Below are 55,298 nucleotides of genomic sequence, written 5' to 3' on the forward strand. Positions count from 1 at the left end.
ATTCACACGCAATTGCCCTCGTTCACGCCGAGCGCGACGCTCGAGACCTCTTACGCGAATCGCAACCGCTTCATCGAGAAGCTCAACGTCACCGGCCCGATCATCGACGACGAGCTCGCCTATCGCGTGACCTTCTTCCTCGACAAGAGCGGCGGTTTCATCCACGACAAGGTCTCCGGCGCCGGCCTGCTCGACAACGACCGTTGGGGCGTGCGCGGGCAACTGCTCTATGTCGGCGACAATTTCACCGACCGTCTGATCTTCGACCGCCTCCGCTCGGACGAATACAACAATTACGGGGCGATCTACGGCGACTCGATCCCCTTCTTCGCCAACGGCTCCGTCAACAGGAACACGTTCTCACAATTGATCGCCACGCGGCTCGGCAAACCGATCTTGAACCTCGGCGATCCCTACAGCCCCCATATGACGCGGCTCGGCAAGCTCGACCAGCGCACGCACGGCGCCTCCAACGAGGTGAACATCCAGGTCGGCGCCAACACGCTCACCTCTGTGTCGGCTTGGCGCCAGTTCATTCTGCATCCGCGCAATTCGCTCGGCTCATCCGTCGGCAATCTGCTCGAGTTGAATTCGGTCGCATACGACACCTATGTGAATCAGTTCTCGCAGGAGGTCCGCCTCGCTTCGCCCAAGGAGCAGGAGGTGGAATGGCAGATCGGCTTCTATGGTCTGCGCGCGAATGTCTGGTCGCTGCGTCACGACGATTACGGCGTCGACGCCGCGCAATGGTTCACCAACAACATCAACGCCGATCCAGCCCTGCTCAACGGCGTCAGCTGGCATGGCGACGGCAAGATGTCGACGACGAGTTTCGCGGGCTTCGGACAGGCGACATGGCATATCGACGAGCAATGGGCGCTCACGGGCGGCTTGCGCAACACTTATGAGATCAAGACGGGATCGGACGTCGGCTGGGTCAGCGGCTTCAATCCGGCGGTCTCCGTTCAGGACACTTTGGCGGCGTTGGCCAGAGCGCGCGGCGGCGTCACCTATTTCGACACGGGCTTCAACGAGAAGTCCAACAATTCGCTCGCCGGCCTGTTCAATCCTTCCTATAAAATCGACGAAAACATATTGGTCTACGGTTCGGCCGCGCGCGGAGAAAAGTCCGGCGGCGTCAACACCACGTCGCTGCCGCTCTCCGGCGGAGGATTCCAGCCGGTCATCATCAAGCCGGAAGTCACCTGGGACTATGAGCTCGGCGCCAAGACGACGTGGCTCGACGGGCGGCTGGTCGCCAACGTCAATCTATACTGGCAGGATACGTATAATTTCCAGACTCAGCTCGTCGACGATTCCTTGCGCGACGCGACCGGCAACCCGATCGCCAACACCTATCTCGGCAATATCGGACATGTGCGCTTCCGCGGCGTCGAGTTCGACGGACGCTGGAGCCCGTTCGATCGCTTCTGGTTCACATTTTCCGGCGCGCTGACGGAAGTCCGGTATATCGACCACCCGAAGGGACCGCGCCCCGTGGATTTCGGATACGCCGGCGCGCCGACGTCGGTCGATCTGTCCGGCACCAAGGCGCTCGGGATTTCTCCGCTTTCTTTCAATTTCGGCGCGAATTACGAACATCCGATCGGCTCGGTGTTCGCCGAAGCCGGGCTCCCCGATCCGATCGTCGCCTATGGCTACGTCAATGCGGCCTGGAAGGACACGACGCCCTTCGCCAATCCCTATTCGATCTACAAGCTCGAGCAACGGCCCTACACTCTGCTCAATGTCGGCATCGGCCTGCACACCGAGGACGACAAGTACAACCTGTTCTTCTGGGCGAAGAACCTATTGGACGAGCGCTGGATGACGTCGCAGTCGATCAGCGTGACGATGCCGAACACCTTCAATTTCGGCGATCCGCGCTGGTTCGGCGGCACGCTGCGCGTGAAGCTCTACTGACGCGTCCGCCGTCGTGATCCCTCATGTCCGCTTTTCGGAGAGTTGAAATGAGCCTGCTTCGTTCTTCTTCCTTGTCGCTGGCCGGCGTCCTGTCGGCGGGCGTCGCTCTCGCCGCCGATCTTCCGAGCCAGAAGGCCCCGCCGGTCGTCGCGCCGCCGCCGTTCAGCTGGCAGGGCGGCTATGTCGGCCTCTACGCCGGCGCGCTGCTCGGCGAGGGCCGCTTCCATTTCCTCGGCCAGGCGCCGTTGCGCGGAGCCGCTTTCGTCGGCGGCGGAACGCTCGGCTATAATTGGCAATGGACGCCGTCGCTCGTGCTCGGGCTCGAGGCGGATTTCGGCTATCGCGGCGAGATTTCGGCCGCGACCGTCTCCGGGATTTATCCCGGTCCGACCGACAGCGGCGTCCTCGGCACCTTCAGGGGCAGGGTCGGCTACGCCTTCACGCCGCGCTGGCTCGCCTATGCGACGGGCGGTCTCGCCTATGGGACCAATTTCGTTCCGAAGACCTTCTCGGCGAATTATTTCGGAATTGCAGGGCAGGACAGCACGGGCGGCACGGTTCGCGCGGGCTGGACGGCCGGCGCCGGCGTCGAGCACGAATTGTTCGATCGCATATCGGTAAAGGCCGAATATCTCTACGTCTGGCTGATCGGCAGCAGCGTGAATTACGCATCCAATATCGGCACGGTGAGCGGCGGCGTGAGCAGCGCGGGCCATGTCGTTCGCGGCGGCTTGAACTATCGATTCGGCGGCGAACGCGCGAACTAGGCCTGTCGGCGGACCACTGGGGGCGGCGGCGCATCCGTCGCCGCCCCCGAAACATCTTCCGGCCGCCGGCCCGAGCGCCTGTAAGCGGAGCCCCGGCGGCGGGATTTCATGCCCGCTGAGCGTTCTGTTATGATGCTGGCGATGATCTCCCCGCCTTTCCCTTCCCGGCGCAGCGCGGTCGCGCCTTTCATCGCCATGGACGTCCTGCGCGAGGCGCGCGCGCTCGAGCGGCAGGGACGGCGCATCGTCCACATGGAGCTCGGCGAGCCCGGCGCGCCCGCCCCCCGCGCCGTGCGCGACGCGGCCGAGCGGGCGCTGCGCGAGGGGATCATCGGCTATGCCGAGGCGCTGGGCCTGCCCGAGCTGCGGCGGCGCATCGCCCGCCATTACGCCGACGCCTATGGCGTCGAGGTCCCGCTGGAGCGCGTGATCGTCACGACCGGCTCCTCGGGCGCCTTTCTGCTCGCTTTTCTCGCGGGGCTCGACGCCGGCGCGCGCGTCGCGCTGACTGCGCCGGGCTATCCGGCCTATTCGAACATACTGGCCGCGCTCGGTCTCGAGCCGACGATCATCGAGATCGGACCTGAAACGCGCTTCGCGCCGACCGCGGCTCTCCTCGAGTCGGCGCATCGCGAGAAGCGCTTTCACGCCGTGCTGCTCGCGAGCCCCGCCAATCCGACCGGCGCCATGATCGACGGCCGAGAACTCGCGAAAATATGCGCCTTCTGCGAGGAGGCGGGCATTCTCCTCGTCTCCGACGAGATCTATCACGGCCTCTCTTACGCGCAGCCCTGCGAGACGGCGCTCGCACATTCGCGCAATGCGATCGTCGTCAATTCCTTCTCCAAATATTACGCGATGACCGGCTGGCGGCTCGGCTGGCTCGTCGCGCCGGAGCCTTTGGTGCGGCCGATCGAGCGGCTGCAGCAGTCGCTCGCCATTTCGGCGCCGACGCTCGCGCAGATCGCCGCGCTCGACGCCTTCGACGCGACGGCGGAGCTGGAAGCGGCGAAGGCCGGCTATGCCCGCAGCCGGGCGCTCTTGCTGGAGCGCCTGCCGCAGCTCGGCTTCACTGATTTTGCGCCGCCGGACGGCGCCTTCTATTTCTATGTGGATGTCTCGCGCTTCACCACCGACTCGGCGGCCTTCTGCAAGCGCATGCTGGAAGAGGCGGGCGTCGCGGCGACGCCGGGGATCGATTTCGACCGCGCCCGGGGAGCGCGCGCCGTGCGCTTCTCCTATGCCGGACCCGAGGCCGAGATCCGGCTCGGTCTCGACCGTCTCGCTGCTTGGATCGGCGGCCGCGTTCGCTGAAAGCGCTCTCGCCGAGGTCAAGACGCGTCGTCGACCGGCCATTCTCCGGTGAACACGCCGCCCTCGTTGTCATGCGCCTCGACGCGGATCGTCTTCGCGCCATTGGGTCTGTAGGAGAAGCGGAAGGCCGGGTCCTCGGAGAGCGAGATGCCTCCCTCCATGGAAAAAATCAGCGCGTCGCCCTGGCGGACCTCTACCCGATCGACGAAATGGGCGGGGATATAGGCGCGCGAGATCGGGTCCATCTGCAGGCCCGAATTATTGGGATGGCGGATCATGATCTGCGCCTCGCGGCGGGCGGGATCGGCGCTCGCGAAGCGGCGGAGCTTCATTTTGCCGAGATTGGCGGCCGCCTCGTCCTGATCCTTGATCGCCGGCGCCGAGCAGCCGCCCGACGCCTTGACGAATTTCACCACCGAATGCAGCGCGCCGTCGGCGGTCTCCGCGACGACATGCACATTGGTGTAGGAATTCACGCGCACGCGCGTCTCTATGGAGGCGACCGCCGCCCCCTCGCCGAAGGTGAAGCTCGCGGCCATGGGCATCGGATTCTCGTCGATGACGAGCGTCGCCTTGCGCACCCCCGGATCCGCCAGCGAGATGGTCATCGGCACGATAGCCGCGTCCTCGGCGCGCACGGGCGCCTGCAGCGCGACGACGCCCTCGTGCGGCGTGACGGGCCGGTCGTGGAAAATGTCGGTGACGAGGCCGGGCCACGGATCGATCTTGGGCGCTTGCGCCAGCGCCGCGCCGGCCAGCAGGCTCAGCGCCGCGGCGGCGGCGATGCGGATCGTGGACCGCGAGCCTTCAGTCTCGCGAGCCTCGACACGGGAGTGAGCCTGAAGGTTCGAGGTCCGGCCGATCATCTGTCTCCTCCGTCGTTTCAGCAAATCCTATCCCTCGACCGGGCCGCGCCTCAAGGACTGTCCCATTCGAGTTCGGCGAAGCCCGCGGTGGCGTTGCGGACATTATAGTCGTCGAACAGGCTCCAGGCCGATTTCTCGCTCTGCGCTGCCGTCCTCGAGGCGGCGGCGAGGCTCTCTCCTCGTCCTATGGAGGCGCGCAGGTCGCGGGTCAGCCGCTCGAGATAGGCGGCCTCGACGTCGAGCGCCTGCGGCCAGGGGGCGACGGCCGGCCCATGCCCCGGAACGACCTGTTTCGCCTCGATCCGCCGCAGTTCGTCGACGACGGCGAGAAAGCCGAGGAGGCTTCCGTCGACCACCGGCACATGGCGCAGGAACAGGAGGTCGCCGGCGAAGAGCGTGCCGCTCGCCGAATCGAGCACGGTGAGGTCGGCGTCGCTATGCGCCGTGCGCCAGGCGCGCAGCTCGATCCTGCGGCCGCCGAGGTCGAGCGTCGTCACGCCGTCGACGGCGACGCTCGGAGGGATGAGCGCCACATCGTCGATGAGCGGGCCGAGCGTCTCGCGGAAAGAAGAGAGATAATGCGGGCCGCGCGCGGCGAGCGCCCGCGGCAGGTTCTTGTGGCCGACGAAGACGGCGCCCGAGTCGCGAAAGGCAATATTCCCGAAAATATGATCGGGATGGACATGGGTGTTGATCACATAGCGAAGGGGTTTCGACGTGCGCTGCTGCAACGCAGCGAGAAAGTCCCGGCCCACCGCGGCGCTTCCTCCCGTGTCGATCACGGCGACCGCCTCGCCGCCGACGATGACCCCGAGATTTGCGATGTCGCCCGAATTCTCGCGCGTCATCATCTCGACTCGCCCCTGATGAACGAAGACGCCCGGCGCGATCTCGTTCAGATCGAAGGCGCACGCCGTGTTCGTGACGAGGCAGAAGAGAACGATGGCGAGCGTGGTTCCAGTGCGTTGCAACATGGTGGAGCAGGCGTCCTTTTCTAGCTGTTTCCCGCAAGAAACGAGGAAAGTCTGGCATAGCTTTTGGGGATTGCGCTTCAATCCTGTGCGACATATTATCCCGCCGTTTCCAACCCAAAAGACGCTCTCCGGCCGGGAACCGGAGGACGTCTCGACGGAGATCCGGCGGGGCTGCGGGCGCGGCGTTTCCGCCTCGTCGTCGTGGTGAAAGCCACGAGGAAACGGCTTCCCAAAGCCTGTGGGCGTCTGAAAAAGGCGCGATGTCGGCGGCGTGGCCGGGCCTTTCGCACGGTAATGTCGTCAGGAGGAAAAGCTCATGCAAAAGCTGTTGTTGTCGACTTCGGTAGGGATCCTCGCGCTGTTCGGAGCCGGCGTGGCGTACGCCGCCGACGAGCTGCTCGAGCTCCAGAAGAACCCGAAGGACTGGGTGTCCCCGACGGGCGATTACGCCAATCTCCGCTATTCCAAGCTGAAGCAGATCACCACCGAGAACGTCGGCAAGCTGACCCCGGTTTGGAGCTTCTCCACCGGAGTGCTGCGCGGCCACGAGGGCGCTCCGCTGGTGCTCGGCGACGTGATGTATCTGCATACGCCATTCCCCAATATCGTTTACGCGCTCGACCTCAACAACGACGGCAAGATCATCTGGAAGTACGAGCCGAAGCAGGATCCGAGCGTCGTTCCGGTGATGTGCTGCGACACGGTGAACCGCGGCCTCGCCTATGGCGACGGCAAGATCTTCCTCGCCCAGGCCGACACCACCCTCGTCGCGCTCGACGCCAAGACCGGCAAGCTCGTCTGGTCGGTGAAGAACGGCGACCCGTCGAAGGGTCAGACCTCGACCGCCGCTCCGCATGTCTTCAAGGACAAAGTGTTCGTGGGCATCGCCGGCGGCGAGTTCGGCGTGCGCGGCCATATCACCGCCTACAACGTCAAGGACGGCTCGCTCGCTTGGCGCGGCTACTCCATGGGTCCGGACGCCGACACGCTGATCGACGGCGAGAAGACCACCCATCTCGGCAAGCCGGTCGGCAAGGACTCGGGAATCAACACCTGGGAAGGCGACCAATGGCAGATCGGCGGCGGCACCACCTGGGGCTGGTATTCCTATGACCCGGAGCTGAACCTCGTCTATTACGGCTCGGGCAATCCGTCGACTTGGAACCCCAGCCAGCGTCCGGGCGACAATCGCTGGTCCATGACCATCTGGGCGCGCAATCTCGACACGGGCGTGGCCAAGTGGGTCTATCAGATGACTCCCCACGACGAGTGGGACTACGACGGCATCAACGAGACGATCCTCGCCGACCAGACCATCGGCGGCCAGGCGCGCAAGACGCTCGTCCACTTCGATCGCAACGGCTTCGGCTACACGCTCGACCGCGTGACCGGCGAGCTGCTCGTCGCCGAGAAATACGATCCGGCCGTCAACTGGGCCACCAAGGTCGACCAGGACAAGAGCTCTCCGACCTACGGCCGTCCGCTGGTGGTCGCGAAATATTCGACGCAGCAGAACGGCGAGGACGTGAACACCAAGGGCGTCTGCCCGGCGGCTCTCGGCTCCAAGGACATGCAGCCGGCGTCCTTCTCTCCGGACACTGGCCTGTTCTATGTGCCGACCAACCACGTCTGCATGGACTATGAGCCGTTCCGCGTCAGCTACACCGCGGGTCAGCCCTATGTCGGCGCGACGCTGGAGATGTTCCCGCCGCCCGGCGAGACCAATATGGGCAATTTCATCGCCTGGGACGCCCGGGTCGGCAAGATCGTCTGGTCCAACAAGGAGCAGTTCTCGGTCTGGTCGGGCACGGTCACGACGGCCGGCGGTCTCGCCTTCTACGGCACGCTCGAAGGCTATCTGAAGGCGGTCGACCTCAAGACCGGCAAGGAGCTCTACAAGTACAAGACTCCGTCGGGCATCATCGGCAATGTGGTGACCTATCAGCACAAGAATAAACAATATGTCGCGGTGCTCTCGGGCGTCGGCGGCTGGGCCGGCATCGGCCTCGCGGCTGGCCTGTCGAAGAGCAACGAGGGTCTCGGAGCGGTCGGCGGCTACAAGGCGCTGTCCGACTACACCGCTCTCGGCGGCGTGCTGACGGTCTTCGCTCTGCCCGATTCCGCTCTGCCGATCGTCGCTCCGGCGAACTGAGGCTGCGAAGAATAGCACTGGCGCTCGGCGAAACGCCTCTCTCGGCGCGTCGCCGGGCGCTCGTTTGTGTAGAGGAAGCATCGGGAGGACGAGGTAATGAGACTGCCGCTCGTCGGGGCCATCGCCCTGAGCGTCTGCATCAGCGTAGGAACCGCCGCGCGGGCCGAACCGCCGGGAGACCCGACCGCGGTCAAGGAAGTGGACGGCAAGTATTTCGACAAGAACGGCGACCCGACCTACAAGGTCCAGGACGACGGAACCGTCGACTGGTACACCTTCTCCGGCTATCGTCGCTATCACGCCGAGTGCCATGTGTGCCACGGCCCGAACGCCGAAGGCTCGACCTATGCGCCTGCGCTGAAGAATTCGGTCAAGAATTTCAACTACGCCGAGTTCTACGGCATCGTGGTCGGCGGCCGCGAGAACAAGGTCGCGGGCAACGACAGCGTCATGCCGGCCTTCGCCGAGAACAAGAACGCCATGTGCTACATCGACGACCTCTATATCTATCTCCGCGCCCGCTCGACCGAGGCGATCGGCCGCGGCCGTCCGGAGAAGAAGGCGGAGAAGCCAAAGGCCTTCGCCGAGGCCGAAGCGAAGTGCATGAGCGGCCAGTGAGCCGAGGGCGGATGGCCGGCACCGGCATGGACCGGAGGTTCGCCATGTTTCGCGAGATCGCTTTCTCCATGGTCGCCGTCGCGAGCCTTCTCGCGCCGGCCCCCGCCCGGGCGCAGACGCCCGAGCAATTCGCGCGCCCCGACGCCAGGGACTCGATCGAACTCATCGATCCGAAGGTGCTACGCGTCTGCGCCGACCCCAACAATCTGCCCTTCTCCAATCGCGCCGGCGAAGGCTTCGAGAACCGGCTGGCGCAATTCATTGCCGGCAAGCTCGGCAAGGATCTCGCCTATGTCTATTATCCGGGCGCGACGGGTTTCATCCGCAACACGCTGAACGCGCATCTCTGCGACGTGGTGATGGGCATGCCCCAGGGCGACGATCTCGTCCAGCCCACCAATCCCTATTACCGAACCGCCTATGCGATCGTCTATCGCGCCGGCTCCGATCTCGAGGGGCTGAAGACGCTCGGCGATCCCCGCCTTGCTGGGAAGGGCCGGCGCATCGGCCTCGTCGCCAACACGCCGCCGGGCAATGTGCTCGCGCGCTACGGCCTGCTCTCGGCGGTGAAGCCCTATCCGCTCGTCGTCGATACGCGGGTCGACGCGCCGTCTGCGGATATGATCCACGATCTCGAAACCGGCGTCATCGACGCCGCTATCCTTTGGGGGCCGATCGCCGGCTATCATGTGAAGAGATCGGCCGGGCGGCTCAGCGAGGCGCTGCTCACGCAGGAGCAAGGCGCGCGCATGACCTTTCGCATCGCCATGGGCGTGCGCCACTCCGACCAGGAATGGAAGCGCGCGCTCAATCGCATCATCGCTCAGAACCAGCGCGAGATCGACAGTTTGCTCGCCGATTTCGGCGTGCCGCTGATCGACGAGGCCGGCGCGCCGATCGCGGTCGAGCGATGAGGCTCCGAGCCGCCCTCGCGTTCGCGCTTCTCGGCGCCGCGGCGGCGGCCGCGGAGAGACCGCCCGAGCCGGAGGGCTATCGGCTCGACGATTATCGGGCGCCGGTTCCCGCGACTCTGGCGGGAGCCCGCGTGCTCTCGACCGACGAGACGCTCGCGCTGTGGCGCGACGAGGCCGCCGTCTTCGTCGACGTTCTGCCGCGCCCGCCCAAGCCCGCTGGCCTGCCGCCCGGCGCCGTCTGGCGCGACAGACCGAGATTCGACATTCCGGGCAGCATCTGGTTGCCGGACACCGGCTTCGGCGTGCTGTCGGATGCGACGCTGCGCTATTTCGCCGCGGGGCTGGAGCGAGCGACCGCGGACGACAAGAGCCGCCTCGTCGTCTTCTATTGCCTCGCCGACTGCTGGATGTCCTGGAACGCCGCCAAGCGCGCGCTCTCGCTCGGCTACGCCCATGTCGGCTGGTATCCCGAGGGCGCCGACGGCTGGGGGAAGGCCGGCCATCGGCTCGAGCCGCGCGAGCCGGAGCCGCGCGGGGACTGACCGCAATCCCTTCGACTCCTCGCATCGGGCGCGGCTCCGACGAGCCGCGGCGATCTTCTTCGCGTGACTCCCATCGTCGCTTGACCGCATCTGATTTTCATTTTACAGTATGTAACATGAATATTGACGGAAAGCGCCCCTATCGCCAGACCGCCCGCGCGGCCGCGTCCCAGGACACGGAGGAAGCGATCCTGCGCGCCTTCCACGAGCTGTTGAAGGAACGCTGGTATGACGAGATCGCCCTCGACGAGGTGGCGGCGATGGCTGGAACCACGCGGCAGACCGTCATCCGCCGCTTCGCGGGCAAGACCGGCCTTCTCGCCGCCTTCACCTCCCGTATCGCCGCCGAGATCGAGGCGCAACGCGCCGCCGCGCCGACCGACGACATCGCCGCCGCTGTGGCGGTTCTCGTCGCCGATTACGAGCGCAATGGCGAGATGGTGCTGCGCTTTCTCTCGCTCGAAGGCCGGGTCGAGGAAGTCGCGCCGATGCTCGAAACCGGACGCAGGAGCCATCGGCAATGGGTCGAGACGACCTTCGCGCTGCGCCTCTCGGCTTTCGGCGATACGGAGCGTCGCGACCGCCTCGCGGCGCTGCTCATCGCCACCGACGTCTGGAGCTGGCTGCTGCTGCGCCGCACCCAAGGCCATTGCGTCGACGAGACGCAGCGACTGCTCACCGCGATGATTTCGAAGCTTCTCGATTGAAAGGACCGACCGATGATCCCCGCCAAGAACGCCGGAGCCCACATCCTCGTCCTCGGATGGGAGGGCGGCGGCAATGTGCCACCGACCCTCGCCGCGATCCGCGCCCTCGCCGCCCGCGGCCATGACGTGCGCTTTCTCGGCGACGACTGCATTCTGGCCGAGGCCGGCGCCGCCGGCGCGCGGGCGCAGAGCTGGCGCCGCGCGCCCAACCGGCGCGACCGTTCGCCGCAGAGCTGCTTCGTCCGCGACTGGGAGCAGCCGGACGATGTCGCGGGCTTCCTCGCCTGGGCGCGGGCGATCTTCCTCGGACCGGCCGAGCGCTATGCCGCCGATGTGGTCGAGGCCGCCCGCGAGGAGCCGACCGATCTCATCATCGGATCGGACCTCTTGTTCGGCGGAATGGTCGCGGCGGAGGCGCTCGGCCTCCCCTCGGCTTTGCTCGCCCCCAATATCAGCCTGTTCCCGCTCCCGGGCCATCCGCCTTTCGGCCCGGGCTTCACGCCGGCGACCAATGAGGCGGAGCGCATCCGCGATCGCGAGCTCGGCGCGATGGTGGACCGGATGTTCGACGGCTTCCTTCCGCAGATCAACGCGGCGCGCTCGCGTTTCGGCCTTGCCCCGCTGGCGCGCACGCTCGACCAGTTCCGGGCCGACCGCTTGTTTCTCGCGACCTCGCGGGCTTTCGACTTTCCGGTCGCGCGCCTTCCCGAGCATGTCCGCTATGTCGGGCCGATCCTCGAGCAGCCCGCTTGGATCCCCCCGCGCGCGGCCTCCGTTCCCGCTCCCGATCGCCCGCTCGCGCTCGTCTCCTTCAGCACCACTTATCAGAAACAGGAATCGGCCCTCGCCGCGACCCTCGAAGCGCTGTCGACTCTGCCGATGCGCGGCGTCGTGACGCTCGGCAAGGCGCTCGCGGGCCACGCGCCGAAGGCTCCGCCCAATGTCGAGATATGGGACGGCGCCTCGCATGACGATATTCTGCCCCATGCCGCCTGCGTCGTCACCCATGGCGGACATGGCACGACGCTGCGGTCCCTCGGCGCCGGCGCGCCGGTCTTGGTTCTGCCGATGGGCCGCGACCAGAACGACAACGCCGCGCGCGTCGAATATCACCGCGCGGGGCTGCGCCTGCCGCCGACCTCCTCCCCGGCCGAGATCGCGCGGGCGATCCGCCGACTCGTCGAGGAGCCGCATTTTTCCGCCAATGCGAAGCGGCTCGCGCGCGCGATCGCGGCCGAGGCCGGCGGCGCCGAGCGTTTCGCCGACGAAGTCGAGACGCTGCTTTTCGCGACTCGAACGCCCTTTCGCAACGCGGTCGGCATGTGAGAATGCGACTTCTCTAAACAACGAGACACGGGGAAAAACGACGAGCGACGCCGCCGACCCGGCGAAAGGCGCGTCGTAATGGCGGCCCCGGCTCTCGGCGCAAGCGCTGCGTCACTGCGCCGCGCCGTCGCGCCCGAGCCGGGCTCCTCGGCCGATCTGGCCGCGCGCCTGGCTCGTTTCAGGGACGGTCCACTGGAAATGCGCAACATTTCCTTGCGCTTGGCGCCGAGACAGGCCTTGCCCCGCTGTTGCCGAAGTGACACACATGCGAAGAAAGAATGCCGAAGCACAGATTTCTTGACCTAGATCAAGTCTTCCCTCGCCGATTCGAGGCAATTTGACGTCCGACTCGGATCGCGACGCGTCGCATCCCACAACAATGGACGGGGGACCCTGATGAGAGCACTACTGCGCGGCGCGTTCGTCGCACTGATGTCGGGCGCCATGGGCGCGGCGGCTTATGCCGCCGATTTCCCGGCCGTCAAGGAGCCGCCCCCGCCGCCGCCCGTCTTCGATTCCTATCAGCCTTTCCAAATTCGCCTGCGCGCCTCGGCCGTCGTGCCGGACAGCGGCGGCGCGACCGTCTATGACAGGCTCGGGCTCGTCCTTCCGGCCGTCGGACTCAGCGCCGGACCGAGCAGCGTCGTTCCGGGCGCCAGCACCAGCATTTCCTACGCGATCATCCCCGAGCTCGACGTGAGCTACTATCTCACGAAGAACATCGCGGTCGAGGCGATCTGCTGCATCTCCCGCCATCACGTCCAGGGCGTCGACACCTTGTTCGGAGCGAGCCTGTCACGGACCTGGGTGTTCCCGCCGTCGCTCATCCTGCAGTACCACTTCACCAATTTCGGCGCTTTCCAGCCCTATGTCGGCGTCGGCGTGAACTACACCGCCTATTTCTCGGAGGCGGGCAACAATCTGTGGTGGCTGCGGACGGCCGGACCGGTCCTGCCCGCGACCTTCACCTCGCTCAGCATCACCCCCTCTTGGGGCGTGGTCGGCCAGGTCGGCTTCGACTACATGATCACCGAGAATTTCGGCGTGAACGTCGATCTGAAGCGCATTCTGATGGAGCCGAACGCGCATGGCGTGATCAATGTGCCCGGCACCGGCATCTATGTTCCGATCGACGCCCAGGTGAGGATCAACCCCTGGATCGCGAGCGTCGGTCTGACCTTCCGCTTCGGCGCCGGCCTCGTTCCGCCCGTGCTCGCCAAATACTGACGCGTCGAACACGGCGCTTCGAGAGAACCGGCCCTTCGGGGCCGGTTTTTTCTTGTCTCCGCGCCTGAAACGGCGTCGAGGCGCCTTGTTCTTTGCCGCCGGACAGCGTTATTCTTTCGAAAGTACGTGTTCGATTCGGTTCGTTCCAATAGTCGCGGGCGTGCGACCGCGGGTCTTCGAAGGATCAGAACATGGAACATTCGATCGACGGCGCTCTCGCGCCCGACGCCGAACGGGCGACGCGTCTCGAAGCCGACGCAGAGCCCGAGCGCCCGGTCTCCGACGATCAGACGACTCCGGCCGGGGAAGCCGCGCCGTCCGCGCGCGGTTTCATCACCGCCCGCGCCCTGCAGGTCACGCAAGGCAACCGACGCTTCTACACGCTCGCGCTGCCGAGCCATGTTCTCGCGGCGACCTGCGCCGTCGAAGCGCGCCTCGAAAATCCCATCGACGGCTTCCAGCGCTTGCTCGACAAGAAGCGCGCGCGGGAGATCGCCGACTACGTCGACAGCGGCTTCGGCAGCGTGCCGAGCGCGGTCATCCTCTCCGCCCAGCCGCGCGCCGAGCTCCGCTTCGACAAGCGCAGCGGCGAGCTGAGCTTTCGCAAGGATTCCCGTTCCTTCCTCATCATCGACGGGCAGCATCGCGTCTTCGGCTTCAATATGGCCCGAAGAAGCGTCGAGGTCCCGGTCGTCGTCTACAACAGGCTGACGCGCGCGCAGGAATGCCAGCTTTTTATGGACATCAACACCAAGCAGCGGCCGGTTCCGCCGGAGCTGCTGCTCGACATTCGCCGTCTGTCGGAGAGCGAGTCGGCGGCCGAGGCGCTGCTGCACAATGTGTTCGATCTTTTTGCCGGTGACGCCGACAGCGTGCTCGCCGGCTTGCTCAGCCCCTCCGAGCGCCGCAAGGGCAAGATCTCGCGCGTGACCTTCAATTCGGCGCTGAAGTCGATCGACGGCTGCTTCGTCGACGCCGAGGCGGCCGACGTCTATCGCGTGCTCAACACCTATTTGAGGGCCTGCGCGAACGGGCTGGCGATCCATGGCGTCGCCGCCAATATCGTCAATCCGGCGCTGTTCAAGGCGCTGATCCTGCTGTTCGCCAATGTCGCGGAGCGCGTCGCCGACCGCCACGGCGGCAAATACACACTCCATAATTTCGAAGAAGTGCTCGGGCCGTTCTTCCGCCGGCTGAAGAAGAGCGATCTGCCGAAGCCGTCGACCGGGCATCTCGCGCTCTATGAATTCTATCGCAAGACTCTGAGCTCGGGCTTCTCGCTCAAGCAATGGCTGTTCGCCTGACCGGCGAAAGTTCAGTGCGGCCGTTCGTCCGGCGGAGCGCCGTCTGAAAGGCGATGCGCGTCGAGCCTCTTCTGCTCGAGCTCCGCGCTGGCGGCGGCGAGCTCGCGCTCGTTCTCGGAGCGGCCGAAGGCGAGCCGATTGGCGGCGGCCTCCGCTTCACGCCGGCGGCGCGCCCGATCCTTGCGGGCGCGCCGCAGATTCACGATCTCGCCCATGCAGCCGTCTCGTCAGGTCTTCTTGCGGAAGGCGTCGATCGAGACGATCTTCGCCTCTTCATTGCCTTCGTGACCCACGCGCTCGTCCTTGGCCGATTTCGGCGCGGCCGGCGCCGGCGCCGCGACGGGGGCGCGTCCGGGAAAGGGCGCGGGCCTTTCATCGCGCGGGGCGGAAGGCGCCTCCTCGACCTCCCACTTGAGTCCGAACTCCACCGACGGGTCAGAGAAGACCGTCACCGCCTCGAAGGGCACATAGAGCTGCTCGGGAATGCTGCGGAAAGAGAGGCAGACCGAAAAGCCGCGCTCGTCGACGACCAGATTGGAATATTGGTGCTGAAGGATGATCGTCATCTCATGCGGCCATTGTTCGGCCAAACGGTTCGAGATTTTGACTCCGGGCGCCCTCGTGCGAAAGCTGATCGTGAAATGATGGTCGCCGGGCAGGCGGCCGGCAAGGGCGGCGTCGGCGAGAACCTTGCGCATCACGCCGCGCAACGCATCCTGAAGGAGGAGATCATATCTGATGAGGTCGGTGGACATGTGGACCGAGCCGAAATCCTCTATTGGGGCGCCGCCCAGCCGATGAGGAAGTGGAGGCTTCTGTTGCCAGGCGCCTCCGAGCCCCGCCTAGAGGTGCAACCCCCTAGGGCTTTGAACCCGGTACCTTCGCCGCATTACGCGGCGACGGCCACCGGAGCATAGTTGTCGTTGGCAACTATAGGATTGACCCGATAACGGCGGTATCATGCCGAGCGAAAAAACACCCTTTACGCCCTCGTCGATCCTATTTCGCCCCCGCCCCAGGCCGCACCGCTCTTCGCAGATGACGGCCTCGGGTGGAGGCGCCGGGTACCGCCCCCGGGTCCGATAGGCTTATTCCGATGCTCGTTTATCGCCATAGCCGCCGCGAACGACGGCAAGGGACAATATACGCATCGATCGGCCGCTCGGAAAGGGGCTGACGAACAAAGCGTTCCGTTCCTCCCCTATTTTCGTAGGCCTCGAACAAAGACGAAGCGCCCACCGAAAAATCGGCGGACGCCTCGCATTACGACGGAAACGCGGGCGGCGTCAGTTCCGCTCGACGACGAGGGTGTCCTTGACCGCGGCGAATTGCGCCTCCGACAGAACCTTGTGCTTCACGAGCTCGCCAGGCGCCTTATACGGGCGGCCCTTGACGATGGGCTTCCGCCAGCTTGCGGTCCAATCCCTTGGCCGCGGCGAGCTGCTCCACTGTCGCGGTGTTGATGTCGAGCGTCGACGGGACGGCGGGTTCATGCTTGGCGACGGCCGGCGCGGCCGCTGGATTGGCGGACTTGGCCGCCGGCGGGCTCGTCGTCTCGGCCAGAACCGGCGCGGCGGCGGCGAACATGGCGATGGCGAGAATGGCGTTGGGCTTCATGATGAGTCGGGCTCCTCTGACCGGGACGATCCCCCGATCGACGAGACGCATCATGCGGCGCACGGCTTGAACCGGCTTTGAACGCGGCGTTCAGGCGCAATTCAGCCCCCCGGCTCGCGCTCATTTGCTCTTCAGACAGGCGATCGCCGCCGGCAGGCAAGCCGCGCCCACCATGGAGCAGGCGGCGGCGCCGTCCTCCTGGCGCGTGCAGACGAGGCAGCCGTCGGTCCATTCGACGCAAGAGGGATGATCCTGGCCATAGGCCTGCGTCGGCTTCTCCTGCGACGGCGCCGGCGTATCCTGCGCGAGCGCGGCCGGCGCGAGCAGCAGCGTCGCCGTCAGCAGGAGAGCGGGGGCGGTCCTCATGCCTCTCCGACGCGCTTTTGCGCGCCGAACCCGGCCGCCTCCATGGCGAGATGGATCTTGTTCTGCAGGCCGGCGTCGTCGCCCTTGGCGATCAGAGCGGCATTGTCGGCGAGCGTGTCGCACAGCGCGCGCACCCATGGCTCCTCGCTTTTGGCGAAATCATCGAGCACATAGGAATGCACGAGCGCCTTGTCGCCCGGATGGCCGATGCCGAGCCGCACGCGCTTGAACTCCGCGCCGATATGGGCGCCGATCGAGCGAAGGCCGTTGTGGCCCGCGGCGCCCCCGCCCGTCTTCACGCGGCATTTGGCCGGCGGCAGATCGAGCTCGTCGTGAAACACCACCACATCGCCGACCGCGATCTTGTGATAGCGCAGCGCCTCGCCGACAGCGCGGCCGGACTCGTTCATATAGGTCTGTGGGAGCAGGGCGAGCACGCGCTCGCCGGCGATCGTCCCCTCGCGGGCGAGACCCTGAAATCGCGTTCTCGCCGGCGAGAAGCCATGAGCGTCGGCGATGGCGTCGACGGCCATGAAGCCGATATTGTGCCGGTTCTTCGCATAGGCGCGGCCGGGATTGCCGAGCCCGACGAACAGCAGCATGGCCGATGGCTCCCGACGGAGCGGCAGATCGGCGGCAGGCAATCGGGTTCGACCGACTGCCGACCTCCCGACCGCCTCTTCCTTACTTCTTCTTCTCCGCCTTGCCGGCGGCCTTGCCGCCCTTGCCGGCGGCGGGCGCCGCGGCGGCGGGCGTCTCTTCCGAGACGAGCGGCGGCGCGATCGAGACGACGGTGAAGTTCTTGTCCGGATTGGTCGGCTTGCAGTTCGGCGGCAGGGTGAAGGCCGAGATATGCAGCGCATCGTTGAACTCGAGGCCGGTGAGATCTCCGGTGATGCCGTCCGGAATATTGTCGGCCGGCACCCACATCTCCACCGAATGATAGACGATGTTGAGCGAACCGCCGCGTTTCAGGCCGGGCGAAGCGTCGTGATTGACGAAATGCACCGGCACGTCGACGCGCAGGCGCGAGCCCGCGCGCAAGCGCAGAAAGTCGACGTGCAGGGGCGTGTCCTTGACCACGTCGAGCTGATAGTCGCGCGGAATGGCGCGTTCGGTCTTGCCCTCGATGTCGAGCTCGAAGATCGTCGTGAGGAAGTGCCCGGCGTAGATGAGCTTGGTCACCTCTTTCTTGTCGAGCGACAAGGGCTGCGGCGCGTCGCCGCCGCCATAGACGACTGCTGGAATACGGCCTTCACGGCGAACGCTGCGGGCGGCCCCCTTGCCTGTCCCGCTGCGCACCGTGGCCGCGAGCTTCTTGACCTCGGCCATTTCGGTGTCCTTTCGGAAAAAGAAAAGCGCGCCCATCGCCTCCAGGGGTGTCGGAAACCGGGCGCGCGGCGCAGCTTATAGGGAAGGCGCGCGGCGGAGGCAAGGCGGGCCGAGCATCTGAGGCTCCGAAGGATCCGTCTCGAAGCACGCGGGACCTTTATGTTCCGCCTTCTGAAGCCCGCCCTCGTGCTTTAAAGACGCTCGCTTCGCGGGTTGTCCGACGCCTGCGGAATTCCGCTCGCCGGCTCGCGTCGACGCAGATGCAGGAGCTTTGTTTTTTCGAACGCCGCCGGCAAAGAGCCGACATCGTAATCCGAGGCGACGCCAACCAAAGCGACCAGCTCTCGAAAACATTCTGATTGAATTGGCAATAATAATTTTTGTCCATGCAAGGTTCTCGAATAATGGTGGGTGTCCTTCGGTCCGTCGAGAGGCACGATACAGTCTGCCGAGGTATGAATGACAGGGGCGTGTCCCCAAATAGAATAACTCGATATGCAACCTTCGACAAAAAGGTCGTTCAGAGCCTGATAGAGCTCGAGGCTCGTCATGTGATTCACATGACCCGTCCAGTCGGACCAGAAGAATTTCACTCCCATTGTCGCGAGCGGGCCGTCGCTATCGAACCAAGGCAGGCGCACGAGCACGAATTTCTCGCTGACCAGCGCGGCTGTTCTCAGAATCCGGGCCGCCAGAGACGGCGTGGGAATATGCTCGAGCACGTGGACCAAAAGAGAAAACCGAACTCGTCCGGTAAAGAGGTCCGGTCGAGTCAAATCGCCGACCTCTGCTTCAAATCCTTTCGATCGTGCTTGCCGCACCTTGGACGGGTCGATGTCGACGCCAAGTCCTCGATCGGCCCCAAAAGTTTGTTTGGCGAACTCGATCGACCCTCCGCCCGAACATCCGAGATCCGCAAAATCGTAACCGGCCAGATCGATCACCGTGTCGGCCATGTCGGCTCGTCCTCGCAACGCATCCTCTCGAACAGGTTAGACGAGCCGCCGGAGGGGTCCAAGACCGTGAAGCGATATTTTTCGTGGCGAGATGGTCCTCGTCGGGCGCGCACGGCTGCCTGGGAAAATTCCAGCGCAATACAGCGGCGGCGCTCTCGCAAGCAAGGGCGCGCCCCTCCCGGGGTCTCCGGCTTCGGTCTGCGACCTTCACGCCGGCGAGGCGGCCCGCTCGCCGGCGACTGCCCGCTCCGCCTCGGCGATCGCCGTCATCGTGCCGACATGCAGCCATCGTCCGTCGAGCGGCGCGCCGACGAGGCGGCCCCGCTCCGCGGCGCGGAAGAAATAAGGCGCGAGCGGAAACACGTCTTCCGCCACGCCGGCGAAGAGCTGCGGCTTCACGATGCCGATCCCGGCATAGACGTAATCGGCCGTCTCTCCGGCGCCGCGCTTCGTCAGCCGCCCGTCCGGGGCGCGATGGAAGTCGCCGGCCCAGTCGACGCCGACGCTTCCCTCCCGCGGCGCGAGCAGAAGGGCGACGTCCATCTTCTCGCCGTCCCAGAGATCGGCCAGGCGGCGGAGATTGTCCGTGCGCGCGCCGATCCAGAAGGCGTCGGTGTTACAGATGAAGAAGGGCTTTTCACGAAAGAGCGGCAGAACCTTCTTGATCCCGCCGCCCTGATCGAGCAGCCGCTCGCGCTCGTCGGAAATGAGGATGCCCGGCGCCGCGCGGCCGCGCAGATGATCTTCGATCCGATCGGCGAGGTGATGCACATTGACGATCGCCGTCGCGACGCCGGCGTCCGCGAAAGCGTCGAGCGCGCGGTCGAGGAGGGTGCGGCCGGCGACCGCAACGAGCGGCTTGGGGAGCCGGTCGGTCAGCGGCCGCATGCGCGAACCGCGCCCGGCGGCGAACACCATCGCCGTCTCAGGAACGGAACAGCGCGGGGAGGTGGGAGACATACCAGGCCTCGAGATCGGCGAGCGTGGGATGGCGCAGGCCCTTGCGCAGATAGGCTTCGACGCGCGGGAGATGGGCGAGATATTGCGGCTTGCCGTCGCGCTGGTCGAGCCGCGCGAAAATGCCGAGAATCTTCGTCGCCCGCTGCGCTCCGAGAATGGCGTAGGCGCGCGCGAAAGCCGCCATGTCGAAGCTCGCGTCGGCTTCGCGCCGCAGCCGCGCATAATGGCCGAGCAGGCGCATTTCCAGTTCATCCGGCACGTCGACGCGCGCGTCCTGCGCGAGCGAGGCGACGTCATAGGCCGGATGGCCGAGCACCGCGTCCTGGAAATCGATGACGCCGACGCGCGCCGCGCCGACGCGATGCTCGAGCCAGATCAGATTGGGCGAGTGATAGTCGCGCAGAGTCCATGTCGGCGCGGCCATCACGATCTCGATCAGCGCCTGCCGCCAGAGATTGACGAAAGTCGCCTTGGAGCCGGAGGAGAGCGACGGCCCGCCGACACGGCTCGCATACCATTCGACCAGCAGTTCGACCTCGATCAGCAGCGCATCGAGATCGTAAGACGGCATGCGATGGGAGGCGCCGCCGGGAATCGGCAGCACGTCGGGCAGGTTGCGCGAATGCAGCGCGGCGAGCAGCGCGACGGCCTCCACATAACGCTCGGCGATCGGCGCGCCGTCGGCGGCGACGCCGGCGCGGCCCAGATCCTCGAGCAGCACGAAACCGGCGCTCAGGTCGAAAGCATAAATCTCGGGCGCCGAGACGTTCTGGGCGCGCAGCGCTTTCGCCATGGCCACGAAAGGCTTCACCGTCTCCGCGAGCTTGGCGATCGCGCTATAGGATTTGCCGTAGCGGATCGGCGGCCCGTCGGGGCGCGCCGGCGAGATCATCAAGATCGCGCGCTCGCCGCCGGGCTTGCGCAGCGTCTCATAGACGCGCGAGGAGGCGTCGCCTTGCAGAAACGCGCGTTCGGCGTCGCTCCAGCCGGCGCCGGAGAGAAAAGTCTCGAGCGACTTGAACGCCGAGAAGCGCCCCGCGAAAGCGCCATGCGCGACGATGGCGATGCGCCGTGCGTCGGGCGCGTCGGGCGAGACGAAGGAGAGATGAATGGCGAGCCGCTCGCCGGAGAAGAGGCCGGGCGCGCGTTCCGCCCATTCGACGAGCGTGATCGCATCCTCGCTCGCCTCTTCGAAGCCGAGCGCTTCGAGCTCCTGCTCGCCGGAGATGCGATAGAGATCGGCATGCAGCAGCCGATAGCCGGGACCTTCGTAGATCTGCATCAAGGTGAAGGTCGGGCTCGGCGTCTCCAGCGTCGGATCGTCGGCCAGCGTGCGGATGAGGGCTCTGGCGAAAGTCGTCTTGCCGGCGCCGAGATCGCCGGAGAGCGTCACGAGGCGCACGCCTTCGCGAATGATCGGCGCGAGACGGCGCGCGAGCGCCGCGGTCTGCGCCTCGTCGGCGACGTCGACGATCCATTCGGCGGCGTCGCTCATGACGCGCGTCCTCTCTCGCGCGCCTCGTCCGGGGTCGCGGCGGCGTGATCGCGGCGCTCGTCGGTCGGAAAGATGCAAGTGACGGTGGTGCCCTCGCCCAGCGCCGAGTCGATCAGCACGCGGCCGCCGTGCAGCTCGGTGAAGGCGCGCACGATGGAGAGGCCGAGGCCGACGCCGCGATGGCGCGAGCCGGCCGTCTCGGACTCGAAACGGTCGAACACCTTTTCCAGAGCCTCCGGCGCGATGCCGCGCCCGCGATCGGCGACCTTGAACACGATCTCCCCCTCCCGCCGCAAGGCGGCGAGAGTAATGGTTTGTCCGGGACGTGAAAAGCCGACGGCGTTGGAGAGCAGGTTGAAGAGAATCTGCCGAATGCGCTTGGCGTCGCCGCGGAAGGAGCCGACGTCGCCCGTGGTGACGATCTTGAGCTCGATCGTGTTCTCGGCGAGCCGGTCCTGCACGCCCTCGGCGGCCGCGCGCATCGCATCCTCGACGTCGACGTCGGTAAGATCGAGCGCCATGGCGTCGCTGTCGATCGTCGCGAGGTCGAGAATGTCGTTGATGATGGCGAGCAGCGCCGCCGACGACTTGGCCACATAGCCGAGATATTCGAGCTGTTTGGCGTTGAGCTCGCCGGTCGATCTCTCGCCGAGCAGATGAATGAAGCCGATGATGTTGTTGAGCGGCGAGCGCAGCTCGTAGGAGACGTGATGGACGAAGTCGTTGCGGATCTTCTCCGCCGCCATCAGGGCCTCGTTGCGCTCGGTCAGCGCGCGCTCGACATTCACGCCCGCCGTGACGTCGACGAAGGTGAGCAGCGCCGCGCCCTCGGGCAGAGCCTGCGCCGTGCAGTCGAGCACGCTGCCGTCCGAGCGCTCGATGCGCCGGGTGAAGCCCTGGCGCATCTCCTGCAGGCCGGTGACGAAGCCGCGCAATTCGCTCCAGGTCTCCTCGCTCCGATGCAGCTCGGCGCAGAGCCTGGCGACGGCGTCGAAGCGCGGCTTCTCGTCGAGCGCGCGCTTGTCGAGCCGCCACAAAGCGACGAATGCCGGATTGCAGAAGCGCAGGCGCCCGTCGGCGCCGAAGACCGCGACGCCCTCGCGAAGATTCTCCAGCGTTTCGTTCTGCATGCGGTCGAGCGCGTGGAAGCGCGTCTCGAGGAAATAGCGCTCGCTCACATCGTCGTAGAGATAAGTGACGCCGCCTTGCGGATTGACATTGACGACGACGCGCAGCGTGCGCCCGTCCGGCATGTGCCAGATATGCTCGTGATGCTCCTCGGAGGAGCGATAGGCTTCGAGCAGCCGCGCCTTCCAGTCCTGATAGTCCGCTTCGACCGGCAACCGCTGCTCGGCGCGCAGACGGTCGAGAATCTGTCCGTCGGTCGGTCCCTGATCGAGGAAAGCGGCGTCGAGGGGCCACAGCCGCTCGTAAGCGGCGTTGCGATAGACGATGCGCTTGCGTAGATCGAAAATGGCGACGGCGATCGGCATCTGGTCCAATGTGCGCGAATGCGCCTGCATCTGCTGCTCGAGATCGGAGCGCATGGCGTCGATCTCGTGGCGATCGAGGGCGAGCGCGGCGGACGCGCCGTGAAAGGGCGCCTCGACGACATCGAGCCGATGCCGCTCCCCGGCGACGACGGCGGTCACGCGCGACCGAAACACCTCGTCGCGGCTGCGGGCCGCCTCGGCCTCGGCGCGCGCCTGATGGTCGAGCAGCTCGATCTGCCGGCGCAGAGCGTCGGCGGGGCTCTCCGCCTCGACGGCGCTCGCATAAGCGGCGTTGACGAAGGAGAGGCGGCCGTCGGCCGCGCGCATCCACACCGGCGTCGGCAGCGCCTCCAGCATGGCGCGCAGGCCTTCCGCCTCCGCGACGCAGCGCGTGTGCCGCTCGCGCAGCGACAGGAGCTCGAGCCGGTCGCCCGAAACCTCGCGAATGCGCAGCACGGCGCGGCCGGCGACCGCGCGGCCCTCGGCGTCGAAACGCCGTCCCTGCGGATTGGCGAGGGCGAGGCGGAACGCTTCGCCGCTCTGGCGCAGCCGGCCGATCCTCTCCTCGAGCTCGCGCGCATCCTTCATCGAGAGCCATGTCCCGAAGGCGAGCGGCCGACGGGCGAAGGTGGCGTCGCCGAGGCTGTTCTCCATATCGGGTTCGTTCGTGGGCCCGTCCCAGGAGACGAGCAGCTGCGGCTCGCTCGACAGAAAGGTCTCGGCGCGGTCGAGCTTGCTGCGCGCGGCCTCCAATGCGGCGGCGAGCCGGGCCTGCCCGCGGCTCCATCTCTTTCGCTCGGAGAGATAGCCGAGGGCGACGACGGTCGAGAAGAGGGCGAGGCCGAGGCTGAGCGCGAGATTGGCGAATTCGCCGCTGTCGCCGGCCGAAAGAAGTCCGGCCATAGCCTGCGCCCGCGCGGGCCGCGCCAGCAGCAGGCCGCCGGCCGTCAGCGCAAAGGCCGCCGATCGTCGCAGCGCGCCCGCTCGGCGGCTCCGCCAGCGCCCGGCGGGCGGCTGCGCTTTCGGCCCGAAGGCCGTCCCATCCTGCATGCGAACCGGTCTCCACGTTCGATTGCAAAGGATCGTCGCAAACAAACGCCGCAACCCGTTCGCGCGCCCGAGCGACGCGCCGTCCCGAATCGTCGTCAATCTAAAACGCGTTGATCGAAAGGGAAACGCGCGACGCGACCGGAGCATTCTCACGTAAGGGTTTCGCCGAACTGGCGTCGGCGGAGCCGCAGGAAAAATCTCACGGGCGCCGCCGTTTCGTCGCCGGGGCGCGCTGAAGCGTTCAGGGGAATGATACGGTTTTCCGGCCGATCGGTTCACGAGCGGCGGCACGACAGCCCTCGCCCCGAGGAGCCGGCGAAGCCGGCGTCTCGAAGGGTCGATGCCGCCGCCCTCTGGAACATCCTTCGAGGCTTTTTGCGTTCCGCAAAAAGCGCCTCAGGATGAGGGAAGTGAATTTGCGGCCGTTCACGCTCGCGGATCGAAGCAGTCGGCCGGAAGCCGTATGAGAGAACGGCCCCGCACTCGGAATGGAGAGCGAGGCCGAAACATTCAGCGAAACCGCCGCCTCAATAGCGATAATGCTCCGGCTTGAACGGGCCGTTCTGCGGCAGGTTGAGGTAGGTCGCCTGCTGCTCGCTCAGCTTGGTCAGCTTCACGCCGATCTTGTCGAGATGCAGAGAGGCGACCTTCTCGTCGAGATGCTTGGGCAGGGTGTAGACCTTCTTCTCGTAATGATCCTGCTTGGTGAAGAGCTCGATCTGCGCCAGCGTCTGATTGGTGAAGGAGGCCGACATCACGAAGGACGGATGGCCTGTGGCGTTGCCGAGATTCACCAGACGTCCTTCCGACAGCAGGATGATGCGATGGCCGTCGGCGAACTCGATCTCGTCGACCTGCGGCTTCACATTGTGCCACTTCAGATTGCGCAGGCCGGCGACCTGAATCTCGCTGTCGAAATGGCCGATGTTGCAGACGATGGCGCGGTCCTTCATCTGGCGCATGTGCTCGGTGGTGATGACGTCGACATTGCCGGTCGCGGTGACGAAGATGTCCGCGCGCGGCGCGGCGTCCTCCATCGTCGTGACCTCATAGCCTTCCATCGCCGCCTGCAGCGCGCAGATCGGATCGATCTCGGAGACGAGCACGCGGCAGCCGGCGTTGCGCAGCGACGCGGCCGAGCCCTTGCCCACATCGCCGAAGCCCGCCACCATGGCGACCTTGCCGGCCATCATCACATCCGTGCCGCGGCGGATGCCGTCGACGAGCGATTCACGGCAGCCGTAGAGATTGTCGAACTTCGACTTGGTCACCGAATCATTGACGTTGATCGCCGGCCACAGCAGCTTGCCTTCCTTCTCCATGATGTAGAGGCGGTGCACGCCGGTGGTGGTCTCCTCGGTCACGCCGCGGATCGCCTCGGCGTTGCGGCGGTAGAAGCCCGGATTGGCCTTGAGGCGCTTCTTGATCGCGGCGAAGAGAACCTCCTCCTCCTCATTGGTCGCCTTGTCGAGGAAGGCCGTGTCGCCGTTCTCGGCGCGCAGGCCGAGGTGGATGAGCAGCGTCGCGTCGCCGCCGTCGTCGAGGATCATGTTCGGCGCGCCGCCGTCGCCCCATTCGAAGATGCGGTGGGTGTAATCCCAATAATCCTCGAGGCTCTCGCCCTTGCGGGCGAAGACCGGCGTGCCGACCGCGGCGATGGCGGCGGCGGCGTGGTCCTGTGTCGAATAGATGTTGCAGGAGGCCCAGCGAACGTCGGCTCCGAGCGCCTTCAGCGTCTCGATGAGGACGGCGGTCTGGATCGTCATGTGCAGCGAGCCGGCGACCCGCGCGCCCTTCAGCGGCTGGGATGGACCATATTCGGCGCGCGTCGCCATCAGGCCGGGCATTTCGGTCTCGGCGATGGCGATCTCCTTGCGGCCCCAATCGGCGAGGCCGATGTCGGCGACGACATAATCGTTGAAATGCGTGGTCATGACGCTCCCTTCTGGCGGTGCCTCGCGCGTGGACGGCGAGCGCTGCGGATCCTGGCCGTCGCCTATACCAAGACGGGTGAAGGGATGCAATAAAGATATAAACAAGTCTTTATGTGGATGTTTGAGTGAGGCGGGTGGCCTTGCTGGCCGGTTTTCGAAGAAGGCTTGCAGCAATGCTGTATTTGCTGCATATTACAGAATTGTTGGAGGCTAATATGTCCGAGCCGAGCACTTTCTCGACCAGCGACCTCTCGCGCAAATCCGGCGACATCATAGCCGAGGCGTTGCGTCGCCCGGTCACCATAACGCAGCGCAACAAACCGCGCCTCGTCCTGTTGAGCTATGAGGACTATCAGCGGCTCAGAGCGGGCGCCGATAGCCGCAAGGCTCATCGGATCGAGACCATGCCCGACGCTCTTTTCGACGACGCCAAGGCGGCGCTCGCGGCCTATGAGGCCGAGTCCGACGAGCCATGAGCTTCGATGGATGCGCGATTGGATCAGCTGAATCTGTGGCGATGAGGCCGCGTGGCCGCCTTTAGGCGGCCAACAGAAGTCGGGGCCGCGTCAGCGACCCTGCAGCCGCTTCGAGCGGCTCACATCCTAAAGCCCCAGGCTTTGCCGGGGGATACTTACCCCCCACCCGCCGCGCTTGACGCCCGCGCGCCATTGCGCGACGCTCTACTCGCCGGGGGAGCCTCGCCCGGCCGCCTTCGGCGGGCCGAAAGAGGCTGAGAGGCCGATGAGCGAAAGCGGCTCGGCGACCCTTCGAACCTGATCCAGTTCGCGCTGGCGTAGGGAGGTCGCATGTTCCATATTCTCGAGCCGAAAGGCTCGCGCGCGCCATGCTGATCCGCGTGATCGGCGCCGGCGTCGCCGGCCTTTGCGCCGCCTTCGAGATCGCGCGGGCCGGCCTTGCGCGCGGCGCCGCGGTCGAGCTCGTCGAAACGGCGCCCATGCCGGGGCTCGGCTGTTCCTATCACGCCGGCGGCATGATCGCCCCCTGGTGCGAGGCGGCCGAGACCGAGCCGCTCGTCGCGAGGCTCGGACAAGAGGCGCTCGGCTTCTGGACGCGCGACGTTCCGATCGCGACAGTCGCCGGGACGCTGCTCGTCGCGCGCGACCGCGACCGCGCCGAACTCGCCGATCTCGCGTCCCGCGCCGAGCGTTGCGAAAGGCTCGACCCAGAGCGTATCGCGGCGCTGGAGCCGGCGCTCGCGGATCGCTTCTCGCAGGCGCTGTTCTTTCGCGAGGAGGCGCATCTCGATCCGCGCGCGGCGATGCGCGCGCTCCACGAACGCCTCGCGACAATGGCGAATGTCACGTTGCGCTTCGGCGCGCCGGCGGCGGCCGAGGCGTCGCGCGCCGATTGGACGATCGACTGCCGAGGCTTCGCCGCGCGCGACGCCCTCGCCGGTCTGCGCGGCGTCAAGGGCGAGATGCTCGTGCTGCGCAGCGAGGAGATCGAATTGTCGTGCCCCGTGCGGCTGCTGCATCCGCGTCATCCGGTCTATGTCGTGCCGCGCGGCGGCGGCCTGTTCATGATCGGCGCGACCATGATCGAGAATGAGGAGCGCTCGCGCGTCACGGCGCGCTCCATCGTCGAGCTCGTCAATTCGGCCTTCGCCATTCATCCCGCCTTCGCCGAGGCCGAGATCGTCGAGATCGGCTCGGATGTGCGTCCCGCCTTTCCCGACAATCTGCCGCGCATCACGCGGCGAGGCGACACGCTCTCCATCAACGGGCTCTATCGTCACGGCTTTCTGCTCGCGCCGGCGCTGGCCCGCCGCGCCGCCCGCTTTCTCTTCGAGGGAGACGTCAGTCCGGAGGTGATGCATGCGGATCAGGGTCAACGGAGAGCCGATCGAGATCGAGGCGCCGACGCTCGAGAAGCTGCTCGAAGAGCTGGGCTATGGTGACAAGACGGTCGCGACGGCGGTCAATCAGACCTTCGTTCGCAACAAGGACCGGAGCGAGACCCTGCTCGTGGAGGACGATGCGGTGGAGATCGTCGCGCCGCGGCAGGGCGGATGACGCTACCAGGTCGACTTCATGCATGCTAGAATTAATTCATGGGCATGATCGTCACAGAAATTCATGACGCTCTTCGGGAAGCCGGGGCGAGCGAGGAAGCGCGCCGGGCGGTCGAGGCCGTCGCGAGCTACGATACGAAGCATACCGATATCAAGCATGAGTTCGCGGTCTCGAAGGGCGAGTTCAGCACGATGAAATGGATGCTGGCCACAAATCTGACCCTCACGCCGCTCGTCCTCGGAAAGCTCTTTCTCCATTGAGCGAGCTGCGTCCGGTCGAAGACAGTCGGTCTGCTCGAATGGCTACGCCTCTCCTCCTCTATGACGTCCCCGTGACCTCGCGTTTCCTGCTCGGCACGGCGCGCTATCCCTCGCCCGCCGTTCTCGGCGACGCGATCCGCGCCGCGGGCGCCGAGATCGTCACGGTCTCGCTGCGGCGCGAGGCGGGGGCGTCGCGCGCCGGCGAGAGCTTCTGGTCGCTCATTCGCGAGCGCGGCGTGCGCGTCCTGCCCAACACCGCCGGCTGCCGCACGGCGAAAGAGGCGGTCGCCACCGCGCAAATGGCGCGCGAGCTGTTCGCCACGAACTGGATCAAGCTCGAGGTCATCGGCGAGGAGGACACGCTGCAGCCCGATGTCTTCGGCCTCGTCGAGGCCGCGCGCATCCTCGCCGACGACGGTTTCGCCGTGTTCCCCTATACGACCGATGATCTCGTCGTCGCCGAGCGTCTGCTCGACGCCGGCTGCCGCGTGCTGATGCCCTGGGCGGCGCCGATCGGCTCGGGCCGCGGCATCAATAATCTCTTCGGCCTGCGGGCTTTGCGCGCGCATGTCCCAGACACGCCGCTGATCGTCGACGCCGGCCTCGGCGCGCCGTCGCAGGCCGCGGCCGTGATGGAGCTCGGCTTCGACGCCGCGCTGCTCAACACCGCCGTCGCCCGCGCGCGCGATCCGGTCGGCATGGCGCGCGCTTTCGCGCTCGCCATCGAAGCCGGCCGCGCGGCGCATCTTTCTGGCCTGATGACGCCGCGCGACATGGCGGAGCCCTCGACGCCGCTGCTCGGGCGCGCCTTCGACGAGGGCTTCGGCGCGTGAGGCTCGATCCCTTCTATCTCATCGTCGACGACGCCCGCTGGCTGGAGCGCCTGCTGCCGCAGGGCGCGCGTCTCGTGCAATTGCGCGTAAAGGACCGTGAGGAGGGCGAGTTGCGCCAGCAGATCGCGCGGGCGCGCGACCTTTGCATTGCTCAGGGCGCGCAGCTCGTCGTCAATGATTATTGGCGACTCGCCATCGATCTCTGCTGCGACTTCGTGCATCTCGGCCAGGGCGATCTCGACATGGCCGACATCGGCGCCCTTCGCACGCATGGCGTGAGGTTCGGCGTCAGCACGCATGACGAGGCCGAGCTCGACCGCGCGCTGGCGCTTTCGCCCGATTATGTGGCGCTGGGGCCGATCTATCCGACGCTCCTGAAGCAAATGGCCTTCGCGCCGCAGGGGCTCGACCGCGTCGGCGAATGGAGGCGCCGCATCGGTTCCCTCCCGCTCGTGGCCATCGGCGGGCTGACGCCCGAGCGCGCCCGCGCCGCGCTCGCGGCCGGCGCCGACAGCGCCTGCGTGGTCACCGACATTTTGCGCGCGGGCGACCCCGAGGCCCGCACGCGCGAATGGGTTGCGGCGACGCACGATTGGCGGCGATCGTAGCGCCGCCGGCCGGCGGCTTTCGACGATCCGAGGGATCGTCCTATAATGGCGGGCCCAGAGCGATCGGGCGAACGGCGCCGGGAGCGCTCGAGAAAACCCGGCTTCGGCGACCGGCGCCGCCGAGCAGGTTGTGGAGGCGGCGCCGAGGGGCGGCCGAATGACCAGATATCTGCACACCATGATCCGCGTCGGCGATCCCGACGCGACGATCCGTTTCTTCGAGCTCCTGGGGCTGAAGGAGACGCGGCGGATGGAAAACGCCGCCGGTCGCTTCACGTTGATCTTCCTGGCGGCGCCCGAGGATGTGAAGGAGCAGGGCGGACGGCCGGGCTCGGAGGTGGAGCTCACCTATAATTGGCCGCCGGAGGGCGGCGAGCCGGAGACTTATGGCGGAGGCCGCAATTTCGGCCATCTCGCCTATGAGGTCGACGACATTTACGCCGTCTGCCGGCGGCTGATGGAGGCCGGGGTGACGATCAACCGCCCGCCGCGCGACGGCAATATGGCGTTCGTTCGCACGCCCGACGGCATTTCCGTTGAGCTGCTGCAGGCCGGCGAGCGGCTGGCCCCGGCCGAGCCCTGGGCCTCCATGCCGAACACCGGCAGCTGGTGAGGAATGGGCGCGGCGGATCTCCCGCCGCGCCGCGACATCACTGGCCGCCGAGCGACGCCTTGGCGCGCTGCCACCAGCCGCCCTTTTTCGGCCGGTCCGGATCGGCGTGGGTGATGACCGTCTCGGTCGGCTTGCGCGGCGTCGGCGGCGCGGCGGCCTCATGGACGGGCGCCGGCGTTTGCGTCGCCGCCGAGTGGATCTGCGTTTCGGCGCTCGGCGCTTCCTCCGCCGGAGGAGCGGCCGTCTCCACGGCGATCGCGGGCTCCTGGGGTTCGGGCGCCTGCTCGTCCGGAGCCGGCGCATCGGCCGCCACGCCCTCTTCGCTCGCGCCCTCGGCTTCGCCCTCGCCCTCCGGCGCAATCAGACCTTGATCGCGATATTCCTGCGGCAGCGGGCTCGAGCGGGTCCAGCGTCCCGCGCGACGGCGGCCGCCGCGGGATGGACGCGCGCCTTCGCTCGGCTGCGTGGGAACCCCATCGATTTCGGCGACCATAGCGAGCCCTTCGTCCGACGGCTGCTCGGCGCCCGGCTGGGCCGCCGCGGCGTCGCCGTTCCCGATGCCTCCGCCGCGTCCTCGTCGCCGGCGCCGGCGCCGCGAACGTTGCTGGCCTTCGCCGGAGTCCTCGCCGTCGATCTGCGGCAGGCGTTGGATGGACGGACGCTCCTCGCCGCGCGCCTCTCCCTCCGCGGGCTCCGCGTCGGCGACCTCCTCGATCTCCTCGTCGAGATCGACCGGCGGCGCGCCGGCGCGCAGCGGCTGCTGGGCCGGCGGGAGCTCGCGCACGCCGCTCGCCGGTTCGCCACGCTCCAGCGCGTGATAGGCCGTCCCGGTCAGGCTGTCGTCGGCGGCCACGGTGATGGCGACGCCGAAGCGCCGCTCCAGCGCCTGCAGATGCGTGCGCTTCTGATTGAGGATGTAGAGCGCGACCACGGCGCGCGTGCGCAGGATGATGTCATGCGCCGAGCTCTTGATCAGCGCGTCCTCGAGCACGCGCAGCACATGCAGCGCGATCGAGGCGGTGGATCGCACCGTGCCGGCGCCGGCGCAATGCGGGCAGGGCACTGTCGAGCCCTCGAGCACGCCGGCGCGGATGCGCTGGCGCGACATTTCGAGCAGGCCGAAATGCGAGATGCGGCCGACCTGGATGCGGGCGCGGTCGTTCTTCAGCGCGTCCTTCAGGCGGCGCTCGACGGCGCGATTGTTGCGTCCCTCCTCCATGTCGATGAAATCGACGACGATGAGGCCGGCGAGATCACGCAGGCGCAGCTGGCGGGCGACCTCGTCGGCCGCCTCGAGATTGGTGCGCAGCGCCGTGTCCTCGATATTGTGCTCCCTGGTGGAGCGGCCCGAGTTCACGTCGATCGCGACGAGCGCCTCGGTCTGATTGATGACGAGATAGCCCCCCGACTTCAGCGTGACCTGATTGGAGAACAGCGCGTCGAGCTGCGATTCGGCGCCGGCCGAGGCGAAGATCGGCGTCGCTCGCGATAGAGCCGGACATTCTTCGCATGGCTCGGAATGAGCATGCGCATGAAGTCCTTGGCCTCGCGATAGGCCTCGTCGCCCGAGACGATCACTTCTTCGACGTCGCGGCCATAGAGATCGCGGATGGCGCGCTTGATCAGCGAGCCTTCCTCATAGACGAGGGTCGGGGCGCTGGAGCGCAGCGTCAATTCGCGCACGCTCTCCCACATGCGCAAGAGATATTCGAAGTCGCGCTTGACCTCGGCCTTGGTGCGGGTGGCGCCGGCGGTGCGCAGAATGACGCCCATGCCCTCCGGAACCTCGAGCTCCTGCACGATCTCCTTCAGCCGCTTGCGGTCGGCGCCGTCGGTGATCTTGCGCGAGATGCCGCCGCCGCGCGCAGTGTTGGGCATCAGCACGGAATAGCGGCCGGCGAGCGAGAGATAGGTGGTGAGAGCGGCGCCCTTGTTGCCGCGCTCTTCCTTGACGACCTGCACGAGCAGCACCTGGCGGCGCTTGATCACCTCCTGGATCTTGTATTGCCGGCGCGGGCGCGAGGGGCGGTAGGGCGCTTCGTCCATGGCGTCGCCGCCGATGTGCTCGACGTGCTCTTCTTCGTCCTCGTGCTCTTCTTCGTCCTCGTGCTCGTCGCTCTCGCCGCCGCGCGCCTCTTCGCGCTCGTGCTCATGCTCCTCGTCGCGCTCGTCCTGACGGCGCGCCTTGGCCTCGTGATCGCGTTCGACCTCGATCGGCGCTTCTTCGAGATGGCCGGTCTCGACGACGCCGAAGCCTTCGGGGTCGATCGAGATCGGCTCGGCCGCCTCCTCGACCGCCGGCGCGGCCTCGACCGTCTGGGCCTCTTGCGCCGTCTCGCTCTCGGCGGGCGCTTCGGCGCCGGCGAGGGCCTCGGCCGCGATCGTGACGTCGGCGCCCTCGGCCGCAGGCTCGCTCTCGGACGATTCCGACGGAGCGGGCGTCGCGATGGACTCTGGCGCCTCTCTTGCGTCCTCGTCGTCGGGAGCGGCCTCGGAGGTCACGCTGTCGCCTGAGGCGGCGCGCTTCTCCGCGCCGTCGCCATGGCGGCGTCGGGAGCGGCGGCGGCCGTGGGGGCGCGGCTCCTCCTCCTCCTGCTGATGCGCCTGGCTTTCCTCCTCGAGCAGAGCGAGGCGGTCCGCGACGGGGATCTGATAATAGTCTGGATGGATCTCGGCGAAGGCGAGGAAGCCGTGGCGATTGCCGCCGTAATCGACGAAGGCCGCCTGGAGCGACGGTTCGACGCGCGTCACCTTGGCGAGATAGATGTTGCCACGTAGCGGCTTCTTGTCGGCGGCTTCGAAGTCGAATTCCTGAACGCGGTTACCGCGCAGCACCACCACCCGGGTCTCTTCCGGGTGGGATGCGTCGATGAGCATTTTGTTGGCCATGAGAAACTCTTTGCCGCGTGACGCGAGGCGACGCCGGCGGTCGGAACGAAGGTCCATGCGAGGACGATGCGACCGGGATCCGACGAAGCGTCGGCGATTCGACGCGTGTTTGGGAGGGAGAGGAGCAGATCGCGAAACTTCGGGAACGCGAGCCGGCCCTGCGGCCGGCGGACAGAACGGGGAGCAGATCCGGCGAGCCGGATCCGGAGCCGCCGGGACGGCGTCCATGGAAAACGGCGCGGATCGACGCGTCCGCCGTTCGCGCGACGAGCGCGGAGCGTGGGGTCGATGCGCGGCATGTCATGGACGTCGCCATGAGCTCGTTACAAAAACCTGTTTTCGGCGCTGGTCGACGGCGCCCGCCTGTCCCGATCTGCGCTCGCGAGAAGCGCGATCCGAGCTGTTGGCGCCGCAGTTCGCGCCCCCCGTTCGCCGGAGCGATCCGTGACTTTTTGTCGTTCGGACCCCGGCGCGTGACGCACCGGTCCGTCCACGGAACGTTCCCTACATAATGTCTGGCGGGCGATATCGCAAGTTTGGGCTCGCGCGTCCGGGCGGCGACGGACACGATTCGTCACCGACCAGCGGGGCTCGGCCGCGCCGTCGGCCCGGCGGCGAGGCCCTCGAGGAGCAGCAGGACCACGCCCAGGAATATGGCGGCGTCGGCGACGTTGAACACGTAATTGGCCAGCGGCCCGACCGGCAACGCCGTGTGGAAGAAGAAGAAATCCGCGACGGCGCCGAAACGCAGCCGATCCGCGACATTGCCCAGAGCGCCGCCGACGACGAAGCCGAGCGCCGCCGCCGTCACCCGGCGCGGCGCCCGCCACAGCCAATAGCCGAGGCAGCCGACCACCGAGGCCTGGAACAGAATCAGCAGGAATCGCGTCCCTGCGGTCTGTGACGAGAGCAGCGAATAGGAAACTCCCGTGTTCCAGGACAGCACGACATCGAGAAACGGCGCGAGGCGAACCGGCTGCCGCTGAGCGATGTCGAACACGTTCAGCATGAAATATTTGTGCGCCTGATCGAGCGCGAGCGCGACCAGGGCGGCGGCGAGCCCGACATTACGCGGCTCGCGCAGGGAGAAAGAAAGCGACAATCGCAAGCCTCCTCTTCGATACGCGGGCGGGGCGGCGCTATCGCCGGACGCCCGAGCTCTAAATTCTAAATAGAGCGAGACCGGCGTCGGCAAAATGGAGACGCGCCGCGATCCGCGCCCTCCTCCGGGGCCGCGAGCCTTCGGGCTCATATCTCGGATCGACTCGATTCATTCGACGCCCCGCCAGGCGGCGAAGAAATGGTGAGGCGGGCCGACGCCGCCGCCGACAGCGAGATCGTCGGCCTCGGCCAGCGCCCCTTCGAGCCAAGCCTTGGCCTCGGCGACGGCCGCGGCGAGCTCCGCGCCATGGGCGAGGCGCGCGGCAATCGCCGCGGAGAGCGCGCAGCCCGTGCCATGGGTGTTGCGCGTCGCGACGCGCCGCCCCCAGAAGGTGTGAATTTGCGCGCCGTCGAAGAGAATGTCCACCGGCTCGCCGGTCAGATGCCCGCCCTTCACCAGCGCCGCCCGCGCTCCGAGCGCGACGAGCGCGCGCGCCTGCTCCGCCATCGCTTGCGGGTCGCGCGCGGCGGCGGCGCCGAGCAGCGCAGCCGCTTCGCCGAGATTGGGCGTGACCAGCCTCGCCAAGGGCAGAATGCGCGCGCGCGCCGCCGCGACGAGGCCGGGAGCGCCGAGCGCGTCCCCATGCGTGGAGGCCAGCACAGGATCGACCACGATGTCGCGCGCCGCGGCGCGCGCCAGCGCCTTCGCGACGGCCTCGGCGACGGCGGGCTCGGCCAGCATGCCGATCTTGACCGCGTCGACGGCGATATCGGCGAAGATCGAGTCGATCTGCGCCGCGACGACATGAGGCGGAACGGAATGGACGAGGCCGACGCCGCGCGTGTTCTGCGCGGTGAGCGCGGTGACGGCGGCCATGGCGTAGCAGCGCAGCGCCGACATGGTCTTGATGTCGGCCTGAACGCCGGCGCCGCCGCTCGGATCGGAGCCGGCGATCGACAGGACCTTGGGAATTCGCGGCGCCATCGCCCGTCTCCCCTTCGAGCGCGCCTATCCGCGCGGAAGCGTCAGCACGCCGGCCGCGCCATTCTCGGCGCCGACGGCGAGGCGAGCGCCTTTCGCGTCCCAGACGAGCGCGGAAATGCGCTCGGCCGTCCCCTCGCCGTCCCGCCGCACGAGCAGCTCGGCGCCGTCGGTCAGCCGGCAGAGCATCACCATGCCGTCCTCGTAGCCCACGGCGACGACGAGCGCCGTCGGATGAAAGGCGACGCGCGACACTCTGATCTGCGACCGCACGCCGCATTCGCGCGGCGCCTGGCCCATCGGACCGTCCTTGCCCTGGAAGGGCCAGATGATGCAGGCGTCGGCGCCGGAAGTCGCGAGCCATTTACCGTCATGCGACCAGGAGAGCGAGCGCGTCTTGCCCGGATAGCCGGCCATGCGCAGATTCTTCCCGTCGGCGACGCGCCAGCCGTGCAGCATGTTCTCCTGCATCGAAGTCAGCACGAATTTGCCGTCGGGCGAGACGGCCGCGTCGAGATGCGAGCCCTTCCATTCGAGGACCTCCGGCGCGGCGGCGGCGTTCGGAAACCACAGCGTCGCGCCATTGTAATGTGCGACGGCGAGCCGATAGCCCTTCGGAAAGAACTCTATTCCGCGCGAGGTCGAGGGCAGCGCGAGCGTCTTGACCTCGCCTTTGGGCGAGCGGGCGCGCAGCTCTCGTCCCGCCGACCAGGCGATCGTCCCGTCCGCGCGCGCCGCCAGCGCGTCGATCCAGCGGCCTTTCTCGTCGGCGAGATCTCGGGCGGCCCCCGCGGCGTCGGTCGCGACCACGCGGCCGTCGTCGCCGCCGGTCAGCAGGCGACGCCCGTCGTTCGCCGCGACGAGGATCGCGCCGTCCGCATGCGCCGCGACGCTCTGCGGCTCGCCCGGGCCGGCGATCAGCACGCGTCCGTCGGCGAGGGCGAAGACCGGCGCGTCGCCGAGAAATGCGGCGCCGACGACGCCGGCCCCGGCGGAGATCGGCGCGAAAGCTTCGGTCAGGGAGGTGGTTGCGGCGGTCACGCGTCGTCTCGTCTGCGCATTCGGTCCGTCGTCTCTATAGACCGAAACGCGCTCGAAGCGACAATTATCCAGCCGCGGCTCTCGTCACCTCACCGGCGCGAGCACGTCGGTGACGAGCTTTTCCGGCGGCGCGTCACAGGGCGAATTGCGATAGATCTCGAGCGCCGGCCGGTCGTCGGGCTCATGGCCGCTCGACGGCAGCCACTCGCCATAGAGCTTCTGAAAGGCGCCGGCGAGGCCGCTATAGGGCCCGACATGCCGATAGGAGGCGTAGCGGCCGCCGGGAATGTCGAGGATGGCGATGTCGCCGGAGGCCGCGACACCCTCGGGAAAGACGAGGCCCGCATAATAGCGGAAGCCGCCTTCGGCCTCCGGATCGCCATAGCAGACGCCGACCGGATAGAGCGCGCGGCCGGCGAGGCCGGCCTGCATCTGCCAGCGCCACAGCCGCGCCCATGTCTCGGGGATAGCGGCGATGGGCCCTTCGTGGGCCAAAGCGTGCGCCTGGATCGGCGCCTGCTCGATGATCTCGACCTGCATGGCCTCGTCCTTATCTTTGACGGAGGACGATATGCCTCAGTCCTTCCGAGGATGACGATACAGTTTTTTGCCGGAGGCGCCGATGCGACAATCGGCTCGCGCCTTGCTCCGGCGCCGCGCCGATGCGACATGCGGGAGTGAGCCGATCGTCGAAAGGAGCTCTCGATGACGCCAATGTTCCGGTGGTCGCGCCCCGCGCGCATCCTGGTCGCCGCCCTGTCCTGTTCGACCGCGGCCGCGGTCGGCGCGCAGGAGACCGCGACGCCCCATGCTCACGACCATATGCATATGGGACAGACCGACGCCCGGCGGCAGCTCGATTTTCCCCCGCCCATGCGTCAGCACATGCTGTCCGAGATGCGTGGGCATCTCGAGGCGCTGCAGGCGGTTCTCGCCGCGCTCGGCGCGGGCGATCCGCGCGCCGCGGGCGAGATCGCCGACGAGCGCCTCGGCCTCGCCGCCCCCGGCGCCGCGGCCTGCGATCCCGCCCATGCGAAGGGCGGCGACGGGATGGCGGCCATGATGGGCGAGCATATGCCGCCGGAAATGCGCGCGATGGGCTTCGCCATGCACGGCTCGGCGAGCGATTTCGCCGCTGCGGCGGCCAAGGCGCGCGAGACCGGCGACCTGAGACCCGCGCTCGCGGCCCTCGCGACGGTGACCGAAAACTGCGTCGCCTGCCATTCGGCCTACAAGCTGCGCTAGCGGCGGGCGGCTCGCGCCGCCGAATCGCGACATTTTCTTGCCAGACCGGAGGAAGGCGGGTATTTTGCGCTCGGACTCGGCCCATGGCCGTATGATCGAGGACTTTGCATTGGCGACTTCCGCCACCCGATCGATCGACGCGACGTGCCTCTCCGCGCGAACGGTCGCGCGTCTGCTTCCTGGCCTGCTGCTTCTTAGTCGCCCCTGAAAGCCCGCAGGGCCGCGCGCCCAGGCGTTCAGGGGAAGAGGCGAGATTTCTAAATCGACAGCCGGCTCGGTCGCCGGCCGCAGCAGTTCAGGATCCTCGAACATGACCCATTCCGTCGTTCCCGCATCCGACGCCGACCGCGTCGTCATTTTCGACACGACTCTGCGCGACGGCGAGCAGTCGCCCGGCGCCTCCATGACCTTCGAGGAGAAGCTCGAGGTCGCCGATATTCTGGACGCGCTGGGCGTCGACATCATCGAGGCGGGTTTTCCGATCGCGAGCCGAGGCGATTTCGATTCGGTGTTCGAGATCGCCAAGCGGGTGAAGAACGCCACGATCGCCGGCCTCGCGCGCGCGAGCGCCAAGGACATCGACCGCTGCGCCGAGGCGCTGCGCCACGCCCGCAGCGCGCGCATCCACACCTTCATCTCCACTTCGCCCGTCCATATGAAATACAAGCTCCAGATGGAGCCGGAAAAAGTGCTGGAGATGATCGCCTCCTCGGTCTCTCGCGCGCGCAATCATGTCGCCGACGTCGAATGGTCGGCCGAGGACGGCACCCGCACCGAGCACGACTTCCTCTGCCGCTGCGTCGAGACGGCGATCAATGCCGGCGCGACGACGATCAACATCCCCGATACGGTCGGCTATTCGACGCCGCAGGAATATGAGGCGCTGTTCCGCATGGTGCGCGAGCGCGTGCCCAATGCCGACAAGGCCGTGTTCTCGGTCCATTGCCACGACGATCTGGGGCTCGCCGTGGCTAATTCGCTGGCCGGCGTGCGCGGCGGCGCGCGGCAGATCGAATGCACGATCAACGGCATCGGCGAGCGCGCCGGCAACGCCGCGCTGGAAGAAGTGGTGATGGCGATGCGCACGCGCCACGACGCGCTGCCCTTCCACACCGGCATCGACGCCAAGCTGCTGACGCGCGCCTCGAAGCTCGTATCCGCCGTGACCTCTTTCCCGGTGCAATACAATAAGGCGATCGTCGGCCGGAATGCCTTCGCGCATGAGAGCGGCATCCATCAGGACGGCATGCTCAAAAATGCGCATACGTATGAAATCATGACGCCGGAGAGCGTCGGCGTCTCCAAGACCTCGCTGGTCATGGGCAAGCATTCCGGCCGCCACGCCTTCAAGGAGAAGCTGAAGGAGCTGGGCTACGACCTCGGCGAGAATGCGCTCGAGGACGCCTTCAAGCGCTTCAAGGATTTGGCCGACCGCAAGAAGCTCGTCTACGACGAGGACATCGTCGCGCTGGTCGACGACGAGATCGTGACGGCCAACGATCACATCAAGGTCGCGGCGTTGACCGTCATCGCCGGCACGGGCGGCCCGCAGACGGCGGCGCTGACGCTGGATATCGACGGCGAGAAGCGGACGCATCAGGCGACGGGCAATGGGCCGGTCGACGCGATCTTCAACGCGATAAAGGCGCTCGCTCCGCACGACGCCGCGCTCGAACTGTTCCAGGTCCATGCCGTCACGGAAGGCACCGATGCCCAAGCGGAAGTCTCCGTGCGTCTTTCGGAGGACGGCAAATCGGTGACCGGCCGCGGCGCCGATCCCGACACTCTCGTCGCTTCGGCGCGCGCCTATGTGGCGGCGCTCAACAGGCTGATCGTCAAGCGCGCCAAGACCAAGCCCGAGGCGATGAAGGCGGGCTGAGGCCGCGCATATTCGACTTGTTCGAGGGGCGCGGCGACGCGGCCCTCCTTTCGTTTTGCCCGCTGGCCCGAAATTCTCTAGAAGGTTGCCGGAAGGCCCGCCCGCCGTCATTGCGAGGAGCGAAGCGATGAAGCACTCCAGAGCCGCGACCCGAGGCTCTGGAGTGTTTCGCTTCGCTCGCAATGACGGCCACGGGCCGCCGTTATCCGTCCCACCCAGCGAAGGAAGCGCGAAATGCCGTCGCTCGACAGTTTCAAAGCCCTCGAGACGCTAGAGGTCGGAGACGACGCCTATCACTATTTCTCGCTGAAGTCCGCCGAGGCCAATGGGCTCGAGGGCGTCTCGCGCCTGCCCTATTCGCTGCGCGTGCTGCTCGAGAATCTGCTGCGCAACGAGGACGGGCGCTCCGTCACGAAAGAGCATATCGAGGGCTTCTCGAAATGGCTCTCCGAGAAGGGCAAGGCCGAGCGCGAGATCGCCTTCCGTCCCGCGCGCGTGCTGATGCAGGATTTCACCGGCGTGCCCGCCGTCGTCGATCTCGCCGCCATGCGCGACGCCATGGTCGCATTGGGCGGCGATCCGCAGAAGATCAATCCGCTCGTTCCGGTCGATCTCGTCATCGACCATTCGGTCATCGTCGACGAATTCGGCACGAAGAAAGCGCTCGAGGCCAATGTCGAGCTCGAATATGAGCGCAACGGCGAACGCTATCGCTTCCTCAAATGGGGCCAGTCCTCCTTCGACAATTTCCGCGTCGTGCCGCCGGGCACGGGCATCTGCCATCAGGTCAATCTCGAATATCTCGCCCAGACCGTCTGGACGAAGAAGGAGAAGGTGAAGACCGACGGCAGGAAAGAGACGATCGAATACGCTTTTCCCGACACTCTGGTCGGCACCGATTCGCACACCACGATGGTCAACGGCCTCGCCGTGCTCGGCTGGGGCGTCGGCGGCATCGAAGCCGAGGCGGCCATGCTCGGCCAGCCGCTCTCCATGCTCATCCCGGAGGTCGTCGGCTTCGAGCTGACGGGCGAGCCGAAGGAGGGCGTCACCGCGACCGACATCGTGCTGACCGTCACGCAAATGCTGCGCAGACGAGGCGTCGTCGGCAAATTCGTGGAGTTCTATGGCAAGGGCCTCGCGCATCTCTCGCTCGCCGACCGCGCGACCATCGCCAATATGGCGCCCGAATATGGCGCGACCTGCGGCTTCTTCCCCGTGGACGCCGAGACGCTCGCCTATCTGAAAATGTCCGGCCGCTCCAATTCGCGCATCGATCTCGTCGAGGCCTACGCCAAGGCGCAGGGGCTCTTCCGCGAGGCGGATTCGCCCGATCCGGAGTTCACCGACACGATCTCTCTCGACCTCGCGAGCGTCGTTCCCTCGCTCGCCGGTCCCAAGCGCCCCGAGGGGCGCGTCGCGCTCGAGGATGTGGGGAGCGCCTTCACGGCGGCGCTGGCGAGTGAATATAAGAAGACCGGCGACACGACGCAGCGCTTCTCGGTCGACGGGACCAATTATGATCTCGGCCATGGCGATGTGGTGATCGCCGCGATCACCTCCTGCACCAACACCTCCAATCCGAGCGTGTTGATCGGCGCCGGCCTGCTCGCCCGCAACGCCGTCGAGCGGGGCTTGAAGACGAAGCCCTGGGTGAAGACCTCGCTCGCGCCGGGCAGCCGCGTCGTCGCCGAATATCTCGACAAGGCGGGGCTGCAGAAGGATCTCGACAAGCTCGGCTTCAATCTCGTCGGCTTCGGCTGCACGACCTGCATCGGCAATTCCGGCCCGCTGCCGGCGCCCGTGTCGAGGGCGATCAACGACAATGACATCGTCGCGGCGGCGGTGCTCTCGGGCAATCGCAATTTCGAAGGCCGCGTCAATCCGGATGTGCAGGCCAATTATCTCGCCTCGCCCCCGCTCGTCGTCGCCTTCGCTCTGGCGGGTTCGGTCGCCGAGGATCTGACCAAGGAGCCGCTCGGGACGGACAAGCATGGCGAGCCGGTGTTCCTGCGTGACATCTGGCCGACCAATGCCGAGATCCAAAAGTTCATCCGCAAGAATGTGACGCGCTCGCTGTTCCGCGACACTTACGAGGACGTGTTCGAGGGCGACAAGCACTGGCGCAAGGTCGACGCGCCTTCGGGCGAGACCTACAAATGGACGGATTCGACCTATGTGCGCAATCCGCCCTATTTCGAGGGGCTGACGAAGGAGCCCGCGCCCGTCGCGGATATCGTCGGCGCGCGCATCCTGGCTCTGTTCGGCGACAAGATCACGACCGACCACATCTCGCCGGCCGGTTCGATCAAGGCGGCTTCGCCCGCGGGGCGCTGGCTGATGGAGCGGCAGGTCGCGCAGGCGGATTTCAACCAATATGGCACCCGGCGCGGCAATCACGAGGTGATGATGCGCGGCACATTCGCCAACATCCGCATCAAGAACCACATCCTGCGCGACGAGGCCGGCAATGTGCCGGAGGGCGGGAACACGAAGCATTTCCCCGACGGCGGGACGCTGTCCATCTACGACGCGGCGGCGAAATATGCGGCCGAGGTCGCGCCGCTCGTCGTCTTCGCGGGCGCGGAATATGGCAATGGCTCCTCGCGCGACTGGGCGGCCAAGGGGACGATGCTGCTCGGCGTGCGCGCGGTGATCGCGCAGAGCTTCGAGCGCATCCATCGCTCCAATCTCGTCGGCATGGGAATATTGCCGCTGACCTTCGAGCCCGGGACGAGCTGGGCCTCGCTCGGCCTCACCGGCGCGGAGACGGTGACGATCCGCGGTCTCGAAGGCGACACGCTGACGCCGCGCCGGACGCTCCAGGCGGAGATCGTCTATCCCGACGGCAAGACGACGACCGTTCCGCTGCTCGCGCGCATCGATACGCTCGACGAGCTCGAATATTTCAAGAACGGCGGCATTCTGCCCTATGTGCTGCGGCAGCTCGCGGGCTGAGCTGAGCGCCGCCGCGCTTCCTTCTCTCGATCGCGCCGGCGCGCGTCGGACATGCGCCGCGACGGAGAGCCATTGGAGAACCGACAAGGGCGGGAGCATGAGCATTTCGGACAGCCGGGGTCACGCAGTTTCGAGCGAGGTCGTCGACGCGGCCGATCCGCGCCGGGCGCGGCTGCACGAGCTGATCGACACGCATTCGCTGCAACGCGGAGAATTCGTCCTCTCCTCGGGCCGCAAGAGCAATTATCTGTTCCAGCTGCGGCAGACGACGATGCTGCCGGAAGGCGCGCATCTCCTCGGCGATGTCGTGGTCGATTTCATGAAGGCGCGATCGCTTCACTGCGTCGGCGGCCTCGCCGTCGGCGCCATTCCGCTGGTCTCCGCGATCCTGGTGCTGAGCCATGCCAAGCGGGCGCCGGTCGACGCCTTCTTCGTGCGCAAGGAGGCGAAGTCGCATGGCGCGCTGGAGCGCATCGACGGCCATGTGCGCGAGGGCGCCGATGTGCTGATCGTCGACGACGTGGCGACGTCGGGCGGATCGATCCTGAAGACGATCGAAGGATTGCGGGCGGAGCATCCGAGCTGCCGCGCGACCAAGGCGCTCGTCGTCGTCGATCGCGAGGAGGGCGCGACCGAAGCGCTGGCGGAGCAGGGAATCGAGCTCCATGCGCTGTTCAAGCGAAGCGAGTTCGAAATATGAGCCATGGCGGCGCCGCCCGCCGTCGGGATTGCCGTCATTGCATGGAGCGCAGCGACGAAGCACTCCAGGCCGCCCCACGGCTCTGGATCGCTTCGCTCCGCTCGCAATGACGGCCGAGAGGAAGGTGATCGAAATGAACACGAAGATTCCAGCTGCTTTCCTTCTCGCCGCACTCGCCGGCGCTGCGACGGCGCAGGCGCAGACCGCCGACTCCTCGGCGGGACGGCGCCTCGCCGCCTCGGTCTGTGTCGAATGCCATCGCATCGACGCCGACACGCCTGCGAAGGACCCCGAGTCGAAAGCTCCGAGCTTCGTCGATGTCGCTCGCCTGCCTTCGACCAATGAGCTGGCGATCAAAGTCTTTCTGCGCACGTCCCATGCGAACATGCCGAATCTGATCCTCACGCCAGAGGAGATCGATTCGGTCGCCGCCTATATCGTCGGTCTCGCACGCTAGAATTAGGCCGATTCAATGCAGCGAGTGCGGCCGCTCCTGCGGCGGCTCGGCGGGAGCCACGGCGAGCGGACTCGCCTGATGATGGACGAGCCGCCAAGCGCCGTCGACGAGGCGGAACCAATTGGTCGCCACCAGCGCCGCGCCGCCCACCACCTCGACGCAGATCACGCGCCCGTCCGCGCCCGAGATCAGCGCGCGCTCGTTGCGGCGGACGATCGGCTCCTGCATCGGATTGCGCAGAATGTCGCGATAAGAGGCGAGCACCACCTCGCGGCCGATCAGCGCCGGCCAGCCGGGATGGATGCAGGTGACGTCGTCCTTCCCCCAGAGGGCGCTCATGCGATCGATGTCGCCCTCGACGAAGGCGCGGTAATAGGCGGCGTTGGCCGCAAGCAGCGAGCTCTCGTCGGACATCGCCGGCAGAATGCGCCTCGCGCGGGCGGAAAGCAACGGCTTCGCCCCGCCGTCACTCCTGCGCCTGCAGTTCGTCCTGCTCCGAGCTGCGCCGCTCGCCGATCGCCGAGGCGAGGACGACGCTGAACAGCGCCGCCGCCATGCACCAGACCGAATACCAGGCGGGCCGGTTCTCGACGAGCGCCAGCACGAAAGTCGCGAGCACTGCCCAGCCGAACAGAGCGACGCCGCGCCTGCGGCTCGCGACGAGCGGAACCACGGTCAGCGTCACATAGAGGAAATGGACGAGGAGCGGCGGGCGCTCGAACAAGGGATCATAGGCCAGTGAATGCCGCACGACGGAGAGGTCGATGCCGTCCGAGGCGGCGAGCCGCGCCATGAGATAGGCCGCGACCACTGCGCCGACGCCGGTCATGGCCAGCCACAGCCGCCGCCGCTCTGGATCGGGCTCGGCGCGGGACGCCGCATAAGGAGTGAGCGCGGGCCAGAGGGCGAAGGCGATCGCGGTATAGAGATAACGGAACGGCTGGCCGCCCTGCCAATCGTCGATGGTGAGCCAGACGGCGCCCTCGACGAACTGATGAACCGAGAAGACGAAAGGAAAAGCCGCGAAGACAAGCATGCGCCGATCGCAGCGCCAAGCCTTCGACACCATGCCATAGCCCGCGAGCGCCAAGCCGATCCCGGCCGTGAGACTCGCCTCGAACGAATAGCACATGACGCTTCGCCGAAATTATGGGCCGCTTCGAACGGCGCGTCCCGTTCCGTCGGCCGCACGGTGGAGACTAGGCGAGGATCGGGGCTCGCGCCAGGGGTCGACGAAGCCATGTATCGACAAAACGATATCTCAAGAAACCGCCCGCGCCGGTTCGCGCCCCGAGGCTTGCGCCGCGCCGTCGGCGGTGATCTCGACGATCGGACAGCAGGACGCGGGCGCCTCGAAGGCGTCTCCCGCGTCGTTCGGCCTGGAGACGGCGATGCAGCCGAGCAGCGCGCCACTGGTCAGCAGGCCGGCTTTGTCGAGATCGGCGAGGATCGCGCGCGGCGCGACGAGCCGCGCCGGGCCGATCGTGTCGAGATGCGCGAGAAAGCCGTCGGCGTCGAAGGGCGAGACGAAATGTAGAGGCGCGCCGGAGAGGAGCGAGGCGAGCGGGCCGGCGACGAGACCGCCGATCGTTCCCGGCGAACACAGTGAGACGAGCGGCGCCGCGCCGCTGACCCGCGCCTCGGCGACGAGCGACAGGCTGCGGGCGAGCAGCGCGCTCTGTTCGAAGAAGCGCGGCGCGCCGAAACGATCCAGCGCGCCGATGGCCGCCTTGCGGGCCGGCGCCGGCCGCTCCGCAGAGGCTTCCGCGGCGCGGTCGGTCGCGCCGAAATCGACGGCGCCGTCGATGGTTCCGTGGCCGAGCGAGCCGATGAGCCGGATCGACGGCGCGGCGGCGGCGACGCCGAGCAATAGCTCCTCGAGGCTCTCCCCGCCGACCGAGGCCGGGCCGATCAGCGCGGCGGCCTGGACGCCGCGGCCGCCGGCGGCGAGCGCCTGCGGGGCGAGGCCGAGCGGGGCGAGCACCGGCTCGAGACCGGCGGCGATGAGGCCGATGAGCGCGGTGAGCGTCCGCACGCTTGGCGTCGCGGCGAGCAGAACCCGTTCGCCGGGCTTCAAATCATAGTCGCGCAGCTCCGCGCGGAAGGCGTCGACGCGGCGGTCGAATTCGGCATGGTCGACGGTCTCTCCGCCGAGGGCGTCGAGCCCGGCGACGCGGCGGGGCCGCAGCCGCGCCGCTCCGGAAATCAGGGCGTCGAAGCCGAACATGGTCAGGGGATGGGCGCGGGAGAGCGCGGCCGCCTGCCGGGCGGCCGCATCGGGCGGTGCGGTCACGGCGTCGTCCTCCACCAAGTCTCCAAGGTCGCGCCGAACAAGGGCGAGTAGCGCGGCAGGGTCTGCGGCCGCGCGAGTTTCGTCGAGTGAGCGATCCATTGCTTCGATGCGTGAAAGAGCGGCACGACGTAGAAACCGGAGAGCAGCACGCGGTCATAGGCGCGCACGGCGGCGACGAAGTCTTCATGTCCGCGCGCGGCGACGAGCGCTGCGATCAGCGCGTCGATCGCCGGCGAGGAAGCTCCGGCGAGGTTAAAAGAGCCTTCTTGCGCGGCGCTTGCGGAGCCCCAGCGCATGCGCTGCTCGTTGCCGGGCGAGGCGGAGGCGACCCAATTGCCGATCATCACGTCGAAATCGAATTTCTGGCGCCGCCGCTGATATTGCACCTCGTCGACGAGCCGCACGGAGGCGGAGACGCCGATGCGCCGCAGCGAATCGGCGTAGAAGAGGGCGAGGCGCTCCTGGTCCCGATTGGTCACCATGATCTCGAAGGCGAGTGGGACGCCATCCTTGACGAGCGCATTGTCGACGAGCCGCCAGCCCGCCTGGCCGAGCAGCTCGAGCGCCCGCCGCGCGGGCTCGCGGTCGCGGCCCGTGCCGTCATGGACCGGCGGCGTCCAGCGGCCCTCGAGGATGTCCTCGCGCACCGCGCCGGGGAAGGGGGCGAGCAGAGCGCGCTCCGCCTCGCTCGCCGGACGGCCCGAGGAGGAGAGCTCCGATTCGTCGAAGAAGCTCTTGGTGCGCGTGTAGAGGCCCGAATAGAGATTGGCGTCGACCCATTCGAAATCGAACATGAGGCCGAGCGCCTCGCGCAGGCGGATATCGCGAAAGGGCTCGCGCCGCAGATTGAAGACGAAGCCCTCGAGCCCCTTGGGCCCCGGGCTGTTCAGCGTCTCCAGCGCGACGCGTCCGTCGCGCGCGGCCGGAAAGTCGTAGCCGCCGGTCCAGCGCGCGGTGCTGGTCTCCTCGCGATAATCGACCAGCCCCGCCTTGAACGCCTCGAACAGCGCGTTGCCGTCGCGGAAATAATCGATGTCGATCTCGTCGAAATTATAGAGACCGCGCTGCAGGGGCAGATCCTTGCCCCAATAATTCGGGTCGCGCTTCAGCACGAGGCGCGCGCCGGGTTCGACCTCGGCGATCACATAAGGGCCGGAGCCGACGGGGGGCTTCAAAGACGCGTCGGTGAAATGCTCGAGGTCGGTCGCATGCTTGGGCAGCACCGGCATCAGGCCGAGGATCAGCGGCAATTCGCGGTCCTTTGCGCCGGTCAGATCGAAGATCACCGTCTGCGGATCGGGCGCCTCGGCGCGCTCGACGAGGCCATAGGCGATTCGCTGCTGCGGCCGCCCCTTGGTTTTCAAGAGCTCGAAGGAGAACAGAACATCGGCCGAGGTGAGCGGCGCCCCGTCGGAGAAATGGGCGCGCGGATCGATCCGGAAGGTCACGTGCTCGCGCGCGTCGTCGGCCTCGACCGAGCGCGCGACGAGGCCGTAGAGCGTGAAGGGCTCGTCATTGGAGCGAGCGAGCAGGCTCTGGATCACATTGCCGACGAGACCCTGGGCGGTCGAGCCCGATTTCAGATTGAAGGGATTGAGGCTGTCGAAGGCGCCCGCCAAGCCGATCCTCACCTTGCCGCCGGCGACGGCGTCGGGCTCGGCGTAGGGAAGATGGTCGAAATCCGGCGGCAGCGCCGGCTCGCCATGCATGGCGATTCCGTGCGTCGCCGCGGGCGCGGCGGGAGCCGAAAGGAGCAGGGCCATGGGGGCGGAGAAGAGCGTGAGGAGAAGCCGCGCGCTCGATGGGATGGCGTCGCGAATCGCTTTGCTCGTCATGAACCGACCTTTCTCGAGGGGAGCCGGCGGCGTTCCCGGCGGCGGGCGACGATTCGCAAATCTTATTGGAAAAAGCGCGGCCGAACGTGGCGACATCGCGGCGCGCCGCGCAAAGGCCGCAAAGCTCGAGCAATTCGCCGCGACGACTGGCGTTCGCCGCGTCGATTTTGTATGAGGCTTGGCGTCACACTCTCGCCCGCGTGACGGGCGACGACCGATGAAAGGGACGTGACGACCCCTTCCTCGAGCGAACGAGCCCACGAGCACCCACTCGAAAGGACGACTTATGTCAATTCAATCCCCGCGGCTCCTGGCCGCGGCTCTCACGGGGGCCCTCCTCGTCTCGGCGGGCGCCGCGCAGGCTCAGCAGAAGCCGGCTCCGCACAAGCCCGCGCCGGCCGCTCCCGCTCCGGCGGCTCCCGCTCCGGCCCAGCAGGCCCCGCAGGGGCCGATCAAGGCGGACCTTGTCGCGGTGCAGCCCGATTGGACCAAAGTCTGCGGCTCCGATCCGCAGTCGAAGAAGGAAGTCTGCTATACGACGCGCGACTTCGGCGCGCAGGCGGACCAGCCGCTGTTGGCGCTGGCGGTCTATGATCCAAAAGGCGAAGACGCCAAGGTCGTCCGCCTGCTGCTGCCGCCGGGGCTGATGCTGCGGCCGGGCTTCCGCTTCGCCGTCGACAAGGGCGCGCTCGAGGCCGGCGAATTCGAGATTTGCTTCCCGAACGGCTGTTTCGCTCTGGCCAAAGTCAAGGCGTCCCTCGTCGACAGCATGAAAAAGGCCGAAAAGCTCACAATCGTCGTCAAGAATCAATACAACAACGAGGTGACCTTCTTCCTGCCGCTGGCCGGCTTCGGCAAGGCCTTCGACGGCCCGCCGATCGACCCCAAGGTGCTCGAGGAGCAGCAGAAGAAGCTGCAGGAGGAATTGCAGAAGAAGGCGGAGGAAGAGCGCAAGAAGCTCGAGGCCCAGAAGCCGGCCGCCGCGGCGCCCGCCGGCAAGTGAGCGGCGCCGGTCGCTTCCCGCGAGCCGCAGCGTTCGCGGGAGGCTTCTCGCACAAAAAGAAAGCGAGCCCGCGACCAGGCTCGCTTTTCATCATCTCCGATCAGTGCCGCTTGGCGGCCTTCACGCGATAGGCTCCGTCCTCGGCGCGCTCGAAAGTTTCGTCCACCTGAGGATGGCGAACCGGATCGCCGGACTCGTCGGGGACGAGATTCTGCTCGGAGACATAGGCGACATATTCCGTCTCCGAATTCTCCGCGAAAAGATGATAGAAGGGCTGGTCCTTGCGCGGCCGCACTTCTTCGGGAATGGAGAGCCACCATTCCTCGGTGTTGGCGAATTCTGGATCGACGTCATAGATCACGCCGCGAAACGGGTAGCGGCGGTGCTTGACGACCTGGCCGATCGCGAATTTGGCGACACACTCTCTCGGCATGACAATCGACGCCACTCTTGCACTGTCCGAATAGCGTTCGTAGCGCAGGGGCGCGCCCCCCGTCAATGTCGCGCATGCGGCGGCGCCTCCCCCGGGACGACGGGAAGCGCCGGGCGGAAAGACGATGCGCGAGGCCGTCAAAAGCCGTAGATCGCCGCATAATCCGGGTCATTGGCCGCGACCTGCCGGGCGAGGTCGACCACCACCTTGCATTGTTTCCAGGTCGCGTCATCCTGCATACGGCCGTCGATCATCACCGCGCCTGCGCCGTCCGGCATCGCGTCCAGCACGCGGCGGGCGAAGGCGACCTCCGCCGGATCGGGCGAGAAGACCCGCTTGGCGATTGCGATCTGCGACGGATGCAGCGACCAGGCGCCGGCGCAGCCGAGCAGGAAGGCGTTGCGGAACTGCGATTCGCAAGCCGCGGGATCGGAGAAGTCGCCGAACGGGCCATAAAAAGCCTTGACGCCCGCGGAGGCGCATGCGTCGACCATCTTGGCGATGGTGTAGTGCCACAAGTCCTGCTGGAAGGTCGCGCGCGCCGCCTCGCCGGGAACCGCGTCCGCGATCACCTTGTAGTCCGGATGGCCGCCGCCGACGCGGGTGGTCTTCATCGCGCGCGAGGCCGCGAGATCGGCCGGGCCGAGGCTGATGCCGTGCATGCGGGGCGAGGCCGAGGCGATGGCGTCGACATTCTTGACCCCCTCCGCGGTCTCGAGGATCGCGTGGACGAGGATCGGCTTCGTCACGCTGTTGCGCGCTTCGAGCTGGGCGAGCAGCTGGTCGAGATAATGAATATCCCACGGCCCTTCGACCTTGGGCAGCATCACGACGTCGAGCTTGTCGCCGACCGCCGCGACGATCTCCAGGAGATCGTCGAGAATCCAGGGCGAGTTCAGCGCATTGACGCGCGTCCACAGGCCCGTCGAGCCGAAGTCGGTCGCCTTCGCCATCTCGATGAAGCCTTTGCGGGCGGCCTCCTTGGCGTCGGAGGGAATGGCGTCCTCGAGATTGCCGAGCACGACGTCGACCTGTTTGACGAGTTCGGGAACCTTGGCGCGCAGCTTCTCGAGATGCGGGGGCACGAAATGGATCATGCGCTCGACCTTCACCGGCGGCTCGCGCAGCGGCGCCGGCGCTCCGATGGCGAGCGGACGGTAGAATTGATTGGGGAGCTTCATGAGGGTCTCTTTCGCTCGGGGGAGGGCTCGGCCGCGAGCGATAGCCGCTCTTCGAACGAAAGGGAATAGCCGCGCGCCGGCCGCCGCGCGGCCCGCGCCTCGTCTCTCACAATTCGAATTTCGACGTGCCCCGGGTGATGAAGGGCGCGCGTCCCGCGTTTGAAATTCGCCGTTTTCGACGGCGGCGCCGGCGATCCCATCCCCGGCTCGCCGCCCGAGCTCGTCGCCATTCTGTCGCCCTCGAAGGAGCGCGCCTGAACGCTCCGAAGCCGCCCGACCCGACAGAGCGCGCCGGTAAATTTTTCGTGAATGCCTTAATGGTTCCTCCTGCTTTCCTCTCTATTCGGATCCCCGCGACGATGCATGGCGTCGAAGGGGGTCGACATGTCGGTCGATCAGGAGCTCGAGCGTCTGCTGGAGCAGATACTCCGACAGACCGACGAATTGCTCGACCGGGGTGAAGCGTCTCGGGAGACCGCGTCGCAGGGCGTCGAAAAGGTCGCCCTCGACCTGGAGCGGCGCTATCCGAATGAGGCGAACTGGATCCGAGCGCAGGTCGCCGAATGGCGCCGCCGTCGCGCCCATTGATCGCCGATCACGCGCGCCGCGAAATTTTTCGATTGCGGGCCGGCTCCGCCCCTGCTTTCTGCTCCGTTGCAGCGCCGGGAGGGGCCGAGGCCATGATTCGCAGCAAATCGCCGAAAGAGCCGCCGCCGATCCGGGCAGGCGGCGCCGAGTTCGACCGCTTGACCGCTTTGATCGGTATGATCGATTACCTGATCGTCGAATCGCGCGAGATCGAGCCCTTGGCCGAATATTTCCTCCAGATGGCGCGCTTGTCTCTGCTCGAGGCCGAGCAGACCCGCGCCGACGCCGACGGCTGCAATCGAGATTGCGAATAGAGGACGAGAAAAAAGCCCGGCTGTTCGCCGGGCAGGGAGGGGGATGAGGCGGCCCCTGGGAGTCGAACCGCCCTATTTTCATTCTCAGCATCAAATGCATTGTTGGGAATGCGTCTCTTTGACGCGAGTCGAGAGAGGGAGGACGGGATGGAGGAGTTCGAGGGGCGGTTCCTGTTCAACATCCTGGTTGGTTTCGGCCTCGCTCTGGCCGTCGGATTTCTGTTCGTCTGGCTGCGCTGAACGCGCGCCCGCCGAGCCGTGGCGAAGGGCTCGCCCGTCGCCACGAGCGCAGCGCGCCGAATGCGCGTCAGCTCTTCGACTTCAGGGCGCGAAGGCCTGCGCCGACCGCCAGCGTCGCGACGATCGCGACCGAAACGGCCGCGATGACGAGCGCCTCGCCGAGCAGAACGAAGACAACGGGATCGTCGGTTCCGTAGGTGGACATTGGCGTTTCTCCGGTCGCCTGTGCGCGTTTCGCGCCAGGCTCGTCGAGAAACGTAGAGCGCGCACGCTCGCGCGGGCGAGCCGGCGCGCCGTCGCAGCGTCAAACTAACGCAGTCGCTTGCGCTTCGATCGATATTCATCGAGACGGGTCGAGTGGCGCGAAAGCGTCGATGAATTCGTCGATCGGCGGCCGCCTCGCTCGGTCGGGCGAGCCCCAAAAGCGGCGCCGGAAGGTTTCCCCGTGCTTCGAGACGGCTCCTTCGGAGCCTCCCGGGAGGGGCGAGCTTCGCCCATGCGGCGGCGAAACTCACTCCGCCGCGGTCTTCAGCTCCTCGACCCGCGCGACATCCAGTCCGCGGAAGATGGCGCAGCGCTGGAAGACGCGGAGATCGGGCGGAACCTGCTTCTGATGGCAGAATTTCGCCGTCAATTTGGCGAGGCCCTTGATGTCGCGGCCCGTCGCATGAGGGAACACGGCGACGAGATCGTCGATCAGCGCGTCATTGACCGCGAGTTCGAACTGATCGGCCATCACGCGCCAGATGCGGCGCTTGGCGTCATCGTCCGGCGGGCTGTATTTGATGAGCGCGATGCAGCGCGAGACGATCGCCTCGTCGATGTCGTCGACGCGATTGGTCGTCAGGAACAGCAGCCCGTTGAAATATTCCAGCACGCGCAGGAACACGCCGACCACGGCGTTCATCGCGATATTGTCGTCGCGGCGCTTGATGTAGACATCCGCTTCGTCGATCAGCATCACCGCGCCCCAGCGCTGCGCGCGGGTCAAGATCTCCTTCAGCGCAGTCTCCATGGTCGCGACATTGAGGCCGAGCTGGCCCGAATGCACGCGATAGAGCGGCCGCTGGATGATTTCCGAATAGACTTCCGCCGTGAGCGTCTTGCCGACGCCGGGCGGGCCGGCGCAGAGCACGGTGGTGCCGCCCGACTTGCCGGCGACGATGTCGTCCATCAGCACGTCCATCTCGGCGGTCAGAATGTCGATGAGATCGGTCTGCTCGGCCGGCAGCACCAGCTTCTGCTTCAGCGCGGGCTTGTATCGGTAGAGCTTCATCTCGTCGACATGCACCCAGACATGGTGATGCAGGTCGAGATGGAACATCAGAATATAAGGATGCACCGGAATGCGCTTGAAGAGCGTGTCGGGGATCTGCTGCTGCAATTCCGCGAGCTCGTCCTCGACCGAATATTTGTTGCTCTTCGACGCTTTGCGGATGAAATGGCCGAGCACGTCGCCGGGCGATTCGAGCGTCAGGCTGCGCGCCGTGAGAATCGCCTCGTCATTGACGAGCCGCGCGTCGCCGCCGCTCGTCGACAGCACGACGACATCCTTGCGCGACCAGTCCGTGTCGCGATGCGAGGCGTTGGGATCCTCCGCATGGAAGCCCGTGCCGCGGCCGGTGAATTGCTGGCCGTAGCGGCCGCGCCAGTCGAAATAGGTTTCGGTCGCCGCGTCGAAGGCCGCGATCAACTCCGGCGTCTCGCGAATATAGCCTTTGGCGGCGAGAATCTCGTTGATCGTGCGGCCGTTCGCATCCGCGGCCATGATGCGGATGGCGTTGGTGGTCAATACGCCCTTGGCGTTGGACTTCAGCTCGATCATCACCTTGCCGGCTTCGTCGTTCGAGGCCGGCACATAATCGAAGCGCGTGATGACATAGGGCAGCGGCTTGGACGCGACGCTCGCGGTGAACAGCCAGCCGCGAATGGCGTCGGCGGTGAGATAGCGCACCATCGCCGGCAGCACCTGCTCGAGCTCATTGGCCTCGAAGCGCTTGCCGCCCGCCTTCAGCGCGTCGCGAAGCGTCGCGAGCTGCGCGGCGCGCGCGCGCATGTCGGGGCCGGCCTGGCGATAGAGATCCTCGAGGAAGGTCAATTCCTCGTCGGAGAGATGCGAGAACTCCATCTCGACGCGGTCGCTGAAGCGCAATTGTTCCGCGAGCCCGGCGTGAGCCGGATAGCGCTGCATCAGCGCTTCGACATATTGACGTTCGATCTGAATATTCATCGCCGATCTCGTCTCTCGTCCGGATAGGGGGGAAGCGTCAGAATGCGCGCGTCGTCGATCGCTCCGCCGACGGTGAAGTGATAGACATCCTGGAACTGCGTCGTTTCGCGCGAGAGGCCGAGCAGCTCGTGGACCTCGTCGTCGAAGAAGCAGCCGATGCCGGTTCCGGCGAAGCCGCTCGCCGTCGCCCAGAGATAGAAGGCCTGGCCGATGAGCCCGGCCTCGAAATGCAGGCGCCGATAGGCGAAGGGCCCGTCCTCCTCGAGCGCGCGATCGAAATCGGCGATCATCGCGACGCTGAAGCAGCCCTTGCCGGAGATCGGCTGCAGGCAGGCGAGCTTGGTCGCCTCTTTCTCTACGGCGCCGGCATAGAGGCGATAGAGCGGCAGGCCGGCGAGATCGACGAGCGACCATTCGAATTCTTTGCGGCAGGCGTCGCGCAGCCGCGCCGCGACATCGCTGTCGCGCTGCAAGGCGTAGACGCCCGGCTCGAGTCCGTCGATGCGATGCACGAAGAGGATGAGCGTCAGCGAGGCCGGCCAGGGGAAGGCCGAGAGCAGATTGGTTTCGCTCGGCAGAGTGGCGGAGAGCAGAGCGGCAAACGTCTCGCGCGGCATGCTCGTCGCGCCGTCCATGCGCTGGGCGCTGCGGCGTTTGCGCACGGCGCGGCCGATGGGGACGCCCTCGATCGCTGGAGCCGGCCATTGCGCACGCACGGGAGCCGGCTTCGGCTGCTGACGCGGCTTGCGGCAGAACTGCCCCGCGAGGTCGATCACCGGCCAGCCGTCGTGATCCTCGCTCAGCCGGTTCGCCTGTCCGTGGAATTCGCGCGGCGCGTCGATCAGCGCGAAGAGATCGAGCGCGGGGACCGGCGCGCCGTCGGTGGCGACCCACATCAGAAGATCGGGATGTTCCGGCTCGCGCCTGTGCCAGGCGTCCTCGCGATCGAGGCCGACGAGCGCGGCGATCTCGGCGTCCGAAGGCTCGGTGAGCGCGCTCGTGCGCCAGCCGAGCGCGAAGGCCGCCTGCGCCGCAGCGCCGATCGCATGGCCGGCGTCGAGCTGGCAATAGCGATAGGCGCGCTCGCCATATTTCCACGCTTCGCGCCAGGCGATGGAGGAGAACGCCAAGAGAAAGCCGCCGCGCGGCAGCACGCTCGCCGAGCCATAGGCCGCGCGTTCCTCCAGCGCATGCTCGGCCGGCGCATAATGATAGAGCCCGGCGGTCTCGCTCACTCCGGCGACGGCGTCGAGCATCACATAGCATTCGGTCGGATGCAGATTGCCGGACGAGGGGTTGTTGCGCAGCGCCCAGGTCGAGCCTTCGTAGCTTTTCCAGGCGCTGAGGCCGAAGGCGAGCTCGAGGAAAAGGCCGAGCGAAGCGGAGTCGACCGGCGCCGCCGCGGCGGCGGGACCCGGGAAGGCCGCCGTTTCGCGATCGTCGAGCAGCGGCAGCGCCACGAGCGGCGCCCCGGCGAAGCGGCGGAAGGGCGAGGGCTGCGAGGCCCAATCGAGAAAGCCGGGGCCCATCGCATAGCGATTGGGCGCATGCTTGGTGCGGCGGTGATAGCCGCGGATATCTTCGGGAATGGCGTCGCGGTCGAAGGTCACGGCCGGCCTCCCGCGCGGCCGCGAGCCGAGGCCCGCGCCCGGGTATGAATCTTGATTGCCGGCCGCAGCGACTGCGCCATGTTCCGACTCCCTGACATGCGCCGATGGGATTCAAGGATCATGCCTGCGTCGCTG

At 66.8% G+C, this 55,298-nt stretch carries 52 protein-coding genes, 1 other RNA gene, 1 pseudogene and 1 riboswitch (1 of these 55 running past the window's edge); of the genes and pseudogenes, 26 read left to right on the top strand and 28 right to left on the bottom strand.

The window, feature by feature from the left end; genetic code table 11:
* The 3 genes from AC6IW9_RS06150 to AC6IW9_RS06160 form a co-directional block, all read left to right on the top strand.
* Positions 1 to 1,923, top strand: the 3' portion of a protein-coding gene (locus AC6IW9_RS06150; RefSeq protein ID WP_497770283.1) for a TonB-dependent receptor. It extends 561 nt beyond the left edge of the window; 1,923 of the gene's 2,484 nt are visible here — the last part of the coding sequence; its start codon lies off the left edge, out of view; it ends in the stop codon at positions 1,921 to 1,923.
* Positions 1,924 to 1,970: 47 nt separating this feature from the next.
* Positions 1,971 to 2,690, top strand: coding sequence for an outer membrane protein (locus AC6IW9_RS06155; protein WP_497770285.1), 720 nt, complete (start codon positions 1,971 to 1,973; stop codon positions 2,688 to 2,690).
* A 141-nt stretch (positions 2,691 to 2,831) separates the two neighbouring features.
* A complete protein-coding gene (locus AC6IW9_RS06160; protein WP_497772454.1) occupies positions 2,832 to 4,004 on the top strand; it encodes an aminotransferase class I/II-fold pyridoxal phosphate-dependent enzyme in 1,173 nt (390 codons plus the stop codon).
* A gap of 17 nt (positions 4,005 to 4,021) precedes the next feature.
* On the opposite strand, the gene AC6IW9_RS06165 is transcribed toward AC6IW9_RS06160, so the two are convergent.
* Together AC6IW9_RS06165 and AC6IW9_RS06170 are read right to left on the bottom strand one after the other, a co-directional pair.
* Complete coding sequence (locus AC6IW9_RS06165; RefSeq protein WP_497770288.1) at positions 4,022 to 4,870, bottom strand: quinoprotein dehydrogenase-associated SoxYZ-like carrier; 849 nt, start codon at positions 4,868 to 4,870, stop codon at positions 4,022 to 4,024.
* A 50-nt stretch (positions 4,871 to 4,920) separates the two neighbouring features.
* Positions 4,921 to 5,844 (bottom strand): quinoprotein relay system zinc metallohydrolase 2, encoded by a 924-nt coding sequence (locus AC6IW9_RS06170; protein ID WP_497770291.1) that lies wholly within the window; start codon positions 5,842 to 5,844, stop codon positions 4,921 to 4,923.
* Between the two features lie 316 nt (positions 5,845 to 6,160).
* Here AC6IW9_RS06170 and xoxF5 point away from each other — a divergent pair, with 316 nt between their 5' ends.
* From xoxF5 to AC6IW9_RS06210, 8 genes are all read left to right on the top strand, one after another.
* Positions 6,161 to 7,996 (top strand): lanthanide-dependent methanol dehydrogenase XoxF5, encoded by a 1,836-nt coding sequence (gene xoxF5, locus AC6IW9_RS06175; protein WP_497770294.1) that lies wholly within the window; start codon positions 6,161 to 6,163, stop codon positions 7,994 to 7,996.
* Positions 7,997 to 8,092: 96 nt separating this feature from the next.
* Positions 8,093 to 8,614 carry a c-type cytochrome, methanol metabolism-related gene (locus AC6IW9_RS06180; protein WP_497770297.1) on the top strand — a complete coding sequence of 174 codons (522 nt, stop codon included), beginning with the start codon at positions 8,093 to 8,095 and terminating at the stop codon, positions 8,612 to 8,614.
* Between the two features lie 44 nt (positions 8,615 to 8,658).
* A complete protein-coding gene (locus AC6IW9_RS06185; RefSeq protein WP_497770300.1) occupies positions 8,659 to 9,528 on the top strand; it encodes a substrate-binding domain-containing protein in 870 nt (289 codons plus the stop codon).
* Positions 9,525 to 10,070, top strand: a complete 546-nt coding sequence (locus AC6IW9_RS06190; protein ID WP_497770302.1) for a PQQ-dependent catabolism-associated CXXCW motif protein — start codon at positions 9,525 to 9,527, stop codon at positions 10,068 to 10,070. Before AC6IW9_RS06185 ends, AC6IW9_RS06190 begins: the two co-directional genes overlap by 4 nt.
* A gap of 116 nt (positions 10,071 to 10,186) precedes the next feature.
* On the top strand, positions 10,187 to 10,777 hold the full coding sequence (locus AC6IW9_RS06195) for a TetR/AcrR family transcriptional regulator (protein WP_497770305.1): 591 nt from the start codon (positions 10,187 to 10,189) through the stop codon (positions 10,775 to 10,777).
* 12 nt (positions 10,778 to 10,789) lie between these two features.
* Positions 10,790 to 12,103 carry a nucleotide disphospho-sugar-binding domain-containing protein gene (locus AC6IW9_RS06200; protein WP_497770307.1) on the top strand — a complete coding sequence of 438 codons (1,314 nt, stop codon included), beginning with the start codon at positions 10,790 to 10,792 and terminating at the stop codon, positions 12,101 to 12,103.
* 396 nt (positions 12,104 to 12,499) lie between these two features.
* Complete coding sequence (locus tag AC6IW9_RS06205; protein ID WP_497770309.1) at positions 12,500 to 13,330, top strand: OmpW/AlkL family protein; 831 nt, start codon at positions 12,500 to 12,502, stop codon at positions 13,328 to 13,330.
* 191 nt (positions 13,331 to 13,521) lie between these two features.
* Positions 13,522 to 14,634 (top strand): DGQHR domain-containing protein, encoded by a 1,113-nt coding sequence (locus tag AC6IW9_RS06210; RefSeq protein ID WP_497770311.1) that lies wholly within the window; start codon positions 13,522 to 13,524, stop codon positions 14,632 to 14,634.
* 11 nt (positions 14,635 to 14,645) lie between these two features.
* Here the strand turns inward: AC6IW9_RS06210 and AC6IW9_RS06215 are convergent, their stop codons facing one another.
* From AC6IW9_RS06215 to ahcY, 12 genes are all read right to left on the bottom strand, one after another.
* Positions 14,646 to 14,849, bottom strand: a complete 204-nt coding sequence (locus tag AC6IW9_RS06215; RefSeq protein WP_497770313.1) for a DUF4169 family protein — start codon at positions 14,847 to 14,849, stop codon at positions 14,646 to 14,648.
* 12 nt (positions 14,850 to 14,861) lie between these two features.
* Positions 14,862 to 15,389, bottom strand: a complete 528-nt coding sequence (locus AC6IW9_RS06220) for an SspB family protein (RefSeq protein WP_497770315.1) — start codon at positions 15,387 to 15,389, stop codon at positions 14,862 to 14,864.
* A 49-nt stretch (positions 15,390 to 15,438) separates the two neighbouring features.
* Positions 15,439 to 15,807, bottom strand: a transfer-messenger RNA (tmRNA) gene (ssrA, locus tag AC6IW9_RS06225).
* A 201-nt stretch (positions 15,808 to 16,008) separates the two neighbouring features.
* Complete coding sequence (locus AC6IW9_RS06230) at positions 16,009 to 16,251, bottom strand: ComEA family DNA-binding protein (protein ID WP_497770317.1); 243 nt, start codon at positions 16,249 to 16,251, stop codon at positions 16,009 to 16,011.
* 120 nt (positions 16,252 to 16,371) lie between these two features.
* Positions 16,372 to 16,617: a hypothetical protein gene (locus AC6IW9_RS06235; protein WP_497770320.1), complete on the bottom strand. Its 246-nt coding sequence runs from the start codon at positions 16,615 to 16,617 to the stop codon at positions 16,372 to 16,374.
* Complete coding sequence (pth, locus tag AC6IW9_RS06240; protein WP_497770323.1) at positions 16,614 to 17,219, bottom strand: aminoacyl-tRNA hydrolase; 606 nt, start codon at positions 17,217 to 17,219, stop codon at positions 16,614 to 16,616. The genes AC6IW9_RS06235 and pth overlap by 4 nt, the downstream gene beginning before the upstream one ends.
* Positions 17,220 to 17,301: 82 nt before the next feature.
* Positions 17,302 to 17,949 carry a 50S ribosomal protein L25/general stress protein Ctc gene (locus AC6IW9_RS06245; protein WP_497770325.1) on the bottom strand — a complete coding sequence of 216 codons (648 nt, stop codon included), beginning with the start codon at positions 17,947 to 17,949 and terminating at the stop codon, positions 17,302 to 17,304.
* A 191-nt stretch (positions 17,950 to 18,140) separates the two neighbouring features.
* Positions 18,141 to 18,905, bottom strand: a complete 765-nt coding sequence (locus AC6IW9_RS06250; protein ID WP_497770327.1) for a class I SAM-dependent methyltransferase — start codon at positions 18,903 to 18,905, stop codon at positions 18,141 to 18,143.
* A gap of 207 nt (positions 18,906 to 19,112) precedes the next feature.
* The gene (locus tag AC6IW9_RS06255) at positions 19,113 to 19,823 is read right to left on the bottom strand and encodes a nucleotidyltransferase family protein (RefSeq protein ID WP_497770329.1); all 711 of its coding nucleotides are present in this window, start codon (positions 19,821 to 19,823) and stop codon (positions 19,113 to 19,115) included.
* Positions 19,824 to 19,830: 7 nt separating this feature from the next.
* The gene (gene tsaE, locus AC6IW9_RS06260) at positions 19,831 to 21,360 is read right to left on the bottom strand and encodes a tRNA (adenosine(37)-N6)-threonylcarbamoyltransferase complex ATPase subunit type 1 TsaE (RefSeq protein ID WP_497770331.1); all 1,530 of its coding nucleotides are present in this window, start codon (positions 21,358 to 21,360) and stop codon (positions 19,831 to 19,833) included.
* On the bottom strand, positions 21,357 to 23,903 hold the full coding sequence (locus AC6IW9_RS06265; RefSeq protein WP_497770334.1) for a sensor histidine kinase: 2,547 nt from the start codon (positions 23,901 to 23,903) through the stop codon (positions 21,357 to 21,359). Before AC6IW9_RS06265 ends, tsaE begins: the two co-directional genes overlap by 4 nt.
* Positions 23,904 to 24,430: 527 nt before the next feature.
* Positions 24,431 to 25,837 carry an adenosylhomocysteinase gene (ahcY, locus tag AC6IW9_RS06270; protein ID WP_497770337.1) on the bottom strand — a complete coding sequence of 469 codons (1,407 nt, stop codon included), beginning with the start codon at positions 25,835 to 25,837 and terminating at the stop codon, positions 24,431 to 24,433.
* 215 nt (positions 25,838 to 26,052) lie between these two features.
* On the opposite strand from ahcY, the gene AC6IW9_RS06275 reads away from it, so the two are divergent.
* From AC6IW9_RS06275 to AC6IW9_RS06305, 7 genes are all read left to right on the top strand, one after another.
* A complete protein-coding gene (locus tag AC6IW9_RS06275; RefSeq protein ID WP_497770340.1) occupies positions 26,053 to 26,313 on the top strand; it encodes a type II toxin-antitoxin system prevent-host-death family antitoxin in 261 nt (86 codons plus the stop codon).
* Positions 26,314 to 26,516: 203 nt separating this feature from the next.
* Positions 26,517 to 26,654, top strand: a riboswitch (TPP riboswitch).
* 27 nt (positions 26,655 to 26,681) lie between these two features.
* Positions 26,682 to 27,755 carry an FAD-dependent oxidoreductase gene (locus tag AC6IW9_RS06280; RefSeq protein WP_497770342.1) on the top strand — a complete coding sequence of 358 codons (1,074 nt, stop codon included), beginning with the start codon at positions 26,682 to 26,684 and terminating at the stop codon, positions 27,753 to 27,755.
* On the top strand, positions 27,673 to 27,870 hold the full coding sequence (gene thiS, locus AC6IW9_RS06285; RefSeq protein WP_497770345.1) for a sulfur carrier protein ThiS: 198 nt from the start codon (positions 27,673 to 27,675) through the stop codon (positions 27,868 to 27,870). Before AC6IW9_RS06280 ends, thiS begins: the two co-directional genes overlap by 83 nt.
* A gap of 38 nt (positions 27,871 to 27,908) precedes the next feature.
* Entirely contained in the window at positions 27,909 to 28,130 is a 222-nt protein-coding gene (locus AC6IW9_RS06290; RefSeq protein ID WP_497770348.1) for an integrase, read from the top strand.
* Positions 28,131 to 28,168: 38 nt separating this feature from the next.
* Positions 28,169 to 28,963, top strand: coding sequence for a thiazole synthase (locus AC6IW9_RS06295; protein WP_497770351.1), 795 nt, complete (start codon positions 28,169 to 28,171; stop codon positions 28,961 to 28,963).
* Positions 28,960 to 29,571, top strand: a complete 612-nt coding sequence (locus AC6IW9_RS06300) for a thiamine phosphate synthase (RefSeq protein ID WP_497770354.1) — start codon at positions 28,960 to 28,962, stop codon at positions 29,569 to 29,571. Before AC6IW9_RS06295 ends, AC6IW9_RS06300 begins: the two co-directional genes overlap by 4 nt.
* Before the next feature lie 157 nt (positions 29,572 to 29,728).
* Positions 29,729 to 30,184: a VOC family protein gene (locus AC6IW9_RS06305; RefSeq protein ID WP_497770356.1), complete on the top strand. Its 456-nt coding sequence runs from the start codon at positions 29,729 to 29,731 to the stop codon at positions 30,182 to 30,184.
* A 37-nt stretch (positions 30,185 to 30,221) separates the two neighbouring features.
* Here the strand turns inward: AC6IW9_RS06305 and AC6IW9_RS06310 are convergent.
* The 5 genes and pseudogenes from AC6IW9_RS06310 to AC6IW9_RS06330 all read right to left on the bottom strand — a co-directional run bounded on the left by AC6IW9_RS06310 (position 30,222) and on the right by AC6IW9_RS06330 (position 36,737).
* Positions 30,222 to 33,073 (bottom strand): annotated as a pseudogene (locus AC6IW9_RS06310) (ribonuclease E/G).
* 574 nt (positions 33,074 to 33,647) lie between these two features.
* Complete coding sequence (gene lspA / locus AC6IW9_RS06315; RefSeq protein ID WP_497770358.1) at positions 33,648 to 34,175, bottom strand: signal peptidase II; 528 nt, start codon at positions 34,173 to 34,175, stop codon at positions 33,648 to 33,650.
* A gap of 168 nt (positions 34,176 to 34,343) precedes the next feature.
* Positions 34,344 to 35,159 carry a bifunctional hydroxymethylpyrimidine kinase/phosphomethylpyrimidine kinase gene (gene thiD, locus AC6IW9_RS06320; protein ID WP_497770360.1) on the bottom strand — a complete coding sequence of 272 codons (816 nt, stop codon included), beginning with the start codon at positions 35,157 to 35,159 and terminating at the stop codon, positions 34,344 to 34,346.
* Positions 35,160 to 35,183: 24 nt separating this feature from the next.
* Positions 35,184 to 36,197 carry a WD40 repeat domain-containing protein gene (locus AC6IW9_RS06325; protein ID WP_497770362.1) on the bottom strand — a complete coding sequence of 338 codons (1,014 nt, stop codon included), beginning with the start codon at positions 36,195 to 36,197 and terminating at the stop codon, positions 35,184 to 35,186.
* 84 nt (positions 36,198 to 36,281) lie between these two features.
* Entirely contained in the window at positions 36,282 to 36,737 is a 456-nt protein-coding gene (locus tag AC6IW9_RS06330) for an AraC family transcriptional regulator (RefSeq protein ID WP_497770364.1), read from the bottom strand.
* Positions 36,738 to 36,902: 165 nt separating this feature from the next.
* On the opposite strand from AC6IW9_RS06330, the gene AC6IW9_RS06335 reads away from it, so the two are divergent.
* From AC6IW9_RS06335 to AC6IW9_RS06355, 5 genes are all read left to right on the top strand, one after another.
* Positions 36,903 to 37,442: a hypothetical protein gene (locus AC6IW9_RS06335; protein ID WP_497770367.1), complete on the top strand. Its 540-nt coding sequence runs from the start codon at positions 36,903 to 36,905 to the stop codon at positions 37,440 to 37,442.
* Positions 37,443 to 37,752: 310 nt separating this feature from the next.
* Positions 37,753 to 39,321 carry a 2-isopropylmalate synthase gene (locus tag AC6IW9_RS06340; RefSeq protein ID WP_497770370.1) on the top strand — a complete coding sequence of 523 codons (1,569 nt, stop codon included), beginning with the start codon at positions 37,753 to 37,755 and terminating at the stop codon, positions 39,319 to 39,321.
* 234 nt (positions 39,322 to 39,555) lie between these two features.
* On the top strand, positions 39,556 to 42,279 hold the full coding sequence (gene acnA, locus AC6IW9_RS06345; RefSeq protein ID WP_497770373.1) for an aconitate hydratase AcnA: 2,724 nt from the start codon (positions 39,556 to 39,558) through the stop codon (positions 42,277 to 42,279).
* Between the two features lie 97 nt (positions 42,280 to 42,376).
* Positions 42,377 to 42,979, top strand: a complete 603-nt coding sequence (pyrE, locus tag AC6IW9_RS06350) for an orotate phosphoribosyltransferase (protein ID WP_497770376.1) — start codon at positions 42,377 to 42,379, stop codon at positions 42,977 to 42,979.
* Positions 42,980 to 43,112: 133 nt separating this feature from the next.
* Positions 43,113 to 43,436, top strand: coding sequence for a c-type cytochrome (locus AC6IW9_RS06355; RefSeq protein WP_497770379.1), 324 nt, complete (start codon positions 43,113 to 43,115; stop codon positions 43,434 to 43,436).
* Between the two features lie 12 nt (positions 43,437 to 43,448).
* Here the strand turns inward: AC6IW9_RS06355 and AC6IW9_RS06360 are convergent, their stop codons facing one another.
* From AC6IW9_RS06360 to AC6IW9_RS06375, 4 genes are all read right to left on the bottom strand, one after another.
* On the bottom strand, positions 43,449 to 43,850 hold the full coding sequence (locus tag AC6IW9_RS06360) for a nuclear transport factor 2 family protein (protein WP_497770382.1): 402 nt from the start codon (positions 43,848 to 43,850) through the stop codon (positions 43,449 to 43,451).
* 52 nt (positions 43,851 to 43,902) lie between these two features.
* The gene (locus tag AC6IW9_RS06365) at positions 43,903 to 44,568 is read right to left on the bottom strand and encodes a DUF6629 family protein (RefSeq protein WP_497770385.1); all 666 of its coding nucleotides are present in this window, start codon (positions 44,566 to 44,568) and stop codon (positions 43,903 to 43,905) included.
* A gap of 129 nt (positions 44,569 to 44,697) precedes the next feature.
* Complete coding sequence (locus AC6IW9_RS06370; RefSeq protein WP_497770387.1) at positions 44,698 to 45,729, bottom strand: AMP-binding protein; 1,032 nt, start codon at positions 45,727 to 45,729, stop codon at positions 44,698 to 44,700.
* Complete coding sequence (locus AC6IW9_RS06375; RefSeq protein WP_497770389.1) at positions 45,726 to 47,564, bottom strand: extracellular solute-binding protein; 1,839 nt, start codon at positions 47,562 to 47,564, stop codon at positions 45,726 to 45,728. The genes AC6IW9_RS06370 and AC6IW9_RS06375 overlap by 4 nt, the downstream gene beginning before the upstream one ends.
* Before the next feature lie 286 nt (positions 47,565 to 47,850).
* Between AC6IW9_RS06375 and AC6IW9_RS06380 the strand changes: the two genes are divergently transcribed.
* Positions 47,851 to 48,567 carry an invasion associated locus B family protein gene (locus tag AC6IW9_RS06380; protein WP_497770392.1) on the top strand — a complete coding sequence of 239 codons (717 nt, stop codon included), beginning with the start codon at positions 47,851 to 47,853 and terminating at the stop codon, positions 48,565 to 48,567.
* Positions 48,568 to 48,667: 100 nt separating this feature from the next.
* Here AC6IW9_RS06380 and hspQ read toward each other — a convergent pair whose 3' ends face one another.
* Together hspQ and AC6IW9_RS06390 are read right to left on the bottom strand one after the other, a co-directional pair.
* Positions 48,668 to 49,000, bottom strand: a complete 333-nt coding sequence (gene hspQ, locus AC6IW9_RS06385; protein ID WP_497770395.1) for a heat shock protein HspQ — start codon at positions 48,998 to 49,000, stop codon at positions 48,668 to 48,670.
* 137 nt (positions 49,001 to 49,137) lie between these two features.
* Positions 49,138 to 50,181 carry an HpcH/HpaI aldolase/citrate lyase family protein gene (locus AC6IW9_RS06390; RefSeq protein ID WP_497770398.1) on the bottom strand — a complete coding sequence of 348 codons (1,044 nt, stop codon included), beginning with the start codon at positions 50,179 to 50,181 and terminating at the stop codon, positions 49,138 to 49,140.
* A 363-nt stretch (positions 50,182 to 50,544) separates the two neighbouring features.
* Here AC6IW9_RS06390 and AC6IW9_RS06395 point away from each other — a divergent pair, with 363 nt between their 5' ends.
* Positions 50,545 to 50,769: a hypothetical protein gene (locus tag AC6IW9_RS06395; protein ID WP_497770401.1), complete on the top strand. Its 225-nt coding sequence runs from the start codon at positions 50,545 to 50,547 to the stop codon at positions 50,767 to 50,769.
* A 92-nt stretch (positions 50,770 to 50,861) separates the two neighbouring features.
* Positions 50,862 to 51,083 carry a hypothetical protein gene (locus AC6IW9_RS06400; RefSeq protein ID WP_497770406.1) on the top strand — a complete coding sequence of 74 codons (222 nt, stop codon included), beginning with the start codon at positions 50,862 to 50,864 and terminating at the stop codon, positions 51,081 to 51,083.
* 307 nt (positions 51,084 to 51,390) lie between these two features.
* On the opposite strand, the gene AC6IW9_RS06405 is transcribed toward AC6IW9_RS06400, so the two are convergent.
* The 3 genes from AC6IW9_RS06405 to AC6IW9_RS06415 all read right to left on the bottom strand — a co-directional run bounded on the left by AC6IW9_RS06405 (position 51,391) and on the right by AC6IW9_RS06415 (position 55,163).
* Positions 51,391 to 51,528: a hypothetical protein gene (locus AC6IW9_RS06405; protein WP_497770409.1), complete on the bottom strand. Its 138-nt coding sequence runs from the start codon at positions 51,526 to 51,528 to the stop codon at positions 51,391 to 51,393.
* Positions 51,529 to 51,834: 306 nt separating this feature from the next.
* Complete coding sequence (locus AC6IW9_RS06410) at positions 51,835 to 53,553, bottom strand: AAA family ATPase (RefSeq protein WP_497770412.1); 1,719 nt, start codon at positions 53,551 to 53,553, stop codon at positions 51,835 to 51,837.
* Positions 53,550 to 55,163, bottom strand: a complete 1,614-nt coding sequence (locus AC6IW9_RS06415; RefSeq protein WP_497770415.1) for a SagB/ThcOx family dehydrogenase — start codon at positions 55,161 to 55,163, stop codon at positions 53,550 to 53,552. The genes AC6IW9_RS06410 and AC6IW9_RS06415 overlap by 4 nt, the downstream gene beginning before the upstream one ends.
* Positions 55,164 to 55,298 lie beyond the last annotated feature (135 nt).

The sequence above is a fragment of the Methylosinus sp. shoA genome, from assembly GCF_059718125.1.

Bases quoted from the DNA above. Each gene is read 5' to 3' on its own strand.
- AC6IW9_RS06375 (WP_497770389.1), bottom strand. From the start codon at position 47,564: ATGACGAGCAAAGCGATTCGCGACGCCATCCCATCGAGCGCGCGGCTT.
- AC6IW9_RS06360 (WP_497770382.1), bottom strand. From the start codon at position 43,850: ATGTCCGACGAGAGCTCGCTGCTTGCGGCCAACGCCGCCTATTACCGC.
- AC6IW9_RS06295 (WP_497770351.1), top strand. From the start codon at position 28,169: ATGGCTACGCCTCTCCTCCTCTATGACGTCCCCGTGACCTCGCGTTTC.
- AC6IW9_RS06335 (WP_497770367.1), top strand. From the start codon at position 36,903: ATGACGCCAATGTTCCGGTGGTCGCGCCCCGCGCGCATCCTGGTCGCC.
- AC6IW9_RS06305 (WP_497770356.1), top strand. From the start codon at position 29,729: ATGACCAGATATCTGCACACCATGATCCGCGTCGGCGATCCCGACGCG.
- pth (WP_497770323.1), bottom strand. From the start codon at position 17,219: ATGCTGCTGTTCGTCGGGCTCGGCAATCCCGGCCGCGCCTATGCGAAG.
- AC6IW9_RS06180 (WP_497770297.1), top strand. From the start codon at position 8,093: ATGAGACTGCCGCTCGTCGGGGCCATCGCCCTGAGCGTCTGCATCAGC.
- AC6IW9_RS06280 (WP_497770342.1), top strand. From the start codon at position 26,682: ATGCTGATCCGCGTGATCGGCGCCGGCGTCGCCGGCCTTTGCGCCGCC.
- AC6IW9_RS06330 (WP_497770364.1), bottom strand. From the start codon at position 36,737: ATGCAGGTCGAGATCATCGAGCAGGCGCCGATCCAGGCGCACGCTTTG.
- AC6IW9_RS06275 (WP_497770340.1), top strand. From the start codon at position 26,053: ATGTCCGAGCCGAGCACTTTCTCGACCAGCGACCTCTCGCGCAAATCC.
- acnA (WP_497770373.1), top strand. From the start codon at position 39,556: ATGCCGTCGCTCGACAGTTTCAAAGCCCTCGAGACGCTAGAGGTCGGA.
- AC6IW9_RS06160 (WP_497772454.1), top strand. From the start codon at position 2,832: ATGATCTCCCCGCCTTTCCCTTCCCGGCGCAGCGCGGTCGCGCCTTTC.
- thiS (WP_497770345.1), top strand. From the start codon at position 27,673: ATGCGGATCAGGGTCAACGGAGAGCCGATCGAGATCGAGGCGCCGACG.
- AC6IW9_RS06215 (WP_497770313.1), bottom strand. From the start codon at position 14,849: ATGGGCGAGATCGTGAATCTGCGGCGCGCCCGCAAGGATCGGGCGCGC.
- AC6IW9_RS06265 (WP_497770334.1), bottom strand. From the start codon at position 23,903: ATGCAGGATGGGACGGCCTTCGGGCCGAAAGCGCAGCCGCCCGCCGGG.
- AC6IW9_RS06210 (WP_497770311.1), top strand. From the start codon at position 13,522: ATGGAACATTCGATCGACGGCGCTCTCGCGCCCGACGCCGAACGGGCG.
- AC6IW9_RS06230 (WP_497770317.1), bottom strand. From the start codon at position 16,251: ATGAAGCCCAACGCCATTCTCGCCATCGCCATGTTCGCCGCCGCCGCG.
- AC6IW9_RS06165 (WP_497770288.1), bottom strand. From the start codon at position 4,870: ATGATCGGCCGGACCTCGAACCTTCAGGCTCACTCCCGTGTCGAGGCT.
- AC6IW9_RS06205 (WP_497770309.1), top strand. From the start codon at position 12,500: ATGAGAGCACTACTGCGCGGCGCGTTCGTCGCACTGATGTCGGGCGCC.
- AC6IW9_RS06340 (WP_497770370.1), top strand. From the start codon at position 37,753: ATGACCCATTCCGTCGTTCCCGCATCCGACGCCGACCGCGTCGTCATT.
- AC6IW9_RS06290 (WP_497770348.1), top strand. From the start codon at position 27,909: ATGGGCATGATCGTCACAGAAATTCATGACGCTCTTCGGGAAGCCGGG.
- AC6IW9_RS06355 (WP_497770379.1), top strand. From the start codon at position 43,113: ATGAACACGAAGATTCCAGCTGCTTTCCTTCTCGCCGCACTCGCCGGC.
- tsaE (WP_497770331.1), bottom strand. From the start codon at position 21,360: ATGAGCGACGCCGCCGAATGGATCGTCGACGTCGCCGACGAGGCGCAG.
- AC6IW9_RS06245 (WP_497770325.1), bottom strand. From the start codon at position 17,949: ATGGCCGAGGTCAAGAAGCTCGCGGCCACGGTGCGCAGCGGGACAGGC.
- hspQ (WP_497770395.1), bottom strand. From the start codon at position 49,000: ATGCCGAGAGAGTGTGTCGCCAAATTCGCGATCGGCCAGGTCGTCAAG.
- AC6IW9_RS06405 (WP_497770409.1), bottom strand. From the start codon at position 51,528: ATGTCCACCTACGGAACCGACGATCCCGTTGTCTTCGTTCTGCTCGGC.
- thiD (WP_497770360.1), bottom strand. From the start codon at position 35,159: ATGGCGCCGCGAATTCCCAAGGTCCTGTCGATCGCCGGCTCCGATCCG.
- AC6IW9_RS06155 (WP_497770285.1), top strand. From the start codon at position 1,971: ATGAGCCTGCTTCGTTCTTCTTCCTTGTCGCTGGCCGGCGTCCTGTCG.
- AC6IW9_RS06195 (WP_497770305.1), top strand. From the start codon at position 10,187: ATGAATATTGACGGAAAGCGCCCCTATCGCCAGACCGCCCGCGCGGCC.
- AC6IW9_RS06410 (WP_497770412.1), bottom strand. From the start codon at position 53,553: ATGAATATTCAGATCGAACGTCAATATGTCGAAGCGCTGATGCAGCGC.
- AC6IW9_RS06185 (WP_497770300.1), top strand. From the start codon at position 8,659: ATGTTTCGCGAGATCGCTTTCTCCATGGTCGCCGTCGCGAGCCTTCTC.
- AC6IW9_RS06395 (WP_497770401.1), top strand. From the start codon at position 50,545: ATGGCGTCGAAGGGGGTCGACATGTCGGTCGATCAGGAGCTCGAGCGT.
- AC6IW9_RS06255 (WP_497770329.1), bottom strand. From the start codon at position 19,823: ATGGTGTTCGCCGCCGGGCGCGGTTCGCGCATGCGGCCGCTGACCGAC.
- AC6IW9_RS06235 (WP_497770320.1), bottom strand. From the start codon at position 16,617: ATGAGGACCGCCCCCGCTCTCCTGCTGACGGCGACGCTGCTGCTCGCG.
- AC6IW9_RS06220 (WP_497770315.1), bottom strand. From the start codon at position 15,389: ATGTCCACCGACCTCATCAGATATGATCTCCTCCTTCAGGATGCGTTG.
- AC6IW9_RS06380 (WP_497770392.1), top strand. From the start codon at position 47,851: ATGTCAATTCAATCCCCGCGGCTCCTGGCCGCGGCTCTCACGGGGGCC.
- AC6IW9_RS06200 (WP_497770307.1), top strand. From the start codon at position 10,790: ATGATCCCCGCCAAGAACGCCGGAGCCCACATCCTCGTCCTCGGATGG.
- AC6IW9_RS06250 (WP_497770327.1), bottom strand. From the start codon at position 18,905: ATGGCCGACACGGTGATCGATCTGGCCGGTTACGATTTTGCGGATCTC.
- ahcY (WP_497770337.1), bottom strand. From the start codon at position 25,837: ATGACCACGCATTTCAACGATTATGTCGTCGCCGACATCGGCCTCGCC.
- AC6IW9_RS06390 (WP_497770398.1), bottom strand. From the start codon at position 50,181: ATGAAGCTCCCCAATCAATTCTACCGTCCGCTCGCCATCGGAGCGCCG.
- AC6IW9_RS06365 (WP_497770385.1), bottom strand. From the start codon at position 44,568: ATGTGCTATTCGTTCGAGGCGAGTCTCACGGCCGGGATCGGCTTGGCG.
- pyrE (WP_497770376.1), top strand. From the start codon at position 42,377: ATGAGCATTTCGGACAGCCGGGGTCACGCAGTTTCGAGCGAGGTCGTC.
- AC6IW9_RS06170 (WP_497770291.1), bottom strand. From the start codon at position 5,844: ATGTTGCAACGCACTGGAACCACGCTCGCCATCGTTCTCTTCTGCCTC.
- AC6IW9_RS06400 (WP_497770406.1), top strand. From the start codon at position 50,862: ATGATTCGCAGCAAATCGCCGAAAGAGCCGCCGCCGATCCGGGCAGGC.
- AC6IW9_RS06190 (WP_497770302.1), top strand. From the start codon at position 9,525: ATGAGGCTCCGAGCCGCCCTCGCGTTCGCGCTTCTCGGCGCCGCGGCG.
- xoxF5 (WP_497770294.1), top strand. From the start codon at position 6,161: ATGCAAAAGCTGTTGTTGTCGACTTCGGTAGGGATCCTCGCGCTGTTC.